Source organism: Mycobacterium novum (genome assembly GCF_010726505.1).
Taxonomy (GTDB): Bacteria; Actinomycetota; Actinomycetes; order Mycobacteriales; family Mycobacteriaceae; genus Mycobacterium; species Mycobacterium algericum.
On record NZ_AP022562.1, the window covers coordinates 4296160 to 4352530 of the forward strand.

The 56371-nt window shown below is 69.3% G+C and carries 53 protein-coding genes and 1 pseudogene (2 of these 54 running past the window's edge); 26 read left to right on the forward strand and 28 right to left on the reverse strand.

Annotation, left to right across the window (positions count from 1 at the left end; all coding sequences use genetic code 11):
• Positions 1-253 carry the final stretch of a nitronate monooxygenase gene (locus G6N19_RS20245; RefSeq protein WP_083038537.1) on the forward strand. 878 nt of this gene lie to the left of the window's left edge, so 253 of the gene's 1131 nt are visible here — the last part of the coding sequence; the start codon falls outside the window, past its left edge; its stop codon occupies positions 251-253.
• 4 nt (positions 254-257) lie between these two features.
• On the opposite strand, the gene G6N19_RS20250 is transcribed toward G6N19_RS20245, so the two are convergent.
• From G6N19_RS20250 to G6N19_RS20285, 8 genes are all read right to left on the reverse strand, one after another.
• Positions 258-707: a hypothetical protein gene (locus G6N19_RS20250; RefSeq protein WP_193465511.1), complete on the reverse strand. Its 450-nt coding sequence runs from the start codon at positions 705-707 to the stop codon at positions 258-260.
• Entirely contained in the window at positions 704-1981 is a 1278-nt protein-coding gene (locus tag G6N19_RS20255) for a DUF58 domain-containing protein (RefSeq protein ID WP_193465512.1), read from the reverse strand. Before G6N19_RS20255 ends, G6N19_RS20250 begins: the two co-directional genes overlap by 4 nt.
• Positions 1978-2970 carry an AAA family ATPase gene (locus tag G6N19_RS20260; protein WP_041319815.1) on the reverse strand — a complete coding sequence of 331 codons (993 nt, stop codon included), beginning with the start codon at positions 2968-2970 and terminating at the stop codon, positions 1978-1980. Before G6N19_RS20260 ends, G6N19_RS20255 begins: the two co-directional genes overlap by 4 nt.
• Before the next feature lie 8 nt (positions 2971-2978).
• Entirely contained in the window at positions 2979-3461 is a 483-nt protein-coding gene (locus G6N19_RS20265) for a hypothetical protein (protein ID WP_013828912.1), read from the reverse strand.
• Positions 3458-4459 carry a DUF4129 domain-containing protein gene (locus G6N19_RS20270; RefSeq protein WP_408632513.1) on the reverse strand — a complete coding sequence of 334 codons (1002 nt, stop codon included), beginning with the start codon at positions 4457-4459 and terminating at the stop codon, positions 3458-3460. The genes G6N19_RS20265 and G6N19_RS20270 overlap by 4 nt, the downstream gene beginning before the upstream one ends.
• Before the next feature lie 84 nt (positions 4460-4543).
• The gene (gene gnd / locus G6N19_RS20275; protein WP_013828910.1) at positions 4544-5563 is read right to left on the reverse strand and encodes a phosphogluconate dehydrogenase (NAD(+)-dependent, decarboxylating); all 1020 of its coding nucleotides are present in this window, start codon (positions 5561-5563) and stop codon (positions 4544-4546) included.
• A gap of 13 nt (positions 5564-5576) precedes the next feature.
• On the reverse strand, positions 5577-7001 hold the full coding sequence (locus tag G6N19_RS20280; RefSeq protein ID WP_193374431.1) for a glucose-6-phosphate dehydrogenase: 1425 nt from the start codon (positions 6999-7001) through the stop codon (positions 5577-5579).
• A gap of 89 nt (positions 7002-7090) precedes the next feature.
• The gene (locus tag G6N19_RS20285; RefSeq protein WP_013828908.1) at positions 7091-7513 is read right to left on the reverse strand and encodes a hypothetical protein; all 423 of its coding nucleotides are present in this window, start codon (positions 7511-7513) and stop codon (positions 7091-7093) included.
• Positions 7514-7641: 128 nt separating this feature from the next.
• Between G6N19_RS20285 and G6N19_RS20290 the strand changes: the two genes are divergently transcribed.
• Entirely contained in the window at positions 7642-8220 is a 579-nt protein-coding gene (locus G6N19_RS20290; RefSeq protein ID WP_083038564.1) for a YceI family protein, read from the forward strand.
• An 18-nt stretch (positions 8221-8238) separates the two neighbouring features.
• Here G6N19_RS20290 and G6N19_RS20295 read toward each other — a convergent pair whose 3' ends face one another.
• Positions 8239-9333 carry a DUF7159 family protein gene (locus G6N19_RS20295; RefSeq protein WP_013828906.1) on the reverse strand — a complete coding sequence of 365 codons (1095 nt, stop codon included), beginning with the start codon at positions 9331-9333 and terminating at the stop codon, positions 8239-8241.
• Between the two features lie 365 nt (positions 9334-9698).
• Between G6N19_RS20295 and G6N19_RS20300 the strand changes: the two genes are divergently transcribed.
• Entirely contained in the window at positions 9699-10688 is a 990-nt protein-coding gene (locus G6N19_RS20300; protein ID WP_041317855.1) for an esterase family protein, read from the forward strand.
• A 114-nt stretch (positions 10689-10802) separates the two neighbouring features.
• Positions 10803-11270, forward strand: coding sequence for an SRPBCC family protein (locus G6N19_RS20305; protein ID WP_041317852.1), 468 nt, complete (start codon positions 10803-10805; stop codon positions 11268-11270).
• A gap of 8 nt (positions 11271-11278) precedes the next feature.
• Here the strand turns inward: G6N19_RS20305 and G6N19_RS20310 are convergent, their stop codons facing one another.
• A complete protein-coding gene (locus tag G6N19_RS20310) occupies positions 11279-13042 on the reverse strand; it encodes a CocE/NonD family hydrolase (protein ID WP_193466464.1) in 1764 nt (587 codons plus the stop codon).
• 337 nt (positions 13043-13379) lie between these two features.
• Here G6N19_RS20310 and G6N19_RS20315 point away from each other — a divergent pair, with 337 nt between their 5' ends.
• Positions 13380-13796: a nuclear transport factor 2 family protein gene (locus G6N19_RS20315; protein WP_049793019.1), complete on the forward strand. Its 417-nt coding sequence runs from the start codon at positions 13380-13382 to the stop codon at positions 13794-13796.
• Positions 13797-13813: 17 nt separating this feature from the next.
• Here the strand turns inward: G6N19_RS20315 and G6N19_RS20320 are convergent, their stop codons facing one another.
• From G6N19_RS20320 to bfr, 3 genes are read right to left on the reverse strand one after another with little or no spacing between them, the layout of a single operon-like run.
• Positions 13814-14308, reverse strand: coding sequence for a carboxymuconolactone decarboxylase family protein (locus G6N19_RS20320; protein ID WP_041317849.1), 495 nt, complete (start codon positions 14306-14308; stop codon positions 13814-13816).
• A gap of 11 nt (positions 14309-14319) precedes the next feature.
• Positions 14320-16380 carry an MDR family MFS transporter gene (locus G6N19_RS20325; protein WP_013828900.1) on the reverse strand — a complete coding sequence of 687 codons (2061 nt, stop codon included), beginning with the start codon at positions 16378-16380 and terminating at the stop codon, positions 14320-14322.
• Between the two features lie 50 nt (positions 16381-16430).
• Positions 16431-16913, reverse strand: a complete 483-nt coding sequence (bfr, locus tag G6N19_RS20330) for a bacterioferritin (RefSeq protein ID WP_013828899.1) — start codon at positions 16911-16913, stop codon at positions 16431-16433.
• A gap of 223 nt (positions 16914-17136) precedes the next feature.
• Here bfr and G6N19_RS20335 point away from each other — a divergent pair, with 223 nt between their 5' ends.
• Positions 17137-17832 (forward strand): fatty-acid--CoA ligase, encoded by a 696-nt coding sequence (locus G6N19_RS20335; RefSeq protein ID WP_232062445.1) that lies wholly within the window; start codon positions 17137-17139, stop codon positions 17830-17832.
• A 10-nt stretch (positions 17833-17842) separates the two neighbouring features.
• The gene (locus tag G6N19_RS20340) at positions 17843-18079 is read left to right on the forward strand and encodes a (2Fe-2S)-binding protein (RefSeq protein ID WP_041317844.1); all 237 of its coding nucleotides are present in this window, start codon (positions 17843-17845) and stop codon (positions 18077-18079) included.
• Positions 18080-18089: 10 nt separating this feature from the next.
• On the opposite strand, the gene G6N19_RS20345 is transcribed toward G6N19_RS20340, so the two are convergent.
• On the reverse strand, positions 18090-19025 hold the full coding sequence (locus G6N19_RS20345) for a hydrogen peroxide-inducible genes activator (protein ID WP_013828896.1): 936 nt from the start codon (positions 19023-19025) through the stop codon (positions 18090-18092).
• A gap of 115 nt (positions 19026-19140) precedes the next feature.
• Between G6N19_RS20345 and G6N19_RS20350 the strand changes: the two genes are divergently transcribed.
• The 5 genes from G6N19_RS20350 (at position 19141) to G6N19_RS20370 (ending at position 23661) form a co-directional block, all read left to right on the forward strand.
• Positions 19141-19728: a peroxiredoxin gene (locus G6N19_RS20350; RefSeq protein WP_013828895.1), complete on the forward strand. Its 588-nt coding sequence runs from the start codon at positions 19141-19143 to the stop codon at positions 19726-19728.
• A gap of 48 nt (positions 19729-19776) precedes the next feature.
• A complete protein-coding gene (locus tag G6N19_RS20355; RefSeq protein WP_193465513.1) occupies positions 19777-20313 on the forward strand; it encodes a carboxymuconolactone decarboxylase family protein in 537 nt (178 codons plus the stop codon).
• 122 nt (positions 20314-20435) lie between these two features.
• Positions 20436-21680 (forward strand): alpha-hydroxy acid oxidase, encoded by a 1245-nt coding sequence (locus tag G6N19_RS20360; RefSeq protein WP_193465514.1) that lies wholly within the window; start codon positions 20436-20438, stop codon positions 21678-21680.
• 50 nt (positions 21681-21730) lie between these two features.
• Positions 21731-22366 carry an endonuclease gene (locus G6N19_RS20365; RefSeq protein ID WP_193465515.1) on the forward strand — a complete coding sequence of 212 codons (636 nt, stop codon included), beginning with the start codon at positions 21731-21733 and terminating at the stop codon, positions 22364-22366.
• Positions 22367-22428: 62 nt separating this feature from the next.
• Positions 22429-23661 carry an NAD(P)/FAD-dependent oxidoreductase gene (locus G6N19_RS20370; protein WP_193465516.1) on the forward strand — a complete coding sequence of 411 codons (1233 nt, stop codon included), beginning with the start codon at positions 22429-22431 and terminating at the stop codon, positions 23659-23661.
• A 15-nt stretch (positions 23662-23676) separates the two neighbouring features.
• Here G6N19_RS20370 and G6N19_RS20375 read toward each other — a convergent pair whose 3' ends face one another.
• Together G6N19_RS20375 and G6N19_RS20380 are read right to left on the reverse strand one after the other, a co-directional pair.
• Positions 23677-25158 (reverse strand): acetyl-CoA acetyltransferase, encoded by a 1482-nt coding sequence (locus tag G6N19_RS20375; protein WP_193465517.1) that lies wholly within the window; start codon positions 25156-25158, stop codon positions 23677-23679.
• A gap of 51 nt (positions 25159-25209) precedes the next feature.
• Positions 25210-26775, reverse strand: coding sequence for a sensor domain-containing protein (locus tag G6N19_RS20380; RefSeq protein WP_193465518.1), 1566 nt, complete (start codon positions 26773-26775; stop codon positions 25210-25212).
• 125 nt (positions 26776-26900) lie between these two features.
• On the opposite strand from G6N19_RS20380, the gene G6N19_RS20385 reads away from it, so the two are divergent.
• Positions 26901-29273 (forward strand): hypothetical protein, encoded by a 2373-nt coding sequence (locus G6N19_RS20385; protein WP_193465519.1) that lies wholly within the window; start codon positions 26901-26903, stop codon positions 29271-29273.
• A gap of 43 nt (positions 29274-29316) precedes the next feature.
• Here G6N19_RS20385 and G6N19_RS20390 read toward each other — a convergent pair whose 3' ends face one another.
• Positions 29317-31716, reverse strand: a complete 2400-nt coding sequence (locus G6N19_RS20390; RefSeq protein WP_193465520.1) for a CaiB/BaiF CoA-transferase family protein — start codon at positions 31714-31716, stop codon at positions 29317-29319.
• A 57-nt stretch (positions 31717-31773) separates the two neighbouring features.
• Between G6N19_RS20390 and G6N19_RS20395 the strand changes: the two genes are divergently transcribed.
• From G6N19_RS20395 to G6N19_RS20405, 3 genes are all read left to right on the forward strand, one after another.
• A complete protein-coding gene (locus tag G6N19_RS20395; protein ID WP_013828885.1) occupies positions 31774-34179 on the forward strand; it encodes a phosphoketolase family protein in 2406 nt (801 codons plus the stop codon).
• 5 nt (positions 34180-34184) lie between these two features.
• Positions 34185-34595, forward strand: a complete 411-nt coding sequence (locus tag G6N19_RS20400; RefSeq protein WP_158019465.1) for an MmpS family transport accessory protein — start codon at positions 34185-34187, stop codon at positions 34593-34595.
• 67 nt (positions 34596-34662) lie between these two features.
• Positions 34663-35430, forward strand: coding sequence for a CPBP family intramembrane glutamic endopeptidase (locus G6N19_RS20405; protein WP_041317835.1), 768 nt, complete (start codon positions 34663-34665; stop codon positions 35428-35430).
• Between the two features lie 91 nt (positions 35431-35521).
• On the opposite strand, the gene G6N19_RS20410 is transcribed toward G6N19_RS20405, so the two are convergent.
• The 7 genes and pseudogenes from G6N19_RS20410 to modA all read right to left on the reverse strand — a co-directional run bounded on the left by G6N19_RS20410 (position 35522) and on the right by modA (position 40612).
• Positions 35522-36550 (reverse strand): zinc-binding alcohol dehydrogenase family protein, encoded by a 1029-nt coding sequence (locus G6N19_RS20410; RefSeq protein ID WP_041317832.1) that lies wholly within the window; start codon positions 36548-36550, stop codon positions 35522-35524.
• 34 nt (positions 36551-36584) lie between these two features.
• Complete coding sequence (locus G6N19_RS20415) at positions 36585-36899, reverse strand: GlsB/YeaQ/YmgE family stress response membrane protein (RefSeq protein ID WP_041317829.1); 315 nt, start codon at positions 36897-36899, stop codon at positions 36585-36587.
• A 56-nt stretch (positions 36900-36955) separates the two neighbouring features.
• A complete protein-coding gene (locus G6N19_RS20420) occupies positions 36956-37897 on the reverse strand; it encodes an alanine and proline-rich secreted protein Apa (protein WP_013828880.1) in 942 nt (313 codons plus the stop codon).
• A gap of 37 nt (positions 37898-37934) precedes the next feature.
• A complete protein-coding gene (locus tag G6N19_RS21890) occupies positions 37935-38567 on the reverse strand; it encodes a TOBE domain-containing protein (protein WP_456320077.1) in 633 nt (210 codons plus the stop codon).
• Positions 38568-38600: 33 nt separating this feature from the next.
• Positions 38601-38993 (reverse strand): annotated as a pseudogene (locus tag G6N19_RS21895) (ATP-binding cassette domain-containing protein); the annotation flags it as partial.
• A gap of 62 nt (positions 38994-39055) precedes the next feature.
• On the reverse strand, positions 39056-39844 hold the full coding sequence (locus tag G6N19_RS20430) for an ABC transporter permease (RefSeq protein WP_013828878.1): 789 nt from the start codon (positions 39842-39844) through the stop codon (positions 39056-39058).
• Between the two features lie 3 nt (positions 39845-39847).
• Complete coding sequence (modA, locus tag G6N19_RS20435) at positions 39848-40612, reverse strand: molybdate ABC transporter substrate-binding protein (protein WP_013828877.1); 765 nt, start codon at positions 40610-40612, stop codon at positions 39848-39850.
• A gap of 225 nt (positions 40613-40837) precedes the next feature.
• Here modA and G6N19_RS20440 point away from each other — a divergent pair, with 225 nt between their 5' ends.
• Positions 40838-41509 (forward strand): SDR family oxidoreductase, encoded by a 672-nt coding sequence (locus G6N19_RS20440; protein WP_013828876.1) that lies wholly within the window; start codon positions 40838-40840, stop codon positions 41507-41509.
• A 108-nt stretch (positions 41510-41617) separates the two neighbouring features.
• Positions 41618-43003: an NAD(P)/FAD-dependent oxidoreductase gene (locus G6N19_RS20445; RefSeq protein ID WP_013828875.1), complete on the forward strand. Its 1386-nt coding sequence runs from the start codon at positions 41618-41620 to the stop codon at positions 43001-43003.
• A 21-nt stretch (positions 43004-43024) separates the two neighbouring features.
• Here G6N19_RS20445 and G6N19_RS20450 read toward each other — a convergent pair whose 3' ends face one another.
• Positions 43025-43438, reverse strand: a complete 414-nt coding sequence (locus G6N19_RS20450) for a PaaI family thioesterase (RefSeq protein ID WP_013828874.1) — start codon at positions 43436-43438, stop codon at positions 43025-43027.
• A 153-nt stretch (positions 43439-43591) separates the two neighbouring features.
• Between G6N19_RS20450 and G6N19_RS20455 the strand changes: the two genes are divergently transcribed.
• From G6N19_RS20455 to gndA, 3 genes are read left to right on the forward strand one after another with little or no spacing between them, the layout of a single operon-like run.
• Positions 43592-44008, forward strand: a complete 417-nt coding sequence (locus G6N19_RS20455) for a BlaI/MecI/CopY family transcriptional regulator (protein WP_013828873.1) — start codon at positions 43592-43594, stop codon at positions 44006-44008.
• A 14-nt stretch (positions 44009-44022) separates the two neighbouring features.
• The gene (locus G6N19_RS20460) at positions 44023-44961 is read left to right on the forward strand and encodes a M56 family metallopeptidase (protein WP_013828872.1); all 939 of its coding nucleotides are present in this window, start codon (positions 44023-44025) and stop codon (positions 44959-44961) included.
• A gap of 54 nt (positions 44962-45015) precedes the next feature.
• Entirely contained in the window at positions 45016-46464 is a 1449-nt protein-coding gene (gene gndA, locus G6N19_RS20465; protein ID WP_013828871.1) for an NADP-dependent phosphogluconate dehydrogenase, read from the forward strand.
• Here the strand turns inward: gndA and G6N19_RS20470 are convergent.
• The 3 genes from G6N19_RS20470 to G6N19_RS20480 are packed head-to-tail and all read right to left on the reverse strand — an operon-like array spanning position 46461 to position 49571.
• Positions 46461-47345: an alpha/beta fold hydrolase gene (locus G6N19_RS20470; RefSeq protein WP_013828870.1), complete on the reverse strand. Its 885-nt coding sequence runs from the start codon at positions 47343-47345 to the stop codon at positions 46461-46463. The two genes, gndA and G6N19_RS20470, sit on opposite strands and share 4 nt — an antisense overlap.
• Positions 47346-47360: 15 nt before the next feature.
• The gene (locus G6N19_RS20475) at positions 47361-48482 is read right to left on the reverse strand and encodes a histidine phosphatase family protein (protein ID WP_193465521.1); all 1122 of its coding nucleotides are present in this window, start codon (positions 48480-48482) and stop codon (positions 47361-47363) included.
• A gap of 12 nt (positions 48483-48494) precedes the next feature.
• Complete coding sequence (locus G6N19_RS20480; protein ID WP_232062446.1) at positions 48495-49571, reverse strand: phosphoglycerate mutase family protein; 1077 nt, start codon at positions 49569-49571, stop codon at positions 48495-48497.
• 871 nt (positions 49572-50442) lie between these two features.
• Between G6N19_RS20480 and G6N19_RS20485 the strand changes: the two genes are divergently transcribed.
• The 5 genes in view from G6N19_RS20485 to G6N19_RS20505 are tightly spaced (at most 49 nt apart) and all read left to right on the forward strand, a layout consistent with a single transcriptional unit that may run on beyond the window.
• Positions 50443-51879: a GuaB1 family IMP dehydrogenase-related protein gene (locus tag G6N19_RS20485; protein ID WP_013828865.1), complete on the forward strand. Its 1437-nt coding sequence runs from the start codon at positions 50443-50445 to the stop codon at positions 51877-51879.
• A 29-nt stretch (positions 51880-51908) separates the two neighbouring features.
• Entirely contained in the window at positions 51909-53255 is a 1347-nt protein-coding gene (locus G6N19_RS20490) for a hemolysin family protein (protein ID WP_013828864.1), read from the forward strand.
• Positions 53248-54324: a hemolysin family protein gene (locus G6N19_RS20495; protein WP_013828863.1), complete on the forward strand. Its 1077-nt coding sequence runs from the start codon at positions 53248-53250 to the stop codon at positions 54322-54324. The genes G6N19_RS20490 and G6N19_RS20495 overlap by 8 nt, the downstream gene beginning before the upstream one ends.
• Positions 54317-55207 carry a hypothetical protein gene (locus G6N19_RS20500; protein ID WP_013828862.1) on the forward strand — a complete coding sequence of 297 codons (891 nt, stop codon included), beginning with the start codon at positions 54317-54319 and terminating at the stop codon, positions 55205-55207. The genes G6N19_RS20495 and G6N19_RS20500 overlap by 8 nt, the downstream gene beginning before the upstream one ends.
• A gap of 49 nt (positions 55208-55256) precedes the next feature.
• Positions 55257-56371, forward strand: partial view of a malate synthase G gene (locus G6N19_RS20505; RefSeq protein WP_041317821.1) — the 5' end (the start) only. Its footprint extends 1117 nt past the window's final position; 1115 of the gene's 2232 nt are visible here — the first part of the coding sequence; its start codon is at positions 55257-55259; its stop codon lies beyond the right edge, outside the window.

Below are 56371 nucleotides of genomic sequence, written 5' to 3' on the forward strand. Positions count from 1 at the left end.
CGAGGCGTGGGAGGCCCCGGAGAACCCCAAGCCGCTGGGCATGCCGCTGCAGTACATGGTCTCCGGCATGGCGGTCCGGGCGACCAACAAGTACCCCAACGAGAGCGTCGACGTGGCGTTCAACCCGGTGGGCCAGGTCGTCGGCCAGTTCACCAAGGTGGAGAAGACCTCGACGGTCATCGAGCGCTGGGTGCAGGAGTACCTCGAGGCGACCAGCACCCTGGAGGCGCTCAACGAGGCCTCCGGAGTCTGACCGGTTACCGTCCGGTGCCCAGAAACGGTTGAGCCACCACGACGCAGACACCGAGCACCACGAACGGCGCCAGTAGCGGCAGCCACGGCAGACTCCATGGGAACGCCGTGGCCGCCACCCCGGCCACGGTGAACCCGACGACCGCGATCACCGTCGGCAGCGTCATCGTGCCGGCGTGCCGCAACACCAGGTATCCCACCGCGGCCAGCCCGGCCACGGCCGCCGAAACCGTTGGCGGATCGGTGATCCCGATCGCGACGACCGCCAGTAGCACCGCGACCGTCGCCGCCGCCGGCCACCGGAATCCGGCCAGCACCGCGCCGGCGGCGGCCAGCGCCGGGACGGCAGCCGGCCCGGCGGCGCCGGATGCGACGGTCGCCGTCATCGCCAATCCGCACGCGCCGGACAACACCAGCGGCAGGGTCTCGGCGGCGCCGACCGGGTGCCCCATCACCGCACCACCGTCGGGCGGTGGCGCTGCGTCGCCAGGAGCATCGACTGTTCCAGTGGCTGTGGTGGCGGCCACGATGCGACGTCGACGCCGATGGTGGCCATGTCGCGGTACATGGCGGTGCGCTCCAGCATCCAGATCCGGCTGACCAGCGGATCGGGGTCCTCTTCGAACGGGGGGCCGGCCAGCACATCGACGGCGAGCACCACGTGGCCGCGTTTGCGCAAGTCGGTCAGCGCGAGCGCGAACTCCGTGTCGAGCAGGGTGGAGAAGGCGATGATCAGGGCGCCCGGCGGCACCGCCGCCCGCGGTGCGAGCGTTCCGGTGGTTTTCTCGAAGCCTTCGCCGGCGCCCAGCACGGCGTCGACGATGCGATAGAACTGGCGCTGCCCGATATCCGCGCCGACCCAGCGCGGCTGCCGGCCACCGAGCGTCACGACGCCGGCGCGGTCACCGTTGCGCAACGCGGTCTGCACCACCTGCGCGGCGCCGATCACCGAACGTTCTGTCGCGGCCGTCGCGGGCCCGCGCGGCTGCGGGTAGCCGTCGATCAGCACCACCACGTCGGCTGCCCGATCGGTCAACCGCTCGGTCACGTGCAGTCTCCCCCGTCTTGCGCTTACCGGCCAATTCACCGAACGCAACGGGTCACCGGGGATGTAAGGGCGGATGTCGGCGTACTCCACGCCGCGACCCGGGTGCCGGGTCAGGTGGGTTCCGACCCGGTCGAGCAGTTCGCTGTGCGGGATCGGGGTGGCCTGCGGGGGCGCCAACGGGAACACCGTGACCTCGCCGACCTCGACGGTGGCCGTCCCGGCCAGCAACCCGCCCCGTGCCACGGCGGCGACGGTGGCCTGGATCGGGTAACGGCCCCAGCGTTCCGCGCGGGCGGTCACGACCGTCCGTGAGCCGGACTCGGCGCCGCTGTGACGGATCATCGCCGGGTGCGTCGACACCGCCACCCGGATCGCGCTCGCCTCCCCGGCGGCCGCCGCGGCCCGAACCGTCAGCTCCACCGGCTCGGATTCGAAGCAGCGCTGCGAGCCAGGCGTTGCGCCCACGCGGAACACCGGTAGCGGCGGCTGCCAGCCCAGCGAGCACAGCACACCCAGCAGCGGCGCGGCGAAGGCGATCAGCTGCCAGCGCGCGGCGCCCACCGCCACCACCAGCGCCAGTCCCGCACCGGTCGCCAAGGCCTGCGTCAACGGCGACGCATGCCAGTGCAATTCGGTATCGACGTCGCCGGGTTCGGGCGTTTCCGGGTGGCGGCTCGTCACGGCGGCGCGGTATCCGGGGCGGGTCCGGGCGCGCCTTGGGTCCGCGGCACCGGAAGTCGTCGCAGCAGTTCGTCCACCACATCTGCGCCCTGGATGCGTCGCACCCACATCTCCGGCCGCAGCGCGATCCGGTGTGCTACCGCCGAGGTGGCCAGCGCCTTGACGTCTTCGGGGATCACGTAGTCGCGGCCGAGCAGCAGCGCGCGCGCCCGGGCGAGCTGGATCAGATCGAGTTCTGATCGCGGGCTGGCGCCCACGGCGACCTGCGGGTGGTGGCGGGTGCCGTTGGCCAGTGACACCACGTAGCGCAGCACGTCGTCGTGCACGCTGACCTGCTCCACCGATTCCCGCATCGCCGTCACGTCGTCGGCGTCGACCACCTTGCGCACCGTCGGCAGCGCGGCTCCCCGGTCGAGTCGCCGGCGCAGCATGGCCGCCTCGCCCTGTTCGGGCAGGTAACCCAGTCGCAGCCTGATCGCGAACCGGTCCAGCTGCGCCTCGGGCAGCGGGTAGGTGCCCTCGTACTCGATCGGGTTGTCGGTGGCCAGCACGATGAACGGCGACGGCAGCCGGTGGGTCTGCCCGTCGATGCTGACCTGCCCCTCGGCCATCGCCTCCAGCAGGGCGGCCTGCGTCTTGGGCGGGGTCCGGTTGATCTCGTCGGCCAGCACCAGGTTGGTGAAGATCGGGCCGCGCCGGAACTCGAAACGGCCCGAGGCCATGTCGTAGATGGTGGTGCCGAGCAGATCGGCCGGCAGCAGGTCCGGGGTGAACTGCACGCGGGTGAAGTCCAATCCGAGCGCCGCGGCGAACGACCGCGCGATCAGCGTCTTGCCCAGTCCGGGAAGGTCTTCGATGAGCACGTGGCCACCGGCGAGCACCGCGGTCAGAATGAGCGTCAGGGCGGGCCGCTTGCCGACCACCGCCTGCTCGATCTCGTCGAGCACGGCAGCGCAGCGCTCGGCGGTCGTTTCGGCCGTGCCGGACAGGCCCGCGCTCACCGTTGCTCCAGCCGGTACAGGATCTCCTCGAGCACCGCCCGTCCCGGCCCGGCTCCGCGGTCGGCGCTGGGGGCGACGTTGCCGGGATCGACCCAGGGCCACAGCTCGGCGCCGAACAGCATCGCCCCGGTGGCGTTGAAGGCCTCGTTCTTCGCTCGCCGCTGGCCGGTGGAGACCTCGAACCGGCGGGCCAGGATGGGCCGCCAGCGCCGATCCCAGTCGGCCCTCGTCGACTCGGCCCAGCGGATTCTGGCCTCGGTGCCCGACAACCACCGCCGCAACGATTCCCCGGGCTCATCGAGCGCCGGCTCCGCGGCCGGGCCGCGCCCACCTGTCCGCAGCAGCTGCCGGATGCCCAGCAGCGGGACCGCGACCGCGATGCCGGCGGCCCACAGCAGCAGCTGTCGTTGGTGGGTGAACAGCACCGCCAGTTGCACCGCGAGTACCAGCAGCACACCTTGCAGCGCAACGGTCTTCATGTCCGAGCCCGTAATTCGTCGAGCACCAGGCGCAGTATCGCAACCGCTTCGGCGCGGTGCGCCTCGGTCATCAGGTGCGGGCTGAACCGCGCCTCGGTGAACAGCTCGACCAGCCTGGGTGCGTTGTCGGCCGGCAGTGCGTGGTGTTCGACCGCCCGTGCCAGCACCTCGGTGGGGGTGTCGAACTCGCGCGGTGCGGCGTCGGGAACGTCGGCGAGGTGGCGCTCCATCACCGCGTAGCAGGCGATGATCGCCTCCCGCGGCTCCCTGCTCCGGTCGGCGATCCGGGTCAGGCCCAGTTCGGCTGCCCGCGCCAGGCTTTCGCCTGCGGTCGGCGGCTGCGCCGCAGCCGGTGCGGGATTGATCTGCGGCGCGGCCGACGTGGCCCGGCGGGCGCGTGTGACGAGCAGCATCGCGGCGATCAGCACCAGCAGGCCTGCGGTGAGCACCAACAGATAACCGAGCGGGGCGCCGGCCGCGCCGAGCGGGGGCGGGTGCAGCGGGACGGGGGCGGGAGCGTCCGCGCCGGCCGGCGACGTGGGCGCCTCACCGCGCGTCCCCAGCAACCCGGCCGGGATCGAGAATCGGTGCGCGGCGCCCAGGCGCACCATCACCACGACCGCCAGCAGCCACGCCGTCAGCACCGCCAACCCGATCAGCAGCACCCGCCACGCCGGCTGTCCCCGATGGGCGCCCACCGTCCGGGACAACTCACCGATGCTGCCGGGCGGGGCGCGCCGATCACGCGCCCGCTGGGCGACGGCGACCGCAACGGCCCCGACGGACACCGCCAGCAGCGCGGCCAGGATGAGCTGTGCCACCGGGCCGGCCTCGGCCGGCCGTCGCGGGTCGTGGGCGACGCCCGGCACATACCCGCGCGTTGCCGCCCCGGCCGCGAGCACCAGCACGATCAGTGCGATCACCCGGCCGGTCGCCGTATCCGCACCGGCACGCATCGCAGCAGCACTGGTCTGGGTGGCTCGCCGTCGCTGCGGCATTCCCCATACTGGCATGCCGGCGCGGCGGGCGGCCAGGATCGCCGGTACCGCTCGCTCGGCCGTGCGGGCCCGGGCGCGGTCGACTCAGCCGGATCTCTCGTCGTGCCCGCCGAACTGCTTGCGCATCGCCGAGAGCACTTTCGCGCCGAACTCGAACAGTTGGCGGGAGGCGAATCGGGCATACAGCGCCGTGGTGAGCACCGGAGCGGGAACACCCTCGTCGATGGCGGCGATCACGGTCCAGCGGCCCTCGCCGGAATCGGAGACGCGGCCGGCGAATTCCTCCAGCGCCGGGGATTTCTGCAGGGCGCCGGCGGTCAGGTCGAGCAACCAGGAGCCGATCACACTGCCCCGCCGCCAGACCTCGGTGACTTCGGGGATGTTGATGTCGTACTGGTAGAACTCGGGATGGCTCAGCGGTGCGGTCTCGGCGTCGCCGCGTTGGTCCTGTTTGCCGATGTTGGCGTGGTGCAGGATGTTCAGCCCCTCCGCGATCGAAGCCATCATCCCGTACTCGATGCCGTTGTGGACCATCTTCACGAAGTGCCCTGCCCCCGACGGACCGCAGTACAGGTAGCCGTTCTCGGCCTGGGCGATCTCGCCGTCGCGGCCCGGCGTGCGGGGGGCGGCGTCGACCCCCGGCGCGATGGTGGCGAAGATCGGCTCGACATGGTCGAACGCATCGCGGTCACCGCCGACCATCAGGCAGTAGCCCCGCTCGCGACCCCACACCCCGCCGCTGGTGCCGCAGTCCAGCAGACGAATACCTTTGTCGGACAGCAGCTTCGAGTGCGCGATATCGTCACGGTAGTATGAGTTGCCGCCGTCGATCACGATGTCGCCGGCGCTCAATGTGTCGGCGAGTTCCTCGATGACCCCGGTGGTGATTGAGCCGGCCGGCACCATCACCCACACCACCCGGGGCGCGGGTAGCTTCTCGGCCAGCTCGGCCGGCGAGGACACCCCGGTGGCCTGGGTCTCGGCGGCCAACGCGGCTACCACGTCGGAATTGTGGTCGTAGACGACGCAGTCGTGGCCATCATCGACCAGCCGCCTCACCAGGTTGGCGCCCATCCGCCCCAGGCCGATCATTCCCAACCGCATGCCCGTCCTCCTTTCACCGTGACCGGCCGTTCGCCGGCAGCCAGGGCTGCTGCCAACTCCGGTGGCCACGAACCAGTGCCTGCGCGGCCTCCGGCCCCCACGAGCCACGCTCGTAGGGGTGGACCTCGCCGGGGTGTTCGAGCAGCGGGGCCACGATCCGCCAGGTCTCCTCGATGCTGTCCTCTCGGGCGAACAGCCGGCGGTCGCCGACTATCGCGGCATGCAACAGCCGCTCATAGGGCTGGATCGGTTCACCCAGATCGTGAGCGAAGGAGGAATCCAGGTGGACGTCACGCCAGGCTTGAGCGTTCTGGTCGTCTTGGGCCACCAATTGCAGCCGCAGCCCCGGATCCGGGTCGATGCGCAACACGATCTGGTTGCGTTGGGCCCGTTCCCGGTGCGGCATGAACGCCAGCGCCGGCACCCGGCGAGTGAACAGCCGAACCTCGGTGACCCGTTCGGGCAGGGCCTTTCCGGCGCGCAGGAAGATCGGGACACCCGCCCAGCGCCAGTTCTCGATCTGGAGGCGCAACGCCACGAAGGTCTCGGTCTGCGATCCGTCGGCCACCCCGGGGACCTCGCTGTACCCGCAGTACTGGCCCCGGACGTAGTGCACCGGCTCGGCCGCGGGCATCGCACGGAACACCTCGGCCTTCTTGTCGTTGAGGTCGTCGTCGCCGGCGCCGACCGGCGGCTCCATCGCGACCAGCGCCAGCACCTGCAGTAGGTGGTTCTGCACCACGTCGCGCAACGCGCCCACGGCGTCATAGAAGCCGCCACGTTCCTCGACACCGAAGTTCTCGGCCATGGTGATGTGGATCTCGGCGATGCTGTGCCGGTCCCACAGTTCGGCGAGCGTCGTGTTGGCGAACCGCAAACACTCCAGGTCGGCGACCGGCTGCTTGCCCAGGAAGTGATCGACCCGCAGGATCTGGTCCTCCCGCAGCACCGCGCGCATCCGGGTGTTGAGGTCGCGCGCGGAGGCCAGGTCGTGGCCGAACGGCTTTTCCACCGCCACCCGGGACCGCTGCAACAGTCCGGCCCGGCCGAGGTGCTCGACGATCGGGCCGAACAGCGACGGCGGCATCTCCAGGTAGTACAGGCACGATTGATCGGTTCCGACCTGCTCGGCGAGCTGCTCGTAGAGTGCGGCATCGGTGACGTCGCCGGGCAGATAGGACAACCGCTCCGCCAACCGGCCAAACACCGCCTCGTCGAACGGTTCGCCGCTGTGGCGGATCGCCTCGGCGGCCCGGTTGACCAGCTCCTCGACGGTGATGTCGTCGCTGGCCACCCCGAGGATGGGGGCGTCCAGAAGGTGGCGGCGCTCCAGGCGGTACAGCGCGCGGAAGGTCATTTTGCGGGCCAGGTCTCCGGTTATCCCGAAGATCACCAGCCGTTGCGACGTCTCCTCGGCGAGTCCGCCCAAGTCCGGCACCTCCTGCCTGTTGCCACCGTGCCTGAAGCTAGTGCAACCGCCTGGAAGAACGCTGTCCGCCGACGACGCGTGGCGGACTCACGCCGTGCTCACCCGACCTGGGCGATGCCGGGCGGGAAGTACGGTCCGATACCCCCGGTGTAGATGCCTGGCTGCCAGCCCCGCGCGCCCAGGCACAGCAGCGGCAGACCGTCGGGCGACTGTGCGGCCGACTGCGGGTTCGGGCACGGCGAACCGATCTCCTGCACTCCGTAGAGCGGGTAGGAGATCTGCCAGAACCCGGTGTCCTTGGGCGGCCACTGGTTGGCGATGAAATGGCAGGCCAGCGCCTGACCGTTGGGGCCGTGGCCGTAGATGTAGCGCTCCCAGCTGAAGCACGCGTCGCCCTGCCGTTGTCCCTCGGCCATCCCCGGCACATCACCGGGGTAGGCGCCGGCGGCGGGTGCGACGGCGATGGCGGCTGCCCCGGCGGCTCCGGCGATGAAAGCAGCTGCAGCTAGTTCACGAATCATTCTTCAGCCCTTAGTCTGTCGATCCTGGCCAGCAGACGGCCCCGCGTGGCAGCCTAACGGGTGCCGGCGGCGTCTCATCGCGATTCCACCGAATGCCGCCACCGCCCCGGGCCGCTAGAGTGCCGCACATGACCGCGCAGGGACAGTTCGACGCATCGCATGGTCGGCTGCAGGTCGGCACCGGGGTGGCAGGCCGGGCCGCGAAGATGGGGCATCGCCTCACGATCGCCATGGAGCGCTGGCAGGCGGTGGTGTCGTGGTCCGGCGAGCAGCCCACCGCCGTGACGCTGACCGTCGAGGCCGATTCACTGCGGGTGCTCGGCGGTGAGGGCGGCATGACGCCACTGACCGGCCCGGAGAAGGCGCTGATCCGCACTAATGCGCGCAATTGCCTCGGCGCCGACAAGTATCGCCGGATCCGCTTCGAGAGCAGCGAGATCGAAGCGACCGACGACGGCTATCGGCTGACCGGATCCCTGGAGATTCGCGGGCGAACCAAGCCGCACGTCGTCGCCGTGCAGGTGTCCGAACTCGGACCGCCGCATCAACACCGCGATTCGTGGCGAGTCGACGGTGAGACGGTGGTGCGCCACAGCGACTTCGGGGTGCGGCGCTATTCGATGCTGATGGGGGCGATGCAGGTCGCCGACGAGGTGACGGTTTCCTTCTCGGCGACCGTGTCCGCGGACGAGATCCGCGGGTCCTGACGCGGCGGCCCGAAGGACTCAGCGGCCGGGAAGACGCGGAATACGCTCGCGGAACCGCTCCAGCAGTGACGCTCCGCCGCGCGGCGGCGGTGCCGGTGGTTCCGGGAGCAGGTCCGGCCCGTCCCACAACGCTCCGAACTCGACCGGTTCCTCCGCAAGCTCGGTCGGCGGCGCCGGGGCGGCCGGTGGCGGCCCCGCCGCAGCACCGGGTGGCGGGGCGGCGGGGACCGCCACCCGCGCCACCGTCGCGTGCTCGGGCGGTCGCTGCTCCGGGAGGTCCCTGCTCGGGCTCAGCTGCAGAGTCACCGCGGCCGACACCGACGCCACGAACATCACCGCTCCCGCGGTCAGCATCGTCAGCGCCCCGGCGTACGGCAGCGACATGGACCGCCCGGCGCCCACGGCCCGGCCGGTCCGGCCCGCCGACCGCGGACTCGTCAGCTCGGCGTGCGGCGCCAGCGCCAGTGCGGCCCCGCGCGCCAACGCCTGCTGGGCTCCGGCCTGCACGAAAACCGGCAACGACAGCTTGGACTCGAGCCGTCGCGCGAGCCGGTCCATGCCGCGCCCGGAGCCGGCCACGGTCAGCACGCCCGGCCGCCGCCCGCCCGATCCGAAGGCGTCGGCCAGCCACTCGACCACGTCATCGGTACGGCCGATCGGACATCCGGTGACGATCGGATAACCGTCATCGGGGCCGTCGAACTGCACCAAGGTGGCAGATCCGGGTTCGATGACGCACACCGCGGTCTGTCCGCCGGCCGGCGCGATGCCGGTTGTCAGCGATGCCGCCGCCCGGCTGAATCGCACTGACACCACGTTCTCGAAGCCGGCGTCGGCCAGCGACTCCAGCAGCAGCGCGGCCCCGACCGCTGCGTCATCGCTCCAGGTCACACCTACACCGTGCAGCCGGTCACCGCGACCGGCCAGCACGGTGCGAACTCGGGCCGCGACAGCCGTCGCCGACGCCGCCAGGCTCACCGCATCCAGCCCGGCATCACCGAGGGTGACACCGACCTCGTCACCGGAAAGCGTCGGGCAGTGGTCGGCCCGTCCGTCCGCCATGACCCAGCCGACCGTCGTCGGCGTCATCGCCAGCCCCAGTACCGTGTCCAAAATCGCGCACCCCAATCGTCCTGATCTGCGATGTCACCGCGTCGGCGGAGAGCCTGCGCCTCGCCCGGGGTGGGGCTCGGCGGGCACCGGAACGGACCGGGGACAGCCCAGGACAGTGTGGTTTTGTCGGCTTACCGGAGGCGAGCCTACGCGTGTCGCGCAGTTGTGCCTAACCGGGTCCCGGCCCGAAATCGGGTATGCTATGTCGCGAGTCGGGTCCCGGAGACGGCCGCCGAGTAGCCAGAAGCGGCCGTTGTCGCATGTGAGGGCCGACACACGAGTGGTGGCGTGCTTTGCGTCGCGATCGACAGATTAGCTACTTTGAGAACATTTCGAGAGCGTTCCGCAGACGACAAGGGGCAGGAATGACAGACGTGACCAAAGGGATGCGCTGGGTGCGCCGATTAATGGTCGGCGCGGTGGCCGCAGCAGCGCTGCCCGGGCTGATCGGCCTGACGGGCAATGAAGCGACCGCATCAGCGTTCTCCCGGCCGGGTCTGCCGGTCGAGTACCTGCAGGTGCCTTCAGCGGGTATGGGCCGGGACATCAAGGTCCAGTTCCAGCCCGGCGGCTCCGGTTCGCCGGGCCTGTATCTGCTCGACGGCATGCGCGCCCAGGATGACTACAACGGCTGGGACATCAACACCCCGGCGTTCGAGTGGTACTACCAGTCGGGCATCTCGGTGATCATGCCCGTCGGTGGCCAGTCCAGCTTCTACAGCGACTGGTACAAGCCGGCCTGCGGTAAGGCGGGCTGCTCCACCTACAAATGGGAAACCTTCATCGCCAGCGAACTGCCGGCCTACCTGGCGTCCGAGTACGGCGTGAGCCAGAGCCGCAACGCCGCGGTCGGCCTGTCGATGGCCGGTTCCTCGGCGATGAACTTCGCGATCTACCACCCGAACGTGTTCACCTACGCGGGGTCGCTGTCGGGCTACGTCAACCCCTCGGACGGCAAGAGCTGGATCGGCCTGGCCATGGGTGACGCCGGCGGCTACAAGAAGGAAGACATGTGGGGCCCCGACGACGACCCGGCGTGGCTGCGCAACGACCCGACGATCAACGTCGCCAAGCTGGTTGCCAACAACACCCGGCTGTGGGTCTACTGCGGTAACGGTCGCCCCAATGAGCTGGGCGGCGACAACATCCCCGCCACGTTCCTCGAGGGCAACTTCATGATCGGCCAGAACAAGAAGTTCCAGGAGGCCTACACCGCGGCCGGTGGCAGCAACGCCGTGTTCAACTTCCCGGACTACGGCACCCACAGCTGGGAGTACTGGGGTGCGCAGCTGCAGGCGATGAAGCCGGACCTGCAGAGCCACTTGGGCGCCAGCGCCGGTGGCGGCGAAGGCTAAACGCTCAATCCCATCACTGAGCCCCATCCGATTCCGGATGGGGCTCAGTGCTTTTGTCGCGGTTTGCCGTGCTTTGTCGCCAGAGGCTTACCCCGCGGCCGCGAACATGATTGGATGGCGGTCATGCAGGGTTCCGCGACAGTTCATATGGCAGCCCCGGCCGAGCGGATCTGGGATCTGGTGGCCGATGTCCGCAACATCGGGCGGTTCTCGCCCGAGACCTTCGAGGCCGAATGGCTCGACGGCGCCACCGGTCCGGAGGTGGGCGCCCGGTTCCGTGGACACGTTCGGCGCAACGGGATCGGGCCGGTGTACTGGACGACATGCCGGGTCACCGAGTGCGAGCCGAATCGGGTGTTCGGCTTCGAAGTGCTCGCCGGTGACCGAGCCGTGAACCGGTGGAGCTACGAGCTGACCCCGACCGCGGACGGCACCCACGTCACCGAGTCGTTCCGGCTGGCCGACTCGTTTCTGACCAGCGTGTACTACTACCTATTCGGTGGTTTCCTGCGGCAGCGCAACAACATCCGCGACATGCGGCGCACCTTGGAGCGCATCCGCGACGTGGCGGAGCAGCAGTAGTTGAAAAGCTAGTCCAGCGTGTCGGGATCGGCCAGCGGCAACAGCAAGAACGACGGGGTGGGACCGCCCTGATGCAGGCGGTAGGTGCCGCCGGCCAGTGCTCGACGCGCGGGCGCGGTCGGTACCAGGTGCGGGAAGTCGTAGCTGGTCACCGTCAGCCGCAGCCGATGTCCCGGCGCGATCATCGCGGCGGTCGGAAAGATTTCGATGTCGTAGCCGATCAACTCCCCCGGTTCGACGGGCCGCACCGCCGATCGGGTGCTGACGTGATGTGGACGCAACACCGTGCCGTCCGGCAGGTACCAGGTGCGGTCGGGGTCGAGTGCGCGGTGCGACCCGAGCAGCGCCCCCTGCGTCAGGGGACGACTGACCCCCTCCGGGGCGACGTCGTCGAGGTGGGCGACCCACAGCGTCTCGGTGGTGTCGGCTGTCGCCTCCACGCGCAAGGTGATCGGTCCGGCGATCAGTGTCGGAGCATCGAACGGCTCGGTGGTGTAGGTCAACGCACCTCGTTGCAGACGGCGGTTGTCCTGGTCGTGACGGGTGCGGCCACCGACCTGGGTGGTGACGAAACTGTTCAGCCCCAGCGTCCACTGCTCGAGGCTGCGCCCCGACACCGGACCGCGCGCCCGGTAGCGCAGGGTGGCCACCGTCTGCTCGGCCGGGGCGTCGGCCAGCAGGCGCCCACCTTGCGACAGGTACAGCCGGGTGGGTACCGCCTCAGCGATCGGGTACTCACGGGCATGAAACCATCGGCTGTCGCCGATCGCCTGGAAGCTGAACGGCGAACCCGAGATCTCCGCGCCCGCATCGTCTTTCAACCAGTGATCGAACCAGCGTAACTGCAGATCCTGAACGTGCAGACCGTCGAAGGCCGACACGTGGTACCACGGTCCCATCATCAGCCTGATCCGCTCGGCCAACGGTTGTCCCGGCTGCATCGGCGCGTGCTCCGCCCGGCCGGTGCACGCATTCTGCAGCGCCGCGAAATTCAGTGGTGCGCCGCGCTGGAAGGCGTCATGCCAGCCGCCGACCAGGAAGACGGCCACGTTGTTGGCGGCGACCTCGGGCAGCACGAGTTCGGGCCGCATACTGTCCCAGAACGGGCCGTCGTAGGCGGCGTCGCCCCCGGTGCGCGCCTCGGCGACCAGCGGCCCGAAATAGCCGCGCTGGTCTCTGCCGCGCTGCCGCACCGCCGCGAGTCCGCCGGCCCGGGGTCGCGGATGCCCACCGCGGATGAAGAACTCCAGCGTCGGATTGATGACGTTGAGCATCGTGTACAGCGCGCCGTAGCCACGCACGGTCGCCAGATGGGGAGCCCCGCCCATGGCGGCAGCGTCCCGGTAGAAATCGTTGGCGGCCATCACCGGGAATACCGCTTTCAGCGGGGAGTCCGGTCCGACTGCGGCTGCGGTGAACAGCTGGTTGATGGCCAGATAGCTGATGCCGAACATGCCGACCCGGCCGTTGGCGTTGGGCAGCGCCGAAGCCCAGTCCACCAGCTCGACGCCGTCGCGGGCCTGGTCGGCACCGAACATCTCGAACGACCCGCCGGATGCACCGGTGCCGCGGACGTCGACCATGACTTCGATGTAGCCGCGCCGGATGAGATGCGGTGTGGGGCCGCCGCCGATCTGCGCGGCCGGTGGTGGGGCCAGCTTGCCGTAGGGGGTCATCGACAGCAGGACCGGAAACGGCCCGCCGGCGGCCTCCCCGGTCTCGCGCACGGTGGGGTAATGGATGTCGGCGCGCAGCACGACACCGTCGCTCATCTCCACCGCGACGTTGCGCCGCACACCGACGCCGTACTGTGCGGGTGGCGCCGCCCACTCCGGGAGCAGCGGCGAGGCGCTGGTCTTGCGGGGACGCGCGGGCCGTGACTTCCGCAACGCGACAGCGGCGACCCCCGTCGCAGCGACCGCCGCGAGCACCAGTTTGACGTTGCGCGCCGTCCGCGGTTCAGGCATGCCCACCTCCCGCCTCAGACTCTAAAGGTGCATCGGTGCCGCTCGGACACCTGACCGGTGCCCGCGTATATTCCGGCGTGTGAGTCGTCCGCCGGAACACGGAGTCGGGGTGTCGCCCGACGTCAAGCAGATCGTCACCGGGATGTGGCAGGCTCTGTCGCGCCGCGACTGGGATGCGGTGAAAGCCGTTCTGGCACAAGACTGCATCTATGTCGACATGCCGGTGGGGCCGACCGCGGCCGCCCGCGGCCCGCACGACATCATCAAGCGCCTCAAGGTCGGTCTTCAGCCGCTGGCCGGATACGTCAACCACCCGGGGTTGTTGGTCGCCGAGGGCTCCGACGTCGTCTACGAGCACTCCGAGACCTGGACCTGGGCCACCGGCGAAACCGCGCTGTTGCGCTTCGTCACCGTGCACAAGGTGGTCGACGGCAAGATCACGCTGTGGAAGGACTACTGGGACATGGCCGGCCTGACCGCCCACGCCCCACCGACCTGGCTGGCGGATCTGGCCGACGCCGACATGTCGTGGGTGTTCGACGCCACCGGGCTGATCTGAGGGTCACCGCTGCGTTGTCATGCCCGACTCGGCAGCGTGAACGCGCAAGCCTGACCGATGTCCATGGTGCGCAGAAACCGCCCCATGCCCAACCACAGCGCGCACGACAGCGCGAGGTCGGCGAGCAGCTCGTCGCTGAAGTGCTCGGCGCACCGCGACCAGAAGTCCTCGTCGTCCCGCAGCCCGGTGTGGTCGGTGGCGAAGCGGTGGGCGAACTCGGCGGCGAGCCGTTCGGCGTCGCTGTAGCCGGGCCAGGTGCGCCATTCCGACACATGCTCGTAGAGGTCCTCGCTCACGCCGGCCGCCGGGCCGTCGGCGTCGCGGGTGTTGACGCAGACCGCGCACTCGTTGTCGAAGGCGATCACCATCCGGGCCAGCTCCCGGGTGCGCATGGGCAGCCGGCCGTTGTTGTAGACCGCGGTGCTGAATCCACCGATGCCCGCAGCGAGTTCGGGCGACTTCGTCATCCAGGCCATCAAGTCATCTGCGGGGAAATCTCCGATTCGGCTCATACCCGCCGATGCTAATCGGCTTTGCCATCAGCATGGGCCGTGCCGGCGAACTCTGCCTCGTTTGCCGACCAGTCCCGGTCGACGAGTGCGCGGTGGGCGATCCGCTGCAGCGCGGCTTCGATCTCGCCGCGCTCCGGGCGGCCCTCGAAGGCGGGCGAGCGGGACAGCTTGTCGCTCACCCACTCCTGGATCAGCGAGGTCACGAACCGCACCTGCTGCAGTCCGACCCGGGTGAGCCCCAGGTGGTCGCCGTCGCGCAGCGCATAACCCTGAGCGACCAGGCGGTCGACGGTGGGTTCGAGGATCTCGTAGGGCACCCGCAGGTTCTTGCCGATGTCGCTGAGCCGCGCGGTGCGGAACACCTGGGTGTAGCGGTAGATGCGCAGCACCGTCCACAACCCGGCCACGTCGAGTTCGCAGTCCGGTCGCAGCGCGATGCTGCGCAGTCGCACACCGGGTTCGTTGCGCAGCAGCCGGCCGATCGCGGTCTCCAGCAGTTCGTCCGACGATGCGGTGGTGGGCATGCCGAACCCGTCGCCGAGGTCGACCGCACTGTCGTGCAACTCCTTGAGCGGAACCTCGCGCAGGAACAGCGCCAGCACGAACCCGAGCAGCGCGACCGGCGCGGCCCAGAAGAAGACCTGGCCGAGTGACTCGGCGTAGGCCTGCACGATCGGCGCCGCCTGCTGCGGCGGCAGTCGGTGCAGCGCTTCGGGGGAACCGGCTGCATCGGCCGTCAACCCGGCGGCGCTGAGCGCCGGACCCAGTCGGCGGTCCAGGAAGTTGACGAACAGCGACCCGAACACCGCAGCACCGAAGGAGCTGCCGATGGTTCGGAAGAAGGTGACCCCGGAAGTGGCCACGCCGAGATCGGCGAAGCTCGAGGTGTTCTGCACGACCAGCACCAGGACCTGCATCGACAGTCCGATACCGGCACCCAGCAGCAGCAGGTAAGCCGACTGCAGCCACGCCGGTGTGGCGGCGTCCATCTGCGACATCAGCGCGAACGCGATCGTCATCAGGGCGGTGCCGGCCACCGGGAAGATCTTGTAGCGGCCGGTTCGGCCGACCAGGGTGCCGCTGCCAGTGGAGGTCACGAGCATGCCCACCACCATCGGCAGCGTGCGCAGCCCGGAGCTGATCGCCGAGACGCCGTCGACGTACTGCATGAAGGTTGGCAGGAAGGTCAGCGCGCCCAGCATCGCGAAGCCGACCACGAACGCCAGCACACAGCACACCGCGAACACCGGGTCGGCGAAAAGCCGGGTCGGCAGGATGGGAGCCGCGACCCGGCTTTCCACCCGGGCGAACAACGCCAGTGCCGCCACGGACGCGGCGAACAGCCCGATGATCGTCACCGAGCCCCAGCCGTAGCGGGTGCCGCCCCAACTGGTCGCCAGCGTCAATCCGGTTGCGCCCAACCCGATCAGCACGATGCCGGCGTAGTCGATCACCGGCTTTGCCCGGTCGGCCAGCGCCGGGATCGCCGCCCCGGCCACGACCATCACGACCACCGAGATCGGCACGTTGATCCAGAACGCCCAGCGCCAGGTCAGGTAGTCGGTGAAATAGCCGCCCAGCAGCGGGCCGATCACGGTCGTGACGCCGAAGACCGCGCCCAACATGCCCTGGTAGCGGCCCCGGTCGCGCAGCGGGATGACCTCACCGATCAGCGCGGTCGCGGTGACCGTGACGCCACCGCCCCCGACACCCTGCAACGCGCGGGCGCCGACCAGCATCACCATCGACGTGGACAGCCCGCACAGCACCGAGCCGAGCACGAAGCACACCACGGCGCTCTGGAAGACCAGCTTGCGCCCGAACAGGTCGCCGAGCTTGCCCGCCAGGACCGTCGCGAAAGTCGACGTCAGCAGGTAGCTGGTGACCACCCAGGACTGGTGGCCGGCGTTGCCCAGATCCGACACGATCGTCGGCAAAGCCGTGGCGACGATGGTCTGATCGAGCGCGGCCATCAGCATGCCGAACACGATCGCCAAGAAGATCAGGTTGCGACGCTGCGGGCTGACCGGCGCAGGCCGCGTGTCCGCTGCGACCGGCGTCGAATTGCTCATACCGGTGGCGGATACCCGCTACCGGGTACCCGCATCGACTGGGGGCGTCGTCACGTGGTCGGCGGGCGGGAGACGCACTGTGCCGAGTACAGCGCCTCGCCCAGCTTGTCCATCAGCTCCAGTTGCGTCTCCAGATGGTCGATGTGGGATTCCTCATCGACGAGGATGGCCTCGAGAATCTTGGCAGTCGTGCTGTCCTGCTTTTCGCGGCACATGACGATGCCCGGTCGCAGCCGGTTGAGCACATCATTTTCCAGCGCCAGGTCGCTCTCGAACTGTTCGCGGATCGTCTGGCCGATGCGCAGGGAGCCGATGCGCTGATAGTTCGGCAGGCCGCCGAGTACCAGAATCCGGTCGGTGACCGTCTCGGCGTGCCGCATCTCCTCCATCGACTCTTCGCGGGTGTGGCCGGCCAGCTCGGTGAAGCCCCAATTCTCCTGCATCTTCGCGTGCAGGAAGTACTGGTTGATCGCGGTGAGTTCACTGGTCAGCTGCTCGTTGAGCAGTTTGAGAACCTCCGGGTCGCCTTGCATGATCACTCCTCTGGGGTGAAGAACCTCGCATGCCGGCCGCGACGGACGGGGTGACTCATCGCCGTAACGCGCCGAATCTCAATCTAGTGCAGGTCGGATGTGCCAGGGGGGTGATTACCCGTGTCTCGGCGCGTCGAATCGGCGCATCGGCTCGGCGTTCGGTGGAAGCGGGTCGCCGGCCAGCCCTACGCGATGCGCTGAAGTTAGGTTAGACTCTACTAACATGAGACTCGCCACGCCAGGCCGCCGTGTCGGCAGTTCGGGCCACGGTGTGTCCCGTCACGACGATCCGCACTCACTGGTGCTGGCACTGGACTACCGGGTTGATGACGTTGACCGGACCTGGTCGCTGATCCGCGACGACCATGCGCCGCTTCTCAGCCTCGGCGCCCGCCACGCGGTGCTCTACACCTCGGCGTTCGAAACCGACCGGGTGCTGGTGACGATCGGCCTGCGCCACCGCGTGTCGGTCAAGGAGTTGCTGCGCTCCCCCGCCATCTTCGAATGGTTCGACCGCTCCGGAGTCAACTACTTGCCGGCGATCTTCGCCGGCGAGGTCAAAGAGAAGATCAACCTGGCCCAGCCCGGCCCGCAGCAGCTCGGGTCGGAGGTGATCGTCGGGGTGGTATCCACCGTGGCCGATCCCGCGGATCTGATGGCCAATGTGCACCGCGGACTGGATCGATTCGCCGGGGCCGGCGTGCGCAAAGTGTGGGTGTATCAGGCCGTCGACGACGGGAATGAGGTGATGACGCTGCTGGAGATCGACAGTGCGGCAAGCGCGCAACGCTGGATCGACCACCCGGACACCGCCGCGGAGTGGATGATCGGCTCCGGGGCCGCTGGGTACCCCCGGCCGTTTGTCGGAAGGCTCGCTGCCGCAATCGATCTGATGACGCCTGTGGACGACGGTCGGTAGGGGTATCGCCATGTATGTATGCCTTTGTGTCGGAGCCACCAATCAGATGGTGAGCGACGCCGTCGCGGCCGGTGCGTCGACGTCGAAAGAGGTTGCCGCAATGTGCGGGGCAGGCGGCGACTGCGGCAGGTGCCGGTGCACGGTCCGCGGCATCATCGAGGCCACGTTGGCAGCGACCCCCAGCGTCCCGGCCAACGGTTCGCTGCGGCACCTCGCCCTGGACATCACGCCGGTCGGTTCACACTGATCGACGGCTGTTACGCGACCAGCTCGACCTGGTGTTGCGCGGCGATGACGTCGCCGATGATCCCCGCCAGCCGCCGGTAGGAGTCCTCCCGCCCACTGGAGGTCCGAAACACCAGTCCGATGCGCCGGCCCGGTCGGGGCGCGGCGAAGTAGGCCAGCGCCAAGCCACTGCGCTCGGCTTCCACCGCGACCGCCGTCTGCGGGATCAACGTCACGCCCAGTCCCCCGGTCACGCACTGCACCGCAGTCCCCAGCGACGCCGCGCGAGTGTTGGCCAACTGGGCACGCACGCCGGCGTTTCGGCAGATGTCCAGCGCCTGATCCCGCAGGCAGTGCCCCTCGTCGAGCAGCAACAGCGGCAGGTCCGCCAGGGCTGCAGGCGCGACCCGTCGCTTGCCGGCCAGCGCATGTCCGGGCGGAAGCGCCAACACGAAATCCTCGTCATAGATGGGTATCTCGGTCATGCCGGTGGTCTCGGTCGGCAATGCCAGCAGCGCGGCGTCCACCGCGCCCTCCCGCAACCCGGTGAGCAGTCGCACCGTCTGGTCCTCGATCACCCGCAGGTTCAGGCCGGGTAGTCGTTCCGAGATGCCGGCCAGCACGGCGGGCAGCACATAGGGCGCCACGGTCGGGATCATGCCCAGGCGCATGGTCCCCTGCAGCGGATCGGCGACCCCGGCCGCCGCCGCCGAGAACTGCGCCGCCGCGTCGAGCACGGCGTGGGCGTGCGGCAGCAGCTGCTCCCCTTCGGCGGTCAAAAAGACCCGCCGGGTGGACCGCTCAATCAACTGGATGCCCAGACCGGACTCCAGTGACGACAACGCCTGCGACAACGTCGACTGGCTCAGGCCCAGACCGGCCGCCGCGAGGCTGAAGTGGTGCTTCTCGGCGACCGCGGCGAATGCCCGCAGTCCGGCCAGGGTCGGCTGATAGCTTATATCGGTCATACCGATAATTATAGTGCCAAGTATCACCTTTCATTTTTAATTCAGATAGGGCAACATGGAGTGTGCGGGCACTGAACTCGTCCGCGCCCCGAAATCTCACACCAAAAGGAGTGTCATGGCACTGCTGACCATCGGAGACCAGTTCCCGTCCTACCGGCTCACCGCGCTGATCCCGGGCGACCTGTCCAAGGTCGACGCGAAAGGGCCCGAGGACTTCTTCACCACCGTCACCAGCGACGACCACCCGGGCAAGTGGCGGATCGTATTCTTCTGGCCCAAGGACTTCACCTTCGTCTGCCCCACCGAGATCGCTGCCTTCGGCAAGCTGAACGACGACTTCGCCGACCGCGACGCGCAGGTGCTCGGCGTGTCGATCGACAACGAGTTCGTCCACTACAACTGGCGTCTCCAGCACGAGGACCTCAAGACGCTGCCGTTCCCGATGCTCTCCGACCTCAAGCGCGAGCTCGCCGAGGCCACCGGTGTGCTCAACGCCGACGGCGTCGCCGACCGGGCGACCTTCATCGTCGACCCCAACAACGAGATCCAGTTCGTCTCGGTGACCGCGGGCTCGGTGGGCCGCAACGTCGACGAGGTGCTACGGGTGCTCGACGCGCTGCAGTCCGACGAGCTGTGCGCGTGCAACTGGAAGAAGGGCGACCCGACGCTCAACGTGGGTGAACTGCTCAAAGAATCGATCTGACCGAGCCGACACGGTGCGACGCGCCGGCGATGAAAGGAATAGCGCCATATGAGCATTGAGAATCTCAAGAACGCGGTCCCCGAATTCGCCAAGGACCTCAAGCTCAACCTGAGTTCGATCGCTCGCACCACCGCTCTGAACGAGGAGCAGCTCTGGGGCACCCTGCTGGCCAGCGCCGCGGCGACACGCAACGCCACGGTGTTCGCCGAGATCAGCTCCGAAGCGGCCGACAACCTGTCGGCCGAGGCCTACCAGGCCGCTCTGGGTGCGGCGTCGATCATGGGCATGAACAACGTGTTCTACCGTGGCCGGCACTTCCTGGACGGCGCCTACGACGACCTGCGGCCCGGGTTGCGGATGAACATCATCGGCAACCCGGGGGTCGACAAGGCCACCTTCGAGCTGTGGAGCTTCGCGGTCTCGGCGATCAACGGCTGCCAGGCCTGCGTCGGCTCTCATGAGCAGGTCGTCCGCGATGCGGGAGTCGGCCGCGAGGCGGTGCTGGAGGCCCTCAAGGTCGCCTCGATCGTGGCGGGGGTGGCCCAGGCGATCTTCGCCGGGCAGGCGCTGCCCGGTTCGGCCTAAGGATCGGTGCTGGCGCGGCTCAGCCGGACTCGGCGGGCCGCGCCAGCCGGTCCAGGGCGACCGGATCGTCCCGGCCGCCACAGTAGCGGGTCCGACACCGAATCTCGTGGATGGAGCAAGCGATGCCGGTGACGCAGCGGCGGTTTCCCAGAGTCCACGAGCTGGCGCCGCTGATCAGATTTCGCAGGCCACGGTTGAACCGCCGTGCCCAGCGGCTGGCGGCCGCGCTGACCGTCGAGGATCTGCGGCGCATCGCCCAGCGCCGCACCCCCAGGGCTGCCTTCGACTACACCGACGGCGCCGCCGAGGACGAGATCTCACTGGAACGGGCCCGACAGGCCTTCCGCGACATCGAGTTTCACCCGGCGATCCTGCGCGACGTCACCGACGTCGACACCAGCCGCGACGTGCTGGGCGCTTCGGTGGCACTGCCGTTCGCGATCGCGCCGACCGGCTTCACCCGGCTGATGCACACCGCCGGTGAGCTGGCCGGCGCCCGGGCCGCCGAGGCCGCCGGGATCCCGTTCTCACTGTCGACGCTGGGCACAGCCTCCATCGAAGAGGTCGCCGCGGCCGCCCCCGGCGCCCGGCGGTGGTTTCAGCTCTACATATGGCGCGACCGCGAGCGGTCGATGGCGCTGCTGCGCCGCGCCGCCGACGCCGGCTACGACACCCTGCTGGCGACCGTCGACGCCCCGGTCCCGGGAGCGCGTCGGCGCGACACCCGCAACGGTATGACCATCCCGCCGGCGCTGACGCTGCGCACGGTGGCCGATGCGATCGTGCACCCGGCCTGGTGGTTCGACCTCTTCACCACCGAACCGCTGGCCTTCGCGTCGCTGGACCGGTGGTCGGGCACCGTCGCGCAGTACATGGACAACATGTTCGACCCGAGCATGACCTTCGACGATCTGGCCTGGGTCCGGTCGCAGTGGCCGGGCCGGTTCGTCGTCAAGGGCATCCAGACCCTCGCCGATGCCCGCGCCGTGGTCGATCTCGGCGCCGACGGCATCGTGTTGTCCAACCACGGCGGTCGCCAACTCGACCGGGCGCCGGTGCCCTTTGCGCTGCTGCCCCACGTCGCGCGCGAGGTCGGTGCCGACACCGAGATCCTGCTGGACACCGGAATCATGTCCGGCGCCGACATCGTGGCGGCGGTGGCGCTGGGCGCCCGGTGTACCTTGATCGGCCGGGCCTATCTGTACGGGCTGATGGCCGGCGGTCAGGCCGGGGTGCAGCGCGTCATCGACATCCTCGCCGAACAGATCCGGCGCACCATGCGGCTGCTGGGGGTCAGCGAGCTCGCCGAGCTGTCGCCGCAGCACGTGACGCAGCTGCGGCGGTGGGTGCCGCTCGACGGCGGCTGATCCGGGCGGCCCAACGTTTGTGGCGCGGCGCGAGCGGGTATACGCGGCCGGTGCATACCGACACGGAACTGGTGCGACGGCTACTGCGGCGGGCCGGAAAGACCTACGCGCAGGAGGCCGGTATCCGGTTGCGTAATCAGCCGATGCCGCTGTTTCAGCTGCTGACCCTGTGCATGCTCGCCAGCAAGCCGATTGACGCGGCCATCGCGGCCCGGGCGGCGCGTGAGCTGTTCAAGAGCGGCCTGCGCACACCACACAAAGTTCTTGAGGCCGATCGCCGCACCATGATCGACGCCATGGGCCGCGCCCACTACCGCCGCTACGACGAGAGTTCAGCCACGCGGTTGGTGGAGCTCGCCGAAGCCGTGCAGGAGAACTATCGCGGTGATCTGCGACTGCTGGCGGAGCGCAGCGGGCGCAATATCGACGCGGCCGTCGAGTTGCTCACGGAGTTCCAGGGGATCGGTGATACCGGTGCGAGCATCTTCCTGCGGGAGGTCCAAGACGTGTGGCCCTGGGCCCGGGCCAGCTTCGACGAGCGTGCGCTGGCCGCGGCACGTGACCTCGGGTTGCCCGGCGACGCAAGCGAACTCGGTGCGCTGTCGGGAGGCCGCAACGCTGAACTCGCGGCAGCGCTGGTGCGCTACTCCTCCGACGCCGATGTCCGTGAGCGGCTGGCCGATTAGCCCGCTGCCCGGCCGAATCGCCGGTAAGGTGGCCGGTGACGGCGCCTAGAGCGGAGGATCGCGTGTCGACATCAACAACCTTCGTGATCGTCGGCGCCGGCCTGGCCGGCGCCAAGGCCGTGGAAGCGCTGCGCGACAAGAACTTCGGCGGAACGCTCATGCTGCTCGGCGAGGAGCAGCATCTTCCCTACGAGCGGCCGCCGCTGTCCAAGGAATTCCTGGCCGGCAAGAAGACTCTCGGTGACTTCACCGTGAACCCACAGGGCTGGTACCGCGAGCACGATGTCGACTTTCGCTCCGGAGCCCGCGTCGTGGGTTTGGACCGGGCCGGTCACAGCGTCGAACTGGCCGACGGCACCAGCCTGAGCTACCAGAAGCTGCTGCTGGCCACGGGTTCGCGCTCCCGACGGGTACCGATCCCGGGTGCCGACGCTCGCGGCGTGCACTATCTGCGCACGGTCGACGACGCCGCTGCACTGGATTCCGCACTGGCATCGGGCACCCCGCTGGCAGTGGTGGGCGCCGGCTGGATCGGCATGGAGGTGGCCGCAGCGGCCCGCCAGCGCGGCGTCGACGTGACAGTGGTGGAAACGGCCACACTGCCGCTGCTGGCCAGCCTCGGCGCCGAGAACGGGGCGATCTTCGCCACCCTGCACCGCGACCACGGCGTCGACCTGCGCCTGGGTTCGGCCGTTGCCGAGATCACCACGGCCGACGGCGCCGCCACCGGCCTGCGATTGGCGGACGGCTCGCACATCAGCGCGGGCGCGGTGCTGGTCGCCGTGGGCGCACAGCCCAACATCGAGCTGGCCGAGCAGGCCGGTCTTGCCACCGGCAACGGCGGTGTCCTGGTGGATGCGAGCCTGTGCAGCAGCGATCCCGACATCTACGCGGTCGGTGACATCGCAGCGGCACAGCATCCGCTGCTGGCAACCCGGATCCGCACCGAACACTGGGCGAACGCACTCAAGCAACCGGCGGTTGCGGCGGCGGGAATGCTCGGTGACCCGGGCGAATACACCGAGCTGCCATACTTTTTCACCGACCAATACGATCTCGGCATGGAGTACGTCGGGCACGCGCCCGGCTACTCCCGCGTGGTCTTCCGTGGCGACACCGACGCGCGCGAGTACACCAGCTTCTGGCTCGGCGACGACAACCGGGTACTGGCCGGGATGAACGTCAACATCTGGGAAGGCCTCGATGACATCAAGGCCCTGGTCAGGTCGCAGGAACCCGTCGATCCCGACCGGCTGGCAGACCCGGCGGCGCCGCTGAGCGAGCTGTCGCGCTGAGCGGCGGCGGGTGCGCTACCGCAGCGTCGCGGTGCCGTCCACGTGCACGTCGACGGTCGCACCGGCGATGTCCTCGCGCACGCTCGCGTCGGCGGTGTCCCGATCGCGGCTCACCGCCATGGTTCGTGACCCGTCGGGTGTGCGGACCGCAAGGAAAATCTGCTGGGGCTTGCCGTCCCGGTCGAACGGCGTGGTCCACGACTCCACCGCGCCCGTCCCCTGCCACTGCGTGAGCTCCGGCCGGGTCGGGTGGGCGTCCACCGCGGATTGAACGTCCTGCCAGCGGAATCCGGATGCGGGCGGTTCGGTGCCGTACACCCCCATGCTGTGCTTGGTCAGGTAGCCGCCGTTGGCGGTGATCAGCCCGCGCCGGCCCGGGTTGGCGACCAGCAGTTCAGCCAGGGTGGCTATCGAATGCATCACGTAGTTGTTCCACGGCCCGCCGGCGAAGGTCAGCCCGCCGGTCACGGTCAGCGGCCGGGCCGGGTCATCGGTGGGCAGACCCAGCTCGGCCGCGGCGACCTGGACCGCCGACGGGAAGCACGAGTACAGGTCGACGTAATCGATATCGCCGATCTCACCGACGCCCGCCAGTTCCAGTGCGCACTTCCCCGCGATCCGGATCGCCGGTGAGCGGTGCAGTTCGTCGCGGGCACCGATCGCATAAGTGTCGTGGGCATCGGCACCGGCCTGGGGAAAGATCCAGCGCTCCGACGGGATCCGCAGTTCGGTGGCGCCCTGAACGGAGGTCAGTACCAGCGCCGCGGCCTGGTCGACCATGTTGTTGGAGTTCATCAACTTGGTGTAGGGCCAGCTGATCATCCGGTTCTTCTGCCCTGGCCGCCAGATATCTTCGGCTCCAACGGGTTCGCGGATCCAAGCATGCGGGTTGGCCACCGCGACCGCGTTGAACCGCGCCCACAGCTCACCGATGCGCCGGCGATGGCCCTCGATGGTCTCCCCGGCCGCGATGCGCAGTGCCTGCTCGAACAGCGGGTAGACGTAAGCGGGCCGGTCCAACCCGATGCGTTCCTCGGCGGCACCCGACAACGGCACGTCCTCGCCCTCACATTCGGCGAGTGGAACCTCCGCATCGTCCTGCCGGGTCCAGGCCAGCCTGCCGCCGGCGGCCCGCAGCCGGCTGCGGGTGCGCCACATCTCACCGCCGGCCAGCAGCACCACCCCGGCGCGGCCGTCCTGGATGTCCAGGCAGGCTCGATTCAACAGCGACTGTGGCACATTGCCACCCATCGGGCTGTAGCGTGTGGCGGGCCGGTCGGCGCCGATCCGCTGCGCAAGCAGCACACCCGGATCGCGGTAGCGCGCCGAGAGCAGGTTCACCACCCGGATCGAGTCGACGGCGCGCAGCACCCGATCGTCGGCGGCGTGGCGCGCCGCCGCGGCCATCAGATCGACGGGTTCGACGGGATCGTGGTCGTCGCGGTGGTTGATCTGGCCGTAGCCGATCAGCACCGGCGTCCGGGGGTCGACGGGCATGGGCGTAAGACTAATCTGCGGCGCGCGCCCGCCGGCGTCGCGGCGTTCAGATCAGAAAGGCGGATTATCGGTGAGTTTGGCGGCCAGCCTCCCGGCGATCCGGTTGGCTTGGTCGCCGATGTGGTCCCCGCAGGCCTTGACATCAATGACCTTGTCGGCCACGGTCCCCAACACCCGCTGGCAGCTGTAACCGTTGCGGCCGTCGAGGCTGAACGACTGAGTGATCTTCGGCGCGTCGCCGGTGACCTCGCCGATATTCCAGGTGAAGGCGTCGGTTCCGCCGTAAACAGCGGTCACCGTCTGCCCGGCACAAGCCCGCCACGGGAGCGCCGCGGCCCTGACGAACGCCAGGGCCCGGTCGGTATCAGCGGGGAACTTCGCCACGTCCTGGTCGACGAAGCGGTTTCCGTCGAGTCCGGCGCGTGCCACCCCGGCGCCGGCCTCGGACACCCGCCAGGTCAGCTGTTGGCTCCCGCTGTTCCGATATGTGCGGTCCAGACCCGGGTAGAGCACACCCGCACAATCCGGCGGCGACACTTCAACCACACCGCTGGTGTGCTTGGCGTGCTGGGGTTCACCTTCAAGGGCTTTCATTCCGGAAACACCCATGATGGCGTCGAGTTCGCTGTCACCGAGCATGGCGAGGCCGGGGTGGTTGCGCGGGATCGCAACCAGAATCGTGCCGATCACCGCGACGACGACACCGCCGGCGAGAAACCACCTGTTGCGCGACGGCCACCTTCGCCGCGGGCCGGCCGCAACCGAATCGGTCGCGGCGATCGCGACCGGCCGGGCCCGCTCGGTCGCTGACTCCCCGGCAGGTTGCGGACCCGGTGCCGGCTCGACGACCGGTTGCGCACCCGACGACAGTGCCACCGTGCGCTGGGGTGTCGACTGCCGTGACAGCGCGGGGCGCGGGGCCGCGAACGGTACCGTGGTCATCCCACCGGCCGGGGTTGCGAGGTTGGCGTCGCAGGTGCTCAGCATCGCATCGACGTCGCTTCTGGTGCGCCAGGTGACATCAGGTCGGTCGCGCAGCAGGTACAGCAGCCGAACGATGTCGCGATGCGCGGTGGGATCAGCACAGTCCTCGTCAAGCTTGTTTCGCAGTTCCGAGACCAGCCCGGCCTGCTCGTGATGGCTCAACTCCGGGCTGGCGAGGACTCCGGCCAACCGCATCAGATAGGCGAACGGCACCTCCGGCTCCGCGGGCAGCGGCGCCGGCAGCGGCCCCCCTTGCGCCGTTCGCCGTTGCAACGCTTCGATCAACCGGATTTCAGTCTCGGAGTTCGGGTTCCGGTAGTCGATGATCTGGGTGGCGGCAAGCGGGGTGACCCGCACGCTGTCGACCGGGCCGATCTGGACGGGAAGAATCGGGCGACGTAGCGCCTGGGCGTACGCCAGCTCCGCTCGGCAGGGTTTGGAGGCCAGTGAGTTGTTCGACAACGCGACGATGAACACGTCGCATTCGCGAATCTTCTCGAGGATGGTCTGCCACCAGGCCTCCCCGCCGCCCAGTTCATCGTCCAGCCACACACCCTGGCGGGTGCGCCGCAACACGATCAGCAAGCCGTCAATCGCCGACCGGTCTTGGCTGGCGTGACTCACGAAGAGCATGAGTGCCTCCGGAAAGTTCGACGTGGGAAGAAGCATACCGAGTAAACTCCATGCCGCAATACCAACAGGACAGAACAGTGAGCCCGAGTCCGGATCAGTGCACAGGCGCCCGTGCGGCCACGCGAATGCGTTCCCTCGTCACGTCTCGCCGTGCCGCCCATCTGGCCCTGTCGGCCGTGGCCGTCACCCTGATCGCCTGGCTGTGCGTACTTGCCCGGTGGCCGGACGCCGCCGGCGGGTTACCGGCGTGGTTGGGCTGGTTCGGCCGCCCCGGATCGTTGCCGTCGGTCGCCATCACCGTGACCGTCCTGGTCACGCTCTGTGTGCTGAGTTTTCGCGGCCACGGCGACACGCGATCGGGAAGCGTCCCGGCCGCGATAGTCGCCGGTCTTGCCACCGTGGGCGCGCTACTGGGTCTGACCTCGTTCTGGGAATGCCACGACGACACTCATCCGAGCTTCTTCCAGCCGCTGATCTGGACGGCGGTACTGATCAAAGGCGGCATGACAGACCTCTCGATGAGTGGGCAGGTCTGCCCTACCACCACGCCGACCGCCCTGGTGGTAGCACGACTGGCGGCACTCGGCGCCATTTTCACCGGACTCTCCGGTGTCGCGCTCGCCCTGTTCCGATCCCAGGTGGATCGATGGCAGGCCAATCACGCCTCCGCTGTCACCGCGGTGATCGGCGTCGATGACGACTCCGGGGCGATGATCGGCGGCATCGCGCAGACGCTGGGCCGGCGCGACACGCTCGTCGTCATGTTCGACGCCGCCGACGAACGCGGCCTATACGGCGCGCGGGCCCTGGGGGCCCGAGTGCTTTCGGTAGACCTCAACAACCCGGCCTCGCTGGAATCGCTGTCGCTGTGGCGCAATCTCGCGAGCTTGTACCTGTTGTCGAGTGACGCCTCCAACAACCGGCTGTGGCTGGACACGATCAGCCAGGCGCTCGCCGATTCACGCCGCCAGCCGCGACGACTACCCCTGGTGCTCCGGGTCGACGATCCGTGGCAGGCCGAGGCCTGGCGCGCCCAGCAGTTCGGCGGGGCTGACGCGCGATGGGCCGTCGACATCATCGGAAAGTACGAAGTGACCGCCCGCTGGCTGCTCGACAATATCGTCGCAGCCAAGACTATTCAGCGGGTATTCGTGTGCGGTACTTCGCAGTTGACGCTAGCGCTCTGCGCCGACCTGACCCGCCGGAAATTGGAGCACGACTACTACAGCGCCCCGTCCGAGTCGGCGTTGCCGGCCCTGATACTGGTCGGCGAGGACGCCGCTGAATACCAGCGGGATCACGAATTCCACCGCGCGCAAATAGGACTCATCGCGACCGGTCCGGACATCGACGTGGTGTCCAGCGCACCGACGGTGCCGACGCTGACCCAGCTGATCGATGCCGGCGACGCGGCGACCAGTGCCGCCATATTCGTCGACGACTGGTCACGTGGTCCCCGTGGCCCGGCCACCACCGGAAGCCGGTTGGCGGCCCGCTTCACCACGATGCCGGTCTACAGCTGGGATCCCGACAGCCGGGTCAGTGACAAGCCGATACCGATCGTGGGCCGGCTCCGTACTTTCCGGTTGATGCTGCAGATGTCCGACGGGCAAGCATCCGACGCCTGGGAGCGGGCCGCCCGCCTCATCCACGGGCGCTACCTCGCCAGGATCGGTCCGCAGGCGCAACCGCTGCCCTCGCGGTTGCCGTGGGACGAACTCGACGAGTTCTACCGCCGGTCGAACCGGCGCCAGGTCCGCAATGCCTTGTGGATGGTCGAGCAGGTCGCCGACCACACTTGGGACACCTGGGGCAGCGCACCGGCCCCGCTGGCGGAGCGAGACATGGCCGGTTTGCCGCCGCTGGAACAACTCGCTCAGCTCGGCTTCGACCACGATTCAGCCATCGCGATGGCCCGTAGCGAACACGAAGACTGGTGCCACTACTACCACCGCAACGGTTGGCGATATGGCCCGAACCGAGACGATCGGCACCGGATCCACGACAAGCTGGTCGACTGGTCTGTCATCGAAGCCGATCCTGCGCTGCTCGACGGCGTCCTGCTGAGCGTGGCGAACACGCTGTGGAGTCTTCGCCAGCTCGGCTACCGGTCCCGTCCGGTATGGCAGTCATTCGACAGGGTCGGGACTGTCCGCGCCGAGCAGCGAGTCGGGCCCTGGACCTGGACCTCCCCGTCCGGAGCGACGATGCAGGCCGGCCCCGGCGACTGGTTGGTCGAAGAGGACGGCAAGAGCTGGTCGGTGCGCGACGACATCTTCCGGGCGGGCTACCGCCATGTCAGCGGATCGCAATGGCAACGGCGCGGAACGGTGCTCGCGCGAATAGCCCAGCCGGGAGAGACAATCCAGACCCTGGAGGGCCCCACCGTAGCTGCCGACGGGGACTGGGTGGTCAAGGGCGATCACGGCGACCAATGGCCGGTTCCGGCCGATGTGTTCGCGCACCACTATGCCGAACCCCGTTCGATGGGTGAGTGACCCAGCAGGCGTTGCGGAAGCGCAGCGGAACCGTCGAATCGGGTTAGTCCGCGGCAAACAGCACGCCGTCGGCGATCAACCGCTCGATGTCGTCCCCGTCGAGCCCGAGCAGCGTGTGGCAAAGGGCACGGGTGTCCTGGCCGGGCAGCGGGGCCGGCCGTTGCGCCGCCTGCGGAATATTGCGGAACGGTGCCGGACCGGTTTCAGCCGGCAGCGGGTGCTCGATGAGCGGATGAGTCATGTCGGCGAACACCGCGCGGTGGCTCAGCTGGGGATCCTCGGCGATGTCGGGTGGCCGGTTCATCGGCCCGGCCGCCACCCCGGCCGCCTGCAGCAGCTCGCCGACACTGGCCGGAGTGCACTCACCGGTGTGCCGGCTCAGCTGGTCGACGAGTTCGGCACGGTGGGCGCTGCGTTGCTCACCGGTGCCGAAGCGCGGGTCGGCGGCCAACGCCGCGTCGCCGAATGCCGCTGCCACACGGCGCCAATCGTCATCGGTGCGAATCGAGACCACGCACCACTCGTCGACGCCGGAACACCGGCAGACCAGGTCCAGTCCGGTGTCCGGCACTATCGACGGTCCCGCGGCCCGTGCCACGTAGCCGGTGTCGAGTTGATTGACGGCGGCCTCGGCCTGCGAGACATGGACGTGGGCTCCGGCGCCGGTTCGCCGGCCGGCTATCAGCGCTGCCAGCGCCCCGATGGCGGTGACCCGCGCGACCACGTGGTCGGGGAAGACGGTGGTGGCGTCGTAGAACGGGTGGCGTCCGGTCGCTGCCGCGCGCTGGCTGCCCTCCGGGCCCGGCGGAGCGGTCCACAATGCGGTCACCCCGGTGGTGGCACGCACCAGCGGGCCATAGCCCATCCGGTCACTCCACGGCCCGGTCTGGCCGAACGCACTGCTCTCGGCGAGCACCACCCGCGGATTGATACCGCGCAGGGTGTCGTAGGAAAATCCCAGGGCGGCAAGTGTTCCCGGCTTGAAGTTGGCGAACACCGCGTCAGCGCCGCCGACCAGGCGGCCGAAGATCTCCTTGCCGGCCGGGTTGCGCAGGTCCAGGCCGAACCCCAAGTTGTTGCGGTGCGTCCAGGCGAACGATTCGCTCATCGCCGATCCGGGGCGAGTCTGCCGCAGGCCGTCGGGGTAGGCCGCGCTCTCCACCTTGATGACCTCGGCGCCCAGGTCGCCGAAGAGCCGACTGGCTTCCCCGCCGGCCACGATGACCCCCAGGTCGACGATCCGGACGCCGTCGAACGGCCGGGCTCCGCTCACGCCGCCGGATGCCGGCCCGACCGGCGGGCGGGCTCGCCAGCCGGTGTTCGGGCCGCCGAGGGCCGGTGCCGGGCTGCGGAAGCCGGCCCGGTGATCGTCGACCACGTAGTAGCCGGTCGGGATCAGCGCGGTGCGGCCCGGGGCCAGTTCGGCGTGGGTTGCGGCCCGCGCCGCCGCGAAATGTTCACCGGCCAGCACCTGCGCCGGTTCGCCCACCGCGGCGATCGGCACGCCGCGGGCCTGCCCGGCGGTGACCAGATCGGCCATGTCCCGCTCGGCGAACAGCTCACGAACCAGCACGCTGATCTGTGGCCAGGCCGCGAATCGCTCACCGATCACGTCGAATCTGGGGTCGGCGTAAGCGGCCGGCTCCCCCAGCCACGCGCGCAGCCCGCGCCACTGCCGTGGCGACATCACGCACAGCCGCACGTAGCCGTCCCGGCACGGATAGATCGGGTAAGCGTCCTGGTTGCGGGGCCGGCCACGCCAGCGGCCCGCCCCGCGGCGGGCCGCGGCCACCTGGCCCTGGGAACCGAAGATCGGATCGAGCACCGTGACCACCGCATCGAAGCGGGCGAAGTCGATGTAATCGCCGACGCCGCAACGCAACCGGTTGTAGTAGGCCACCAGCACCGCCCAGCCGGCCTGCACCGCCGCGGTCGCCGAGGCGATCCCGTCCGGCGGCAGCACCGGGGTTCCGCTGGTCGGCCCTGATCGCGACAGCGCCCCGGAAAGGGCGTAGAGCACCGCGTCGGTGGCCTGCCAGTGCGAACGCGGCCCGCTCGTGCCGAAGTCGGTGACCGACATCGTCACCAGGTGGCCGTAGCGGTCGGCCAGTTCACCGCACGAGGTCCCGAACCGCGAGGCCCCGAGGTCGGCGGTGTGCCCGCGCGGGCCGCCGTCCACGACGATGTCGGCGGTTCGCGCCAACTCCTGGAACCGGCGGCGGTCCCGTTCGTCGGCCGGATCCAGGATGACACTTCGCTTGTTGGCGTTGTGCAACGCGAACGGGATGCTCACGCCGCCCAGCAGTGGGGCGGCGGTGCGTGCCGGACTGCCGCCCGGAGGCTCCACCTTGAGCACATCGGCCCCCAGGTCGGCGAGCAACCGGGTGACCGCGTCGGCGTCACCACCGGCCAGATCCAGAACGCGAACCGATTCCAGCAGCACGTGGCCAGGGTAATGAACGGTTGCCGCGGGTCCGCTTCGGCGCGGACAATCGCAGAGATGAGTGCAGAGACCACGGCGCCGGCATCCGCGACACTCCCCGACGACGACCTGGCACGCATCGACGCCTACTGGCGGGCCGCCAATTACCTGTCGGTGGGCCAGATCTATCTGTTGGACAACCCGCTGCTGACCGAACCGCTGGCCGCCGAGCACGTCAAACCGCGGCTGTTGGGGCACTGGGGCACCACCCCGGGCCTGAACCTGCTTTACGTCCACCTGAATCGGGTCATCCGTGAGCGGGACGCCGACGTCATCTTCGTCACCGGGCCCGGCCACGGCGGGCCGGCACTGGTCGCCAACGCCTACCTGGAGGGCACCTACAGCCAGGTGTACACCGGCATCGAGGAGAACCGCGACGGACTGCGGAAACTGTTCCGCCAGTTCTCGTTTCCCGGTGGCATACCCAGCCACGTGGCCGCCGAGACGCCGGGCTCCATCCATGAGGGCGGCGAGCTGGGCTACGCGCTGGTGCATGCCTTCGGCGCGGCCTTCGACAATCCCGAACTGGTGGTGGCCTGTGTGATCGGCGACGGCGAGGCCGAGACCGGGCCACTGGCCGCCAGCTGGCATTCGAACAAGTTCCTCAACCCCGCCGTGGATGGCGCGGTACTGCCCATCCTGCATCTCAACGGCTACAAGATCGCCAATCCGACGCTGCTGGCCCGGATCCCGCATTCGGAGTTGGAGGCGCTGCTGCGTGGTTACGGCTACCGCCCCATCACCGTGGCCGGCGACGATCCGGCCGTCGTGCACCGGTCGCTGGCGGCCGCGCTCGACGACGCGTTCGACGACATCGCGGCGATCCGCCGCGCCGCGCGCGCCGACGGCTCGACCATGCGGCCGGTGTGGCCGATGATCGTGCTGCGCACCCCTAAAGGCTGGACCGGGCCGGCAAAAGTGGACGGTCAGCAGGTGGAGGGCACCTGGCGGTCGCATCAGGTGCCGCTCGCTGCGACCCGCACCGATCCCGAGCACCGCAGGCAGCTGGAAGAATGGTTGCGCGGTTACCGGCCGACGGAGCTCTTCGATGAAGCGGGCCGGCTGCGGCCGGAGCTGGCCGCACTGGCGCCGCGCGGGAACCGCCGGATGAGCGCCAACCCGCACGCGAACGGCGGCTTGCTGCTGCGCGACCTGGACCTGCCCGACTTCCGGGACTACGCCGTGCCGGTGTCCCGGCCGGCCACCGAGACCCACGAGGCCACCCGGGTGCTGGGAACGTTCCTGCGCGACGTCATCGACCGCAACCGCGATCGGTTCCGTTTGCTGGGCCCCGACGAAACCGCCTCGAATCGCCTTTCGGCGGTGTTCGAGACGACCGACCGGGTCTGGCTGTCGGAGACCGCACCCGGCGATGACCACATGGCCCCCGACGGCCGGGTGCTCGAAGTGCTCTCCGAACACCTGTGCCAGGGCTGGTTGGAGGGCTATCTGCTGACCGGCCGGCATGGGCTGTTCAACTGCTATGAGGCGTTCGTGCACATCGTCGACTCGATGTTCAACCAGCACGCCAAGTGGCTTGCCGTCAGCCGCGAGCTGCCGTGGCGTCGGCCGATCGCCTCACTCAATTACCTGCTGACCTCCCATGTCTGGCGCCAGGACCACAACGGCGCGTCGCATCAGGACCCGGGCTTCATCGACCTGGTGGCCAACAAACGCCCCGAGGTGGTGCGGGTCTACCTGCCGCCGGACGCCAACACCCTGCTGTCGGTGGCCGACCACTGCCTGCGCAGCCGCAACTACGTGAACGTGATCGTCGCCGGCAAGCAGCCGGCACTGGCCTACCTGGACATGCCCGAGGCAGTGGCGCACTGCACCCGGGGACTGGGCATCTGGGACTGGGCCGGCACCGCCACCGGTGAGCCGGACGTGGTGCTGGCCTGCGCCGGCGATGTCCCCACCCTCGAAACGCTGGCCGCCGCGGACATCCTGCGTCGGGAGCTGCCCGGCCTTGCCGTGCGGGTGGTCAACGTGGTGGACATCATGCGGCTGCAGCCTGCCACCGAGCATCCCCACGGGTTGCCCGACAGCGAGTTCGACGCCCTGTTCACCCGCGACAAGCCGGTGATCTTCGCCTACCACGGCTATGCTTGGCTGATCCACCGGCTGACCTATCGGCGCACCAACCACGACCAGCTCCACGTGCGCGGATACCGCGAGCGCGGGACCACCACCACGCCGTTCGACATGGTGATGCTCAACGACCTGGATCGCTTCCATCTGGTGATGGACGTCATCGACCGGGTGCCGGGTTTGGCCGAGCGCAGCGCGCTGCTGCGCCAGCAGATGGCCGACGCCCGGCTGGCCGCCCGGCTCTACACCCGCGAGCACGGTGAGGACGATCCCCGGATCACCGACTGGACGTGGCGAACGGACGTGTCCGGAGCCGACGGCGGGATAAGGTGACGGCCATGACTGTTCACCCGTCACCGGTCCGGACGCCCCGCAAGGCGACAATGCTGCTGTTCGGCGTGCTCGTCGCCTCGGCGACCGTCGCCGGGGTCACCCCGGCCGGCGCGACCCCGGACCTCACCTTGGTGCCGGTCCGCTATGACCTGACCGGAACCGGCGTCGCCGGCTACATCACCTACCAGACCCAGAGCGGTCAGTCCCACGCCACCAACGCCCCGTTGCCCTGGTCGATCGAGCTGACCGGCCGGATGACCAACATGACCACTCCCGCGTCGTACTCTGTGAGCGCCCAGAGTGCCGGCCCCGGCACGCTGAGCTGCACGGTCAGCGTCAACGGGAAGGTCGTCAGCCGACAGACCGCGACCGGAGACCCGGCGCGGGTGCTGTGCACGACCCACGGGCCCCGCTGAGCTTTCTTGAGCCCCGCGCGTAATGACGGGACTGCGTCAACTTCCGAGCGCGCGTAGAATCCGACCAATGCCTTGCCACGATTTCGCGGCGTCCGGGGGGCGGCATCCGTTGGTGTCACAACTCGCGGCGCTGAACCAGTTCCGCGCCTTCGTCGACGTCGCCGTCGTCGTGGTGGTCTTGGTGATGGCCAACCTGGTCGCGCATTTCACCACGCCCTGGGCTGCGGTGGCCACGGTGCCCGCAGTCGCCGTCGGTCTGGTGGCCCTGGTCCGCTGCAATGGTCTGAGCTGGGCGGAGCTCGGTCTGGGCCGCGCCCACTGGAAGTCCGGGGTCGGCTACGCCGCCGCGGCGGTACTGGTCGTGGTGTCGGTGATCGCCGTCGGCGCCTTACTGCCCTGGACCAGGCCGATGTTCTTGAACAACCACTACGCCACCCTGTCCGGCGCGGTGGTGGCCTCGATGCTGGTCATCCCGCTGCAGACCGTCATCCCCGAGGAGCTGGCGTTCCGCGGCGCGCTGCACGGCGCACTGCACCGGGCCTGGGGTTTCCGCGGGGTCGCCGCGGCGGGCTCGCTGCTGTTCGGGTTGTGGCATGTAGCGACATCGCTCGGACTGACCAGCAGCAATGTCGGATTCACCCGGCTGTTCGGCGGCGGGTTCCTGGGCATGGTGGCCGGCGTGACGCTGGCGGTGCTGGCCACCGGGGCGGCCGGTTTCGTGTTCAGCTGGCTGCGCCGCCGCAGCGGCAGCCTCATCGCTCCGATCGCCCTGCACTGGTCGCTCAACGGGGTGGGTGCCCTCGCTGCCGCCCTGGTCTGGCAACTGTCGGCGTGAGCCGAAGCTGGGACCGCCGCATCAACACAGCGGTTCAGCAAGGCTCGACGAAGGAGAGCCGAAGCTGGGACCGCCGCATCAACACAGCGGTTCACACCACCAGCACGGCCGCACCGGCGATCCGGTCCGCGGCAAGGTCCGCCAGTGCCCGGTCGGCGTCGCCCAGCGAGTACTCCGGCGTCGTCACAGTGATGTGGTGCGCCGCGGCGAACTCGAGGAACTCGCGGGCGTCAGCGCGGGTGTTCGACGTCACCGACCGGATCCGGCGTTCGTAGAACAGGTCGCGCTGGTAGTTCAGCGACGGGATATCGCTCAGATGGATTCCAGCGATCGCGCACGTGCCACCGCGATCCAGGGCCTGGCAGGCGGGCGGCACCAGCTCGCCGACCGGCGCGAACAGGATGGCCGAGTCCAACCGCACCGGCGGCGGGTCGGCCGCCCCCTGGACCGAGGCCGCCCCCAGCTGCAGCGCCAGCTCCCGCGCCTGCGGATCGCGGGTCATGACGTGCACCTCGGCGCCGCGGGCCAACGCGACCTGCGCGGTGATGTGCGCACTGCCGCCGAACCCGTAGATTCCCAGCCGGCCGCCGGGCGGCAGGTCGGCCAGTTGCAACGAGCGGTAGCCGATGATGCCGGCGCACAGCAGCGGCGCTAACTCGCTGTCGCTGTAGCCGCCGGGCAGGTGATGGGCGAACGCGGCTGGGACAGTCGCGAATTCGGCATACCCGCCGTCGTCGTCCCAGCCGGTGTAGCGCGACCGCGGACACAGGTTCTCATCGCCCCGGCGACAGTAGCGGCAGCTTCCGCAGGTGTGCCGAAGCCAGGCGATTCCGACCCGATCCCCCACGGCGAAGCCCCCGCCGGCCTCAGCGCCCACCTCGACGACCTCGCCGACCACCTCGTGGCCGGGGGTGACCCCGGCGCGGTGCACCGGTAGGTCACCTTCGGTGACGTGCAGGTCGGTGCGGCACACCCCGCAAGCGCGCACCGCGACCAGCAACTCCGAGGGCTGCGGCCGGGGCACCGCTGTGCTGACCCGGTGCAATGGACCGCCGGCGATGGGACCGGGACGATCCACCCGCCAGGCGGTCATGGTCACCCCGGGAGACTGCGCACCCATGACGACATTGTGCGCGCAGCGACCGGAGGTCGGGTCAGCCTCTGCGCACCAATCCCAGCAGCCATAGCAGCACGACCGACCCCAAGGTCGCGGTGAACAGCGTGAACCACCAGCCACCGCCGGCCGTGTCGAGGAAGAAGCTCAGCAGGAAACCACCGATCAACGCGCCGATGACACCGATCACGATGTTCATCAGAATTCCGCGGCCGCCGCCGCCGACGATCTTGCCGGCCAGCCAACCGGCGATAGCACCGATGATGATGTAGCCGATCCAGCCGACGCTGGTCAGCGTCGTCGAGCGTTCGGCGAGGAATTCCGTTGCCGCCAGCACATATGTTTGCGCAGTCATAGCGCCAGGCTAGCGGTTTTCACACCGCGGCGCGGCAAACTACGCCAGCCGCTGCGTCAGGGCGCGGGCGCCGGTGCCGGCGGCGCCGGGGCGGGTTCCGGGGCCGGAGCAGGTGCCGGAGCAGGAGCAGGCGCCGGTGCGGGAGCCGGCGCGGGGGCAGGCGCCGGTATACCCGGGATGCCGGGCGCCGGAGCGGGTGCCGGCTCGACCGGGGCCGGGGCGGCGGCCAGCGGGCGGATGGACTCCGTCAGCGCTTTGGCCGCCTCCCGGTCCACCGGGTTGTTGGCGGTTCCCAACCACACCACGAACCACCGCTCAGTCTGGGCGCCGGTGCCGCCGTCGGCCGGCGGCACACCGATGACGCCGCTCCAGATCTGGCCGACCGGTTTTGCCGGGTCGGTGAACTTGACCTCGTAGTAGGACGCGCTGCCGGTCAGGCCGCCGCCCGCCAGCTGGGTGCTTTCCTGGTTGGCGCGGGTCCCGGGGTAGGGCATGAAGAATTCGCCCATGTCGGATCCGAGCCGGGTGGCGGCCTTGGCGTTGTCGGTCTCGGCGCTGGCGTAGAGCCGCTGATCCAGCTTGCCGAGCACGATCCTGGTGTCGTTGGCCACCGGTGCGGGCTGCCCAGGCAGCATCGGCTCTCCGGTCTGCTTGCTCAGCAGCGAGGATCCGTATTCCAGGTGGCTGGTGTCGGACTGCACCCAGCCGCCGGGCAGCACGTAGCTGAATCCGCCGGCCACGTCGTCGACCCGGCCCGCCTCGGGTGCGCCCGGTTCGGCGACCGGCGCCGGTGGGTTCGCGTCGGCGGGGGGCGGCGCGTCGGCCGGTGGCGCATCGGCCGTGGCAGGCGGCGCCGGCGGTGGTGGCGGCGGTGGGTCCGCGTAGGCCGGCGACGCCATGGCGAATGCCAGCGCACCGGCGATCGCGGTGGCCCACGTCGTCGCAGCCACCGCCCGAATGCCCCTGTGAGCGGTTGAGGTCAGGTCCACCTGCTTCATGGCAGAAAAACCTACCGCGTCCCGACCGCTACGCAAGTTACGCCATGCCGGGGTGTGTCGCGCGCAAGGTCACCTCCTGCGCCTTGACACCGAACCAGACCGGCTCGCCCGGCGCGAGCCGCAACTCGCCGGCGGCCTCGGCGGTGATATCGGCGGCCAGTCCGGGTGCGCCGTCCGGCTGGTCGACACCGCGTACCTGGATCGCGCTGCCCCGTGCGTCCAGTTCGGCGACGGTCACCGCGACGAGGTTGCGCGGGCTGCCGTGCGCCGGCGGCTCCCGATACACCGCAACCGCCCGGGGTGTACACACCGCGACGGCCGGCCGGCCGACGCCCGGGCCGTCGTCGGCGATTCCGTGCCACCGGTCGCCCCACCGGGTGCGTAACACACCGTCGCTTTCGATCACCCCGGCCACCAGGTTGAAACCGGCGATGCGCGCCCCGAACCGGCTGCGAGGCGCGGCCAAAACCTCTGCGGTGCCACCGATTTCGGCAACCCGGCCCGACTCGAGCACCAGTACCCGATCGGCCAACGCGAACACGTCGAGCAGGTCGTGGGTGACCAGCACCGTGGTGCGGCGGGTGGTGACGATAACCTCACGCAGCACGGTGCGCACCGCTTCGGCCGCAGCCACATCCAGCCCGGCCAACGGCTCGTCGAGCAGCAGCACGTCGGGTTCGGCGGCCAGGGCGCGGGCGATCGCGACCCGCTGCGCTTGGCCGCCGGAAAGCCGGCGCGGCTTGCGGTCGGCCAGCTCTTCGGCGCCGACGGCGCGCAACCACGGCGCCGCCAACGCCCGGGTGCGCGGCTGCCGCCGACTAAGGCGCCACCGACGGTGACCACTGTGCGGTCCGAACGCCACGTTGGCCGCCACGCTCAGGTGCGGGAACAGCAGTGGATCCTGCATCAGCAGGCCGATGCGGCGGTCGCAGGTGGCGATGTGCACCCCGGCCGCTGCGTCGGTCAGCACTCGATCGCCGACGCGCACCAGGCCCGGGTCGGGCCGCAGCAGGCCGGCGATCACGTGCAGCAGGGTGGATTTGCCGGCGCCGTTGGGCCCGAGCACCGCGAGCACCTCACCCGGCGCGACCGTCATATGCACGTCCAGGCCGCGCTCGGCCACCACCGCGTGCAGCGTCAGCCCGTCCGCCACGCGCTTCACCCGATGCCGGCCAGCCGTCGGGCTCCCAGTCCCAGCACCACTACCGCCGCCACCGCCACCAGCAGCAGCGACATCGCCGCGGCGGCGTCGGCGTCGGTCACCCGCTGCAGATAGATGGCCAGCGGCAGCGTTCTGGTCACGCCCTCGCGGGAGCCGGCGAAGGTCAACGTCGCCCCGAACTCCCCCAGTGACCGCGCGAAGGCCAGCACCGCCCCCGAGATCAGGCCCGGTGTCAGCAGCGGCAGCGTCACCCGCCACCACACCGTGCTCGGCCGGGCTCCCAGACTGGCGGCCACCACCTCGTAGTCGGCGCCGGCGGTGCGAGCCGCGCCCTCCAGCGCGATCACCAGGAACGGCAGCGACACGAACGTCTGCGCCAGCACCACCGCGGCTGTGGTGAACGCGATGTGGATTCCGGCCGCCTCCAGGTAGCGGCCCAGCAGCCCGAGCCGCCCGAACGCGTACAGCAGCGCGATACCGCCCACCACCGGCGGCAGCACCAGCGGCAGCAACGTGAGGGGCCGTAACAGCCGCACCACCCGCGACTGACCGCGCGCCAGGACCAACGCCATCGGTACGCCCAGCACGACGCAGAGCGCGGTACTGACCGCGGCCGTTTTCAGGCTCAACCCCAGCGCGGTCATCGACGACGGACTGGTGATCAACGACCAGAAGTGCGGCCAGTCGACCCTGACCGCGATCGCCACCAACGGCAGCACCACGAATGTGGCGCCGATCGCGGCGGGCACATAGACCCAGTTCGGCAGGTCATTGGGCCGGTGCACAGATCAGGGCTCACCGAAGCCGGCGGCGTGCAGGATCTTCTGCCCCGCTGCACCGGTGACCAACTCGACGAATGCGCGGGCCGGTGCGGCTTGCGCCACGTCTTTGAGCAGCGCGACCGGGTAAGTGTTGATCGCACCCGCCGCCTCGGGGAATTCGACGGTGGCCACCTTGTCGCCGGCGTGGATGGCGTCGGTGCGGTAGACGACCCCGGCGTCGGCCTGGCCGGTGGTGACCTTGTTGAGTACGTCGGTGACGTCGGGCTCCTCACTGACCGGATTCAGCCGGACCCCGGTGAGGTCTTCGACCTTGCCGGTCGCCGCTCCGCATGGCACCGGCGGTTGACACACCACCACGGCCAGGTCGGGGCCGGCCAGATCGGCGAAGGAGCGTACCGCGTGCGGGTTGCCGGGCGCGGTGACGATCACCAGTGTGTTGCTGGCGAACGGCACCGGCTCACCGTCCAGCAGGCCGGCCCGGGCGACCTTGTCCATCTGGGCGGTGTTGGCCGATGCGAAGACGTCGGCGCGGGCACCCTCGGTCAGCTGGGTGGCCAGATCCGAGGATCCGGCGAAGTTGAACTCCACTGCCACGCCGGGGTGGTCGGTCTTGAACTGCTCGGCGATCTCGGTGAACGCCGCCTTCAGCGACGCCGCAGCGAACACCGTGATCGATGGCATCGCCGGGCCGGAACTACAGCCGGTCAGTCCCGTCGAACCCGCTGCCAGCATGATCGCCACCGCGCCGGAGACCACCCGGGTTCGCCACATGGCCAACAAGCCTATCGGGGACCGCAAGCGCGGCGAAGCCGGGCGCTGGGGGCACCTCCCGCTTGCGGGGGACGGGTCGCCGACACCAACACCGGCGATCGCCAGCACGGCGAAGCGCGCCTAATCCGGACCGTAGCCGGATCGTGTCTGTGCCGAGTTGCGCCCCGCGCCCGCAAACCGGCTACTGTCCAGTAACATAGCTGCGAACACGAGGAGGTCCTACCGATGGATGTGCTGGTCACCGGTGGTGACACCGAATTGGGTCGCACCGTTGCAGAAGGCTTCAGCGAAGCCGGCCACAAGGTGACGATCGCAGGGATGCGAGGTCCCGAGCTCGAAATCGCCGCCAAGGAACTCGACGCCAACGCCGTCGTCTGCGACAACACGGATCCGGCGAGCCTGCTGGCGGCCCGCGGCCTGTTCCCCCACCACCTCGACACCATCGTCAATGTCCCCGCGCCGCGCTGGCTGGGCGGTGACCCGCGCGCCTACTCGCTGGCCGACCAGGCCGCGGCATGGCGCGGCGCCCTCGACGCCACCGTGCTCTCGGCGGTGCTGACGGTCGCGACCGTGGGCGATCACCTGCGTTCCGGCGGCTCGATCGTTTCGGTGATGCCGGAGAACCCGCTCGACGGCGGCGCCGATGCGGCCGTCAAGGCCGCACTGTCGAACTGGACCGCCGGGCAAGCCACGGTGTTCGGCACCCGCGGCATCACCGTCAACGTGGTCGCCGCCGGCGCCGGCGCGCGCCCGGGCTACGACGGGCTCACCAGTGCCCCGGCCGGGGCGGACACCGAGATCGCCCGCCTGGCGGTGTTCTTGACCACACCGGCCGCCCGGCACATCACCGGCCAGACCCTGCACGTCAGCCACGGAGCGCTGGCCCATTTCGGCTGATGTCACACCGGAGTGGCTAATCCCACAACGATCGAATTCGGTGACCGCCAAGTGGGTCGACTAGCGTATTTGTGAACGCAGTCGCCGTCGAGGAGCAACCGTATTCCCATGAGCGCCCAGCCTGAAGTCACTGCGCCGCAGCGCCGACGCCACCAGGTCGTCATCATCGGCTCCGGATTCGGCGGGCTGACCGCGGCCAAGAAACTCAAGCGAGCCGACGTCGACGTCAAGTTGATCGCTCGCACCACCCACCACCTGTTCCAGCCGCTGCTCTACCAGGTTGCGACCGGAATCCTCTCCGAAGGGGAGATCGCGCCGTCGACCCGCGTGGTGCTGCGCAAGCAGCGCAACGCCCAGGTGCTGCTCGGCGACGTCACCCACATCGACCTCGCCGGAAAGTACGTCACCTCGGAGGTGCTCGGCCACACCTACGACACCCCGTTCGACAGCCTGATCATCGCGGCCGGCGCCGGCCAGTCCTACTTCGGCAACGACCAGTTCGCCGAGTTCGCCCCCGGCATGAAGACCATCGATGACGCCCTGGAACTCCGGGGCCGCATCCTGAGCGCCTTCGAGCAGGCCGAACGGTCCCGAGACCAGGCCCGGCGGGAGAAACTGCTCACGTTCACGGTGGTCGGCGCGGGCCCGACCGGTGTCGAAATGGCCGGGCAGATCGCCGAACTGGCCAACTACACGCTCAAGGGCGCTTTCCGCAACATCGACTCGACGAAGGCACGGGTGATCCTGCTCGACGCCGCCCCGGCGGTGCTGCCGCCGATGGGCGAGAAGCTGGGCCTCAAGGCAGCCGAGCGGCTGCAGAAGATGGGTGTGGAGATCCAGCTCGGCGCCATGGTCACCGACGTCGACCGCAACGGCTTGACCGTCAAGGACTCCGACGGCACCATCCGGCGCATCGAATCGCAGTGCAAGGTGTGGTCGGCCGGCGTCTCCGCCAGTCCGCTGGGCCGCGATCTCGCCGAGCAGTCCGCGGTGGAACTCGACCGCGCCGGCCGGGTCAAGGTGCTGCCGGACCTGTCGGTGCCGGGGCACCCCAACGTCTTCGTCGTCGGGGACATGGCGGCCGTCGACGGCGTGCCCGGCATGGCGCAGGGCGCCATCCAGGGCGCCAAGCACGCCGCCAGCACCATCAAGGCCGAGCTCGGCGGCGCCGACCCGGCTGACCGCGAGCCGTTCCAGTACTTGGACAAGGGCTCGATGGCCACGGTGTCGAGGTTCTCCGCGGTCACCAAGATCGGCCCGCTGGAGTTCAGCGGTTTTCTGGCCTGGCTGGCCTGGCTGGGCCTGCACCTGATCTATCTGGTCGGGTTCAAGAACAAGGTCAGCACGCTGCTGTCGTGGAACGTGACGTTCCTGAGCACCCGCCGCGGCCAGCTCACCATCACCGAGCAGCAGGCCTTCGCCCGCACCCGCTTGGAACAACTCGAGGTGCTGGCGGCCGAGGCGCAGCGCGGCGCCGAACGCGCGGTCAGTTAGCAGCGGCTCACCGCCATCAACTCAGCTGGGCAGGTTCTGCAGCCTGACCTGCCCGCGCGCGAGCACCTTGTCGTCGGAATCGGTGATGGTCACCAGCCACAGTTGTTGGCGGCGGCCACGATGTATCGGGGTGGCCGCGGCGAACACCGTCCCCGACGACACCCCTCGCAGGAAATCGGTGTTGTTGTTGACCCCCACCACCGTGCCGCCGGCGTCGCCGCCGCCCGCGTTCAGCCAGGCGTGACCGGAAACGCTTGCCACACTCTCGACGATCGAGCAGTACACCCCGCCGTGCACCAGCCCGGCGGGCTGGCTCAGCTTGGGCTGCAACTCCAGCGTGGCGCGGGCACCGTCGGGGCCGATGTCGGTGAAGACCAGGCCGATCTCACGGTCGAACGGCGCGACGGGGATGGTCGGGGAACCGCTGGCAGCCATGCCACGGTTCTACACGACCGGCTGCGGTGCGCCGAACGCGGTCGTCGCGGCCGGCGGCCCGCCGCGCAGCCCAGTAGACCCACAGCCGCCGGTACGACAGCCGGTAGTAATTGAGGGTAGGCTTGCTCCATTCCGCAGGGAGTTGATTACGACATGGCGAAGCAGACCCACCTAGGCGATTTGGAACGAGCGGTGATGGACCACCTCTGGTCCGCACCGGAGGCCCAGACGGTGCGCCAGGTCCACGAAGCGCTGTCCGCGCAGCGCGACCTGGCCTACACCACGGTGATGACGGTGCTGCAGCGGCTGGCCAAGAAGAATCTGGTGTCGCAGATCCGGGATGACCGCGCCCACCGCTACACCCCGGTCCGCGGCCGTGACGAGCTGGTCGCCGGGCTGATGGTCGAGGCCCTCGACCAGGCCGCCGACTCCGGTGACCGCCGGGCCGCCCTGGTGCATTTCGTGGAGCGCGTCGGCGTGGACGAAGCCGAGGCGCTGCGCCGCGCACTCGACAAGTTGGAAGCCAAACATCACGTCGGCCCGCCCGCTGGCGGCCGACACACGTCCTGAGGGAGACTGGCAGCGTGTCCGCGCTGGCCTTCACCCTCCTGGCGCTGCTGCTCGTGGGGCCGGTGCCCGCCCTGCTCGCGCGCGCCGACTGGCCGTTGCGCGCCCCGCGGGCCGCGGTGGTGCTCTGGCAGGCCATCGCCATAGCCGCCGTACTGTCGGCGTTCAGCGCGGGTGTCGCCACGTCGAGCCGGCTGCTGATGCCGGGCCCCGACGGTCGACCCACCTCGACGATCCTGGGCTCTCTCGACCGGCTGGGCTGGCCGCTGTGGACGTTCTACACCGCGGTGTCGGCCGTGACGCTGCTCGTCGGCCTGCGACTGACGGTGACCGTGCTGCGAGTCGCGATCGGCACCCGGCAGCGCCGGGCCCGTCACCGCATGCTCGTCGACCTGGTCGGCGTCTCTGACGGCGCTCCGGCGGTACGCACCAGCGGCCTTCGGATTCTGCAGGTGATGCAGCCACTGGCCTACTGCCTGCCCGGGGTGCGCAGCCGGGTGGTGCTCAGTTCGGGCGCCCTGCAGGCGCTCAGCGATACCGAACTGGCGGCGCTGCTCTGCCATGAGCGCGCCCACCTGCGCGCCCGGCACGATCTGGTGCTGGAGGCGTTCACCGCGGTGCACTCCGCGTTTCCCCGGTTGGTGCGCAGCGCCAGCGCCTTGGACGCGGTGCGGTTGCTGGTCGAACTGCTGGCCGACGACGCTGCCGTTCGGGTCGCCGGCGCCCCTCCCCTGGCCCGCGCCCTGGTGACCTGCGCTTCAGCGACCATCCCCGCCGGCGCGCTGGCCGCCGGCGGTGCCAGCACGGTGTTGCGGGTACAGCGGCTGTCCGGACGCGGCAACAGTCGCACGCTGGCCGCGGCCGCTTACTCCGCCGCGGCCGGGGTGCTGACGGTACCGACGATCGCGCTGGCGGTACCGTGGCTGACCGAACTGCATCGACTGATCGCGGGATGACCCGCGCCGTCCGGCGTGCCGCGCAGCGATCACCTACCACCGAAAGGCGAATGTATGAGCGCGTCGGAACTTGTCGGCACCGCCCAGATCGGGGTGACCGGCCTGGCCGTCATGGGATCCAACATCGCGCGCAACTTCGCCCGCCACGGCTACACGGTGGCGCTGCACAACCGGTCGATCGCCAAGACCGACGCCCTGCTGAGCGCACACGGCTCGGAGGGAAAGTTCGTTCGCACCGAATCGATTCCGGAATTCCTTGCCGCCCTTGAGAAGCCACGCCGCGTGCTGATCATGGTCAAGGCGGGTGACCCGACCGACGCCGTCATCAATGAACTCGCCGACGCCATGGAGCCCGGCGACATCATCATCGACGGCGGCAACGCGCTCTACACCGACACCATCCGCCGGGAGAAGGCGATGGCCGCCCGCGGGCTGCACTTCGTCGGGGCCGGGATCTCCGGCGGGGAGGAGGGTGCGCTGAACGGGCCGTCGATCATGCCGGGCGGCCCGAAGGAGTCCTACACCTCGCTGGGACCGCTGCTCGAGGAGATCTCCGCGCACGTCGACGGGGTGCCGTGCTGCACCCACATCGGGCCGGACGGCGCCGGGCACTTCGTCAAGATGGTGCACAACGGCATCGAGTACTCCGACATGCAGCTGATCGGCGAGGCATACCAGTTGCTACGCGACGGCCTGGCGCTGACCGCGCCGCAGATCGCCGAGGTGTTCACCGAGTGGAACGCCGGTGAGCTGGACAGCTACCTGGTCGAGATCACCGCCGAGGTGCTGCGCCAGGTCGATGCCAAGACCGGCAAGCCACTGGTCGACGTCATCGTCGACGAAGCCGAGCAGAAGGGCACCGGCCGCTGGACGGTGAAGTCCGCCTTGGACCTGGGGGTTCCGGTCACCGGGATCGCCGAGGCGGTGTTCGCCCGGGCGCTGTCGGGTTCGGTCCCGCAGCGTCGCGCCGCGGCGGGCCTGGCCGCCGGGGCACTCGGCGACCGTCCTTCGGACGCGGCCCGGTTCACCGAGGACGTCCGCCGCGCGCTGTACGCCTCGAAGATCGTCGCTTATGCGCAGGGGTTCAACCAGATTCAGGCCGGCAGCGCCGAGCACGGCTGGAACGTCACCCCCGGCGACCTGGCGACGATCTGGCGTGGCGGCTGCATCATCCGGGCGAAGTTCCTCAACCGGATCAAAGAGGCCTTCGACACCGACCCGGATCTGGTGAGCCTGCTGGCCGCACCGTACTTCCGCAGTGCCGTGGAGGCCGCCATCGACAGCTGGCGCCGGGTGGTGACAATGGCTGTCGCCCTGGGGATTCCGTCCCCCGGTTTCTCCTCCGCGCTGGCCTACTACGACGGGCTGCGCACCGAGCGACTGCCGGCCGCGCTGACCCAGGCGCAGCGCGACTACTTCGGCGCCCACAGCTACGGCCGGGTGGACGCCGAGGGCAAGTACCACACGCTGTGGAGCGGCGACCGCAGCGAAGTGCCGGTTTAACCCAACAGCCGCAGCACGGCGTCGGTGTAGGCCTGCGGGTCTTCGATCTGCGGGTAATGGCCCAGCCCGGGTAGCTCGATGACATCGGCGGCCGGGCGCAGCTCCCGCAGCCCGTCGAGCACATTGGTGGTCGCCACCGGATCATCGAGCGCCCAGACGAACCCCAGCGGCTTGGGCCAGTCGCGCACCGCGCCGTGCCAGCGTTGCGCGTGGCGCACCCGTTCATCGAGGTAGGCCGAGAGCAGGTGGGCGATCCGATTGCCCCCGTTGTGGGTCAGCAGGGCCCACTGCGCGGCCGCCTCCTCGGCGGCCAGCGGATGATCGGCGCTGAACAGCCGGCCGAAGCCGCGGGCGAAACTGCGTCGGTTCGTCAGCCGGGCGGCCAGCCCGCCGAACGGGCCGCGCAGCACCTTCTGGATGGGGCGCAGGCTAGCCCGCTCCAGGATCACGCTGCCGTTGGACAGCGCCGCACGGCGTAGGTCGAAACTCAGCGTGCCTGCCATGTCGCGGGCCAGCAGTTCGGTGGCCACTGAGGTGCCCATGTCGTGGGCGGCCAACACCACCGGACCCGATGCGCTCGATGCCACCACCTGCTCCACCAGGTCGGCCTGCTCGAACAGGCTGTAGCGGTGCGGGTTCGGCTTGTCCGAGAGCCCGAACCCGAGGAAATCCATCGTCAGCCAGGATCGGCCGGCCAGTCGGTCGACGACCGATACGAAATCGTAGGAGCAGGACGGAAAGCCGTGCAGCAACAGCACGGTGGGCCCGTCGCCGGCGTCCGACCGTACGAATACCCGGCCGGCGGTGCTCGACACCCAGCGCCCGCCGTCCTGCCAGCGCCGCACGCTGTCGGGCCATGTCGTGTTCGTCATCGCGGTCATTGTGCGTGCCGTGTCTCAGATCAGCGCAAGCAGGTCGGCGAGCGCCGAGCCGGTGTCGTCCGCAGCCCCACCGGCGGCGCTGCCGAGATTCGCCACCGCATCGGTGATGTCGTCGAAGACGGCTTGCGGGAATCCCAGGAACACCGAGCTGACATCGTGCAGGCCGGTCTGGAAGGCCTCGCCGATCGTGGTCGCGTCGCCACCGAGCAGTGCCTGGTGGAGGTTCCAGGCCGCGACCTGCGGTGTGGTGATCAGGTCGCGGACGTCCATGATCAGCCTGGTCAGCAGTCCCGGGTCCTCCGGTACGGGGATTCCGTTCCAGCTGACCAGTGTCCAGCCGTCGGTGGGGTTGCCCTCGATCTGCACGATGCCGGTGTTGGGCAGCAGCGGGGATCCGTCGTCGTTGGCGAACATCGTCTGCAACGTCAACGGCAGCAGCAGCGAGATGTCGGGGTTCTTGACGTTGAGCGCCACCCAGGCGGCGATGTCGGCCTCGTTGTTGAACGCCACGGCGGTGATGTCGCCGTTGTCGCTTTCGACCGGGTTGGCCATCGCGGCGCTGTACATCGCCGCCACGGCCTCGGTGAACTTCTGGTCCATCACCACCCCGTTGGGGTCCTCGACCGAACCCGGGATCGGCATCAGCACCAATCCGAACAACGTCCAGAGCATCGGGGTGAATTGGTACAGGAAGCCCGACAGGCTCGCGATCGGCTGGCCGGCATAGATCCCGCTGTCGATCTCGTTGAGTCCGGGCAGGATCTGCGTCGTCATGTTCTGCAGCGCGGCGAACGGCGCGGCGGTGTCGATGTCCCTGATGGCCTGCCCGGAGAAGATGCCGGCGACGTGGTCACCGAGTTCCTGGTGCAGTTTCTCGGCCACGTCCTGGGCCTGCTGCATCCCGAGATCGCTGAGCGGCGGGCCCGGATGATCAGGCGACGGGGTGATGACGTCGTTGAACGGTGGCATCCGCTGGCCGTGCCGGACGATGTCGATGACGATGTCTTGGGCTTCCCCGCTGGTGAGAGTGACCGCGGGGGCTGCGAGATCGGCGTGCACCGGCGGTGTGACGGCAATGACGCCCGCGCCGACGAGGGCGACAGCTGCGGCTACCGGACCGATCGAGAGCGCCTGCATGACAGCCACCTCCTAGCCGAGATTTCCGAGGGCGTCGGCGATGTCGCTGAAGACCGCGCCGGGGAACTGGCTCAACGCCGAGGTGACATGCTCGAAACCGGTCTGGATCGCGGTCATGATCGCCTCGGGGTCCGAGCCGAGAATGGCCTGGTGCACCTCCCAGTACGCCGCTTGGAGCGGCAGTATCACGTCCCGCACGTCGACGAAGAGCGCGGTGAGCAGGTCAGGATCTTGCGGGACGGCATGTCCGTCCCAGCTGACCAGGGTCCAGCCGTCGGTGGGGTTGCCCTCGACTTCGACGATGGCGGCGTTGGGCAGGAAGATGGTCGTCTGGCCGTTCGCGACACTGTGTGACTCGTGGAGCAGGTTCAGGAAGAACGGCAGATCGGGGTTGTCGACGTTCTGCATCACCCAGGCGAAGATGGACGCGGTGCTGCTGAAGGCCACATCGGTCAGTTGGCCGTTGGCGCTGACCACCCCGCTGCCCAGCGCATGGTCGTACATCGTCTGGACCGCGTCGCCGAATCGATCGTCGAGCACAATCCCGTTGACGTCGTGCGAGCCCGGCCCCTGCAGCAGTGCCAACCCCAGCGGCGCTCCGAACGTCCAGGCGCCCACGGTCAAGAAAGCCAGCCGGCCGCCGAGGCTCTCAATCGGATCGAGCGCATAGACGCCACTGTCCACCTCGTCGAGCCCCGGCAGTAGCTGGACGCCGGCGGGGGTGCCGCCGGCGCCCTCCAGATCGGCGAACGGCACCGCGGTCTCCTGCACCCGAAGGCCCTGCCCGGAGAAGATGCCGGCGACCGGACCGAGCTGGTCGAACAGCTGCTGCCCGACGTCGTTCGCCTGCTCGTGGCCGAGGTCGCTGAGCGGAGCACCCGGATGATCCGGCGAGGGGGTGAGCAGCAGATCGTACGGCGGCGTCATCTGCGCATGCCGCACGAAATCGATGACGACATCTTGCGCGGTGAGTTGAACGTCGAGATTGGCTGCGGTCGATGTCGCCGGTGGTGCAGCGACCGGGGCGGCGGCGATTCCGCCGGCCACGGCGGCGCCGGCCGTGACGGACAAGAGCGGGCTAACCTGCATGGTGCGTACCTCTTTTGGGTGCGAAGTATCGTCCGGGTCGGCTGGCGTAGTTGCCGTTTGAATATCCCGGAGCTTATTTTGCTCTAAGGTTTGGTCTGCGCTATTGACTTCTTGCCAGCTAACTGCCAGACAAGTGCGGTCAATGCCGCGCCGCCCGGCAGTGACCGGCCCGTCCGGAGCTTCCTGGAAAGCACCGGCACCGAGCTGCCGTGCCAGCCTGCAGCGCTCGCCCGCACCATCCGTCGGCGATGTTCGCCCGCATCGGGCGGACCGTGGGACGGCGCCCCTGGGCCCGCACCGCTCGACGCCGGACCTGCTACCTGACGGCAGCGACCAGGCTATCCGATTCACCTTGCGCTACAAGGCAACCAATGTGCACACGGCGATTGATGTCGCGAACAGCCGTCAATTCACCGCCGGCGGTTAGGATCCGCGATTGCGCCACTGCCGGTGCAGTTTGCGCTCCAGGTAGCTTTCGAGGTGACAGCCCCGCCACGCCGCCGGTGCATCGATCCGGCTGCCGCGGTCGGCGCCGCGGCCCGGCCGGGCGAGCCGCGGGTCAACAGAGGTCGCAATCGGGGTCCGAATGGCCATACCCCGCCGCTCGCAGCTAACTGTCATCTCTGTTCCCCTAAACGACGAGATGAGCTTACCTGACGAAGTGACTGTGAGGAAGATCAATTTTTCATCCGCGGGCCGTTGATAAACGAGTGGTTCCGCCGACGCGCGGCCGGTAGCGTGGCTGCCGGGCCGAAAACGGTGCCCCCGGCCCGGCCGGGCCGGCGTCCGACGCCCGCCCGAACCCGGCCCAGAACCAGTGGAGGAAATTGATGGGCTCGTCGGAACCCAACGGCCCGATGTCGGGCACCGGATGAGATTCGCCGGCGGATACGACCCGGGCTACGACCTGACCTACGACGATGTCTTCATCGTCCCCAACCGCTCGGCCGTCGCGTCCCGCCTCGACGTGGATCTGTCCACGCGCGACGGTTCGGGTGCCACCATCCCGGTGGTGGTCGCCAACATGACGGCCGTGGCGGGCCGGCGAATGGCCGAGACGGTGTCCCGGCGCGGCGGCATCGTGGTGCTGCCCCAGGACCTGCCGATAGACGCTGTAAGCCAGACCGTGGCGTTCGTGAAAAGTCGCGACCTGGTGGCCGACACCCCCGTCGTGCTCTCCCCCGACGACTCGGTCTCCGCCGCGATGGCGCTGATCCCCAAACGTGCCCACGGCGCGGCCGTGGTCACCGTCGACGGTCGGCCGACCGGCCTGGTGACCAGGGCGTGCTGCGAAGGGGTGGACCGCTTCAGCCGGGTTCGTGACGTCGCGATGTCCGACCTGCTCAGCGTTCCGATCGGCACCGAGCCCCGCAAGGTCTTCGACCTGCTGGAGCATGCGCCGGTCCCGGTCGCGGTGCTGACCAACTCCGACGGCACGCTGGCCGGCGTCCTGACCCGCACCGGTTCGATCCGGGCCGGCATCTACACCCCCGCCACCGATGCGGCCGGCCGGCTGCGGATCGGCGCGGCGGTCGGCATTACCGGCGAGGTGACGGCCCGGGCCGCCGCATTGTTGGCGGCCGGGGTGGATGTGCTGGTCATCGACACCGCGCACGGGCATCAGGAGAAGGCGATGCAGGCGATCCGCTCGGTGGCCGCGCTGACGCCGGGCGTTCCGCTGGTCGCCGGCAACGTGGTGTCCGCGGCGGGCACCCGGGACCTGATCGGCGCCGGGGCGGACATCGTCAAGGTCGGCGTCGGCCCCGGCGCGATGTGCACCACCCGGATGATGACCGGGGTGGGCCGGCCGCAGTTCTCGGCCGTACTGGAGTGTGCGGCCGCAGCGCACGATCTCGGCGCCCACGTCTGGGCCGACGGCGGGGTGCGTCATCCCCGCGACGTGGCGCTGGCCCTTGCCGCCGGGGCGTCGAACGTGATGATCGGCTCGTGGTTCGCCGGTACCTATGAATCGCCCGGCGACCTGATGTTCGACCGCGACGACAAGCCGTACAAGGAAAGCTACGGCATGGCGTCCAAGCGGGCGGTGGCCGCGCGCACGGCCGGCGACAGCGCGTTCGACCGCGCCCGCAAAGCACTCTTCCAGGAAGGTATTTCGACGTCGAGGATGATGCTGGACCCGGATCGCGGCGGAGTCGAGGATCTGCTGGACCACATCACCTCCGGCCTTCGCAGCACCTGCACCTATGTCGGCGCGTCGGACCTGGCCGAGCTGCATGAACGCGCGGTGCTCGGGGTGCAGTCGGCCGCGGGCTTCGCCGAGGGCCATCCGCTACCGTTCGGCTGGTGAGACCACCGGCGGCGACCCAGTAGACGCTCATGACCATCGCCTTGACCCTGGGCAGCGTGCTGGCGTTCGTGGTCCTCACGCTGGGCACCGCGATATTCGTCGCCGCCGAGTTCTCCCTGACCACCCTGGAACGCAGCGCGGTGGAGGCCAACGCCCGCCGCGGCGGCCGTCGCGACACCTATATCCGAGAAGCGCACCGCACGTTGTCCTTCCAGCTCTCCGGCGCCCAGTTGGGTATCTCGATCACCACGCTGGCCACCGGGTATCTGGCCGAGCCGGTGCTCGCCCGGTGGCTGCGCCCCCCGCTTGCCGCTCTCGGCCTGTCCGAAGCGGCCGCCGCCGGGGTGGCGCTGGCCCTGGCCCTGGTGATCGCCACCTCGCTGTCGATGGTCTTCGGCGAACTGGTGCCCAAGAATCTCGCCGTGGCGCGCCCACTGCAGACCGCCCGGGCAGCGGCCGGGCCGCAGCTGATGTTCTCCCGGCTGTTCACCCTCGCGATCAAGGCGACCAACGGGACGGCGAACCTGATTCTCAAGCGGCTCGGCATCGAGCCCGCCGACCGGTTGACCTCGGCCCGGTCCCCGCGCGAGCTGGCTTCGCTGGTGCGCAACTCGGCGCGCAGCGGCGCGCTGGATCCCAGTACCGCCACGCTGGTCGAGGGCTCACTGCGGTTCGGCGCCCTGACCGCCGCGGAGCTGATGACGCCGCGTTCGAAGATCGTCAGCCTGCAGGCCGGCGACACCGTCGCCGACCTGGCCGCCGCGGCCATCGACACCGGCTTCTCCCGGTTTCCGGTGGTGGCCGGTGATCTGGACGCCCCCGTCGGCATCGTCCACGTCAAACAGGTGTTCGCGGTGGCGGCCGCCGATCGGGCGACCACCCCGGTCACCACCGTCGCCGAGCCCGCGGCGGTGGTGCCCTCCACCCTCGACGGCGACGCGGTGATGGAGCAGGTTCGGACCGACGGCCTTCAGGTTGCCCTGGTCGTCGACGAATACGGCGGCACCGCGGGAATGGTCACGATGGAGGATCTGATCGAGGAGATCGTCGGCGACGTCCGCGACGAGCACGACGACGCCACGCCGGACGTGGTGGCGGCCGGCGGCGGCTGGCAGGTGTCGGGGCTGCTGCGCATCGACGAGGTCGCCAAGGCCACCGGCTACCGCGCCCCGGAGGGCTCCTACGAGACCATCGGCGGGCTGGTGCTCCAAGAGCTCGGCCACATTCCGGCGGCGGGCGAGACCGTCGAACTGACCGCGTTCGATCCCGACCAGCTGTCCGCGATCCCGCCGCGCTGGCTGGCCCGGGTGGTCCGGATGGACGGACGCCGCATCGACCTGCTGGTGCTCACCCAACTGGGGGCCGGCGATGACTGACCTGTTCAACGTCGTGTTGACCGTGCTGCTGGTCGCGGCGAACGCCTTCTTCGTCGGCGCCGAGTTCTCGCTGATATCGGCGCGACGCGACCGGCTCGAGGCGCTGGCCGAACAGGGCAGGCAGAGCGCGGTCACGGTGATCCGGGCCGGCGAGCAGCTGTCGCTGATGCTGGCCGGGGCGCAACTGGGCGTCACGGTGTGCTCGATTCTGCTCGGTCGAATCGGTGAGCCCGCCGTCGCTGACCTGCTCGAGCCGGTGTTCCGGCTGGTGGGTATCCCCGACGCGCTGCTGCACACCGTGGCGTTCATCGTCGCGTTGACGATCGTGGTGACGTTGCATGTGCTGTTCGGCGAGATGGTTCCCAAAAACATCGCCCTGGCAGGCCCGGAGACAGCGGCGATGCTGCTCATCCCGCCGTACCTGATCTACATGGCGGCCGCCCGGCCGTTCATCGTCTTCTACAACTGGTGCGCCAACGTCACGCTGCGCGCCGTGCGGGTGCAGCCGAAAGACGAGCTGGAGATCACGGTGTCCACCGTCGAGCTCAGCGAGATGATCGCCGAATCGGTTTCGGCAGGTCTACTCGACCTCGAGGAGTACACCCGGTTGACCCGCGCCCTGCAGATCCGCAACCGGACCGTCGCCGACGTGGCGCTGCCGGTCGGCGACATCCGCGCCGTCCCGGCCGCAGCGCCCGGGCGCGGCCCCACCGTGGCGGCCGTCGACAAGGCGCTCGCTCAGACCGGCTATTCCCGGTTCCCCGTCGTCGACCAGGGCCAATACGTCGGCTACCTGCACATCAAGGACGTTCTGCCGCTCAGTGAGAGCTCCGCGGCGGCCGCCGGCGGCGACGGCGCAGCCGCCGTAGTCGATATCGGCGTGGTACGACCGCTGCCCCGCGTTCCCGCGTCGCTGCCGCTGGCCGACGCGTTGACGCGGCTGCGGCGGACCAACAGCCATCTGGCACTCGTGGTCGCCACCGACGGCGCCGTGGTGGCCATGGTGGCCCTCGAGGACCTCGTCCAGGATGTCGTGGGAACCGTCCGTGACGGAACGCATCATGTTTGACCTGGCCGAATCGGCTCTGGAAACCGAGCACTGGCAGGCGCGGGCGCAGGCCTACCGGCTGCGCCTGGACACCTTCCTGGCGCCGCTGTTGCGCCGGGTCGCCGCCGGTGACCCGGTGCCGAAGTTCCTGTTCAGCTACTACCGCCTGCGTCCCCGACAGCTGCGCGGCTGGCACCCCGGCTTCGGCGTTGCCTTGGCCGGTGCGGCGGCGCTGCGCGAGTACCGCGGCCGCCGGGGATATACCGTCACGGACGGGCGGGTCGGTGTCGGCGAGGACTTCCTGCGTGAGCGGGCCGACACCGTGACGTTCGTCGCACGGCTGTTGCGGGCCACCGCCGCCCGCCCGGCCCGGCTGAATTGTTTCGGGCTGCACGAGTGGGCGATGGTGTATCGCAGTCCGGCAGCGGAAACCGTCCGGCACGGTCACGTTCCGCTGCGGCTCAGCACACCCGAGGTGGAACGGGTTGTCGAGTCAATACCGTTGCGTTGCACGCATTTCGACGCATTCCGGTTCTTCACCCCGGCGGCGGCGCCACGCAACGACGGGACGCCCCGGCGGGCCACCCAAACCGAGTGGGAGCAGCCTGGTTGCCTGCACGCCAACATGGACCTCTACAAGTGGTGCTACAAGTTGGGGCCGTTGATCGAGTCGGAGTTGCTGCTGGACTGCCTGCAATTGGCCGCCGCCGCGCGTGAGATCGACATGCAAGCCAGCCCGTATGACCTGAGCGGCTACGGGTATGAGCCGATTTGCATCGAAAACCCGCTCGGCCGTGCAGAATACGTCCGTTGCCAGACCGAGATCTCGCAGCGGGCCGCGCCGTTGCGCGCCGCTCTGCTCGAACGGTGCGTGCGGTTGTCGGCAATCGCCGGATGCGGATAGCGGTGCTGTCGGCCGGTAAGGTGGTGGATTGGCTATGAGGGAGGAAACCATGACGGATCGGGTGCCGGTTGGCGGTCTGCGGGTGGCGCGTGTGCTCTACGACTTCATCACCGAGGAGGCGCTGCCGGGGACCGGTCTGGACCCGGACAGCTTCTGGGCGGGCGTGGACAAGGTCGTCACCGATCTGACGCCGAAGAACCAGGAGCTGCTGGCGCGTCGTGACGAGCTGCAGGCACAGATCGACAAGTGGCACCGGCACCGGGTCATCGAGCCGGTGGACACCGAGGCCTACCGGGCCTTCCTCACCGAGATCGGCTACCTGCTGCCCGAGCCGGACGACTTCACCGTCACCACCGCCGACGTCGACGACGAGATCGCCGTGCAGGCCGGTCCGCAGCTGGTGGTGCCGGTGCTCAACGCCCGGTTCGCGCTCAACGCCGCCAACGCCCGCTGGGGCTCGTTGTATGACGCGCTGTACGGCACCGACGTGATCAGTGAGGACGACGGCGCAACGAAGACACCCGCGGGAGCGAACAGCGGCTACAACCCGGTGCGCGGCGACAAGGTGATCGCCTATGCCCGCAAGTTCCTCGACGAGTCCGTGCCGCTGGCCAACGGCGCCTGGGCCGAGGTCAAGAGCTTCGCGGTGGACGACGCCCGGCTGGTGATCACACTGGCCGACGGTCTGGAGACCACCGTGGCCGCGCCGGCGGAGTTCGTCGGCTACCTCGGGGACGCCGAGGCACCGTCATCGGTGCTGTTGATCCACCACGGGCTGCACATCGAGATCCTGATCGACCCGAACTCGCCGATCGGAGCGACCGATGCCGCCGGCATCAAGGACGTGGTGCTCGAGTCGGCGGTCACCACGATCATGGACTTCGAGGACTCGGTTGCCGCGGTCGACGCCGAGGACAAGGTGCTCGGCTACCGCAACTGGCTGGGGCTCAATCGCGGGGATCTGGCCGAAGAGGTCAGCAAGGACGGCAAGACGTTCACCCGGACACTGTCCGGCGACCGCGAGTTCAGCGCTCCCGACGGCGGAACCCTTACCCTGCCGGGCCGCAGCCTGATGTTCGTCCGCAACGTGGGTCATCTGATGACCAACGACGCCATCGTCTTCGGCGCCGAGGGGACGGACGGCGCCGAGGGCACTGACAGCCG

What these genes read in the sequence shown, in the direction of transcription:
- G6N19_RS20265 (WP_013828912.1), bottom strand. Translation starts at nt 3,461, where the DNA reads ATGAAGACCGTTGCGCTGCAAGGTGTGCTGCTGGTACTCGCGGTGCAA.
- G6N19_RS20270 (WP_408632513.1), bottom strand. Translation starts at nt 4,459, where the DNA reads ATGCCGCAGCGACGGCGAGCCACCCAGACCAGTGCTGCTGCGATGCGT.
- gnd (WP_013828910.1), bottom strand. Translation starts at nt 5,563, where the DNA reads ATGCGGTTGGGAATGATCGGCCTGGGGCGGATGGGCGCCAACCTGGTG.
- G6N19_RS20285 (WP_013828908.1), bottom strand. Translation starts at nt 7,513, where the DNA reads ATGATTCGTGAACTAGCTGCAGCTGCTTTCATCGCCGGAGCCGCCGGG.
- G6N19_RS20290 (WP_083038564.1), top strand. Translation starts at nt 7,642, where the DNA reads ATGACCGCGCAGGGACAGTTCGACGCATCGCATGGTCGGCTGCAGGTC.
- G6N19_RS20300 (WP_041317855.1), top strand. Translation starts at nt 9,699, where the DNA reads ATGACAGACGTGACCAAAGGGATGCGCTGGGTGCGCCGATTAATGGTC.
- G6N19_RS20305 (WP_041317852.1), top strand. Translation starts at nt 10,803, where the DNA reads ATGGCGGTCATGCAGGGTTCCGCGACAGTTCATATGGCAGCCCCGGCC.
- G6N19_RS20310 (WP_193466464.1), bottom strand. Translation starts at nt 13,042, where the DNA reads ATGAGCGACGGTGTCGTGCTGCGCGCCGACATCCATTACCCCACCGTG.
- G6N19_RS20315 (WP_049793019.1), top strand. Translation starts at nt 13,380, where the DNA reads ATGTGGCAGGCTCTGTCGCGCCGCGACTGGGATGCGGTGAAAGCCGTT.
- G6N19_RS20320 (WP_041317849.1), bottom strand. Translation starts at nt 14,308, where the DNA reads ATGAGCCGAATCGGAGATTTCCCCGCAGATGACTTGATGGCCTGGATG.
- G6N19_RS20325 (WP_013828900.1), bottom strand. Translation starts at nt 16,380, where the DNA reads ATGAGCAATTCGACGCCGGTCGCAGCGGACACGCGGCCTGCGCCGGTC.
- bfr (WP_013828899.1), bottom strand. Translation starts at nt 16,913, where the DNA reads ATGCAAGGCGACCCGGAGGTTCTCAAACTGCTCAACGAGCAGCTGACC.
- G6N19_RS20335 (WP_232062445.1), top strand. Translation starts at nt 17,137, where the DNA reads ATGAGACTCGCCACGCCAGGCCGCCGTGTCGGCAGTTCGGGCCACGGT.
- G6N19_RS20340 (WP_041317844.1), top strand. Translation starts at nt 17,843, where the DNA reads ATGTATGTATGCCTTTGTGTCGGAGCCACCAATCAGATGGTGAGCGAC.
- G6N19_RS20345 (WP_013828896.1), bottom strand. Translation starts at nt 19,025, where the DNA reads ATGACCGATATAAGCTATCAGCCGACCCTGGCCGGACTGCGGGCATTC.
- G6N19_RS20350 (WP_013828895.1), top strand. Translation starts at nt 19,141, where the DNA reads ATGGCACTGCTGACCATCGGAGACCAGTTCCCGTCCTACCGGCTCACC.
- G6N19_RS20355 (WP_193465513.1), top strand. Translation starts at nt 19,777, where the DNA reads ATGAGCATTGAGAATCTCAAGAACGCGGTCCCCGAATTCGCCAAGGAC.
- G6N19_RS20360 (WP_193465514.1), top strand. Translation starts at nt 20,436, where the DNA reads ATGCCGGTGACGCAGCGGCGGTTTCCCAGAGTCCACGAGCTGGCGCCG.
- G6N19_RS20375 (WP_193465517.1), bottom strand. Translation starts at nt 25,158, where the DNA reads ATGCCCGTCGACCCCCGGACGCCGGTGCTGATCGGCTACGGCCAGATC.
- G6N19_RS20380 (WP_193465518.1), bottom strand. Translation starts at nt 26,775, where the DNA reads ATGCTCTTCGTGAGTCACGCCAGCCAAGACCGGTCGGCGATTGACGGC.
- G6N19_RS20385 (WP_193465519.1), top strand. Translation starts at nt 26,901, where the DNA reads ATGCGTTCCCTCGTCACGTCTCGCCGTGCCGCCCATCTGGCCCTGTCG.
- G6N19_RS20395 (WP_013828885.1), top strand. Translation starts at nt 31,774, where the DNA reads ATGAGTGCAGAGACCACGGCGCCGGCATCCGCGACACTCCCCGACGAC.
- G6N19_RS20400 (WP_158019465.1), top strand. Translation starts at nt 34,185, where the DNA reads ATGACTGTTCACCCGTCACCGGTCCGGACGCCCCGCAAGGCGACAATG.
- G6N19_RS20405 (WP_041317835.1), top strand. Translation starts at nt 34,663, where the DNA reads ATGCCTTGCCACGATTTCGCGGCGTCCGGGGGGCGGCATCCGTTGGTG.
- G6N19_RS20410 (WP_041317832.1), bottom strand. Translation starts at nt 36,550, where the DNA reads ATGGGTGCGCAGTCTCCCGGGGTGACCATGACCGCCTGGCGGGTGGAT.
- G6N19_RS20415 (WP_041317829.1), bottom strand. Translation starts at nt 36,899, where the DNA reads ATGACTGCGCAAACATATGTGCTGGCGGCAACGGAATTCCTCGCCGAA.
- G6N19_RS20420 (WP_013828880.1), bottom strand. Translation starts at nt 37,897, where the DNA reads ATGAAGCAGGTGGACCTGACCTCAACCGCTCACAGGGGCATTCGGGCG.
- modA (WP_013828877.1), bottom strand. Translation starts at nt 40,612, where the DNA reads ATGTGGCGAACCCGGGTGGTCTCCGGCGCGGTGGCGATCATGCTGGCA.
- G6N19_RS20440 (WP_013828876.1), top strand. Translation starts at nt 40,838, where the DNA reads ATGGATGTGCTGGTCACCGGTGGTGACACCGAATTGGGTCGCACCGTT.
- G6N19_RS20445 (WP_013828875.1), top strand. Translation starts at nt 41,618, where the DNA reads ATGAGCGCCCAGCCTGAAGTCACTGCGCCGCAGCGCCGACGCCACCAG.
- G6N19_RS20450 (WP_013828874.1), bottom strand. Translation starts at nt 43,438, where the DNA reads ATGGCTGCCAGCGGTTCCCCGACCATCCCCGTCGCGCCGTTCGACCGT.
- G6N19_RS20455 (WP_013828873.1), top strand. Translation starts at nt 43,592, where the DNA reads ATGGCGAAGCAGACCCACCTAGGCGATTTGGAACGAGCGGTGATGGAC.
- gndA (WP_013828871.1), top strand. Translation starts at nt 45,016, where the DNA reads ATGAGCGCGTCGGAACTTGTCGGCACCGCCCAGATCGGGGTGACCGGC.
- G6N19_RS20470 (WP_013828870.1), bottom strand. Translation starts at nt 47,345, where the DNA reads ATGACCGCGATGACGAACACGACATGGCCCGACAGCGTGCGGCGCTGG.
- G6N19_RS20475 (WP_193465521.1), bottom strand. Translation starts at nt 48,482, where the DNA reads ATGCAGGCGCTCTCGATCGGTCCGGTAGCCGCAGCTGTCGCCCTCGTC.
- G6N19_RS20480 (WP_232062446.1), bottom strand. Translation starts at nt 49,571, where the DNA reads ATGCAGGTTAGCCCGCTCTTGTCCGTCACGGCCGGCGCCGCCGTGGCC.
- G6N19_RS20485 (WP_013828865.1), top strand. Translation starts at nt 50,443, where the DNA reads ATGAGATTCGCCGGCGGATACGACCCGGGCTACGACCTGACCTACGAC.
- G6N19_RS20490 (WP_013828864.1), top strand. Translation starts at nt 51,909, where the DNA reads ATGACCATCGCCTTGACCCTGGGCAGCGTGCTGGCGTTCGTGGTCCTC.
- G6N19_RS20495 (WP_013828863.1), top strand. Translation starts at nt 53,248, where the DNA reads ATGACTGACCTGTTCAACGTCGTGTTGACCGTGCTGCTGGTCGCGGCG.
- G6N19_RS20500 (WP_013828862.1), top strand. Translation starts at nt 54,317, where the DNA reads ATGTTTGACCTGGCCGAATCGGCTCTGGAAACCGAGCACTGGCAGGCG.